Below are 57671 nucleotides of genomic sequence, written 5' to 3'. Positions count from 1 at the left end.
GAGAAATATAGACCGGAACATCGAACGCTGTGCCCGAGGCACAGACAGCTGCCGACTGATCCACCTGGGCATCGCTGAGCGGTGCGTCGCTGCCGGCCCAAGCGGTGGCACCGGTCATGAACGTAGTGACTCCGGCACCCGAACCGGTCGGATTGTAGGCGATGTTCGCCTGACTGTTGGTCTTGCGGTATGAAGCGATCCATGCCTCAGTGGCACCTTGCTGCGAGGACGCGCCAGCACCATAGAATTCACCAGAGATGCCGGAGGCCTGACCTGCTTGCCGATTCGCAGTATCGGAATCGTCTACGTTGTCGCCACATGCCACCAAAGACAGCGGCAGGGCGAGACACGACACAGCCGCCAAGGCGCGGCACCATATGGAGGTTCGCTTGATGCTCATTACTCCCTATTGTCTCAAAACACATAGCCCAGCGCGACCAAACAGGTGTCGGTCGGGCTGGGCACGCGCTCCGAAAGCCGCGACACGCCGAGAATAGTACGACTTCGGTCGGAACTTAGCTAGAGGCGAGTGACGATGTCGACCGCCAACTTGGCCGCCGTATCGGCGTACTCGGAGATGTCAAACTCCTTGAATTCCTCATAATCAGTGTCTGCATTGTCAGACAAGGCACGTACCACCAGCACCGGCACACCGTTACGCACCGCCACATGCGCCACGGCAGCGCCTTCCATCTCCACAGCATCCGCCTGGGTCTCCTCGATGACCGCAGCAATCTTCTGCGGAGTATCGACAAAGTAATTGCCCGAGGCAATAGTGCCGACCATGTGGTGAATGCCCATATCGTTCAGAGCGTCCTGAGCCACGTCCAGCAGGTGCTGGTCGCTGTGGAATTCCTCGGTCACCGGCTCCCACTGAGCGATCAGGCGCATATCAGAATCCAAGTACCGCAGCGTGCCACCGAGCACCACATCATTGATATGCATGCTCTTGTTGAGCGATCCGGCAATGCCGGTGAAGATGACCGCTTCGGGGCTAAACGTGTCGACAAGGCATTGAGTGGTAGCCGCGGCATTCACCAAGCCCATGCCACCGACCGTGGCCGCTACTTGCACCGGTTCGCCTTCACGGTTGGTGATGGTACCTGAGAGCATGTCGAGACTGGCGGCCTTGACGTGGCGGACATCGTCAAGTGACTTGGCAATGTGGTCCACTTCTTCTTCCATGGCTCCGATGATGGCGATGGTCTTCATGAGATTCCTCTCGAGTTGATGGTTGATGGATAAGTGAGAATGGTTCTACTCTTGGCGTGCACGGCGAGACGTTACCGCGCTGGCAAGGCCACGCAGTAGTTCTTCGGTGCGCTCCCACGAGATACAACGGTCCGTAATAGACTTGCCGTATTCCAATTCGCTCAACGGTGCAGGCTCTTGATTACCGCCTTCGATGAAGCTTTCCATCATCAAACCGGTAATGCCCGGCTCGCCGTGTGCGATACGCTCAGTCAGTTCTTCGACCACCTGCGCCTGACGTTCTTCGTCCTTGCCGGAGTTGCCATGCGAACAGTCAATGACCAGACCTCGTGAGGCCGCACAATCTTCAGGCATCTGCGAACGCACAATCTCCATGGCTTGACGTACCGAATCAGCATCATAGTTAGGGCCGGTACTCGAACCGCGCAACACCACATGGCAGTCCGGGTTGCCCAGCGTCTCCACGGCACTGGCACGCCCATTGTGGTCGATGCCGAAGAACGTCTGCCGACGAGCCGCAGTGAAGCAGCTGTCAACGGCCACTTTCACCGAACCGTCAGTGGCGTTTTTGAAACCGACCGGCATGGATAGGCCACTAGCCAATTGCCGGTGCACTTGGGAACCGGTGTTGCGCGCGCCGATGGCACCCCAGCTCACTGCATCAGAGATGTACTGAGGGCTGGTAGGCTCCAGGAACTCTGTGGCGGCTGGTAGCCCAGCACCCAACACACCCAGTATGGTCTGCCGCGCCAAGAGCAAACCTTTTACGATGTGGTAGCTGCCGTCGATATCGGGGTCGTTAATCAGCCCTTTCCAGCCCACGGTGGTGCGTGGCTTCTCAAAGTACGCCCGCATAACAATGAGCAAACGATCCTTCAGCTCGCCGTTCAGTGCTGAAAGACGACGCGCATAGTCGAGGGCGGCTTCGGGGTCATGCACCGAACATGGGCCCACCACCACAAGCAACCGGTCGTCTTCCCCACGCAGGCGCGCGCAAATCTCATCACGAGAACTCGCCACCAGCGCCTGGGACTGCTCACTGAGGGGGTAACTCGACAGCACCTCAGCCGGAGTGGGCAGCGGTTCAAGCTCAAAAACCCTCCGATTGATGATTCGGCTCATGCCCATCTGGTCTTCCCAGCGAGTTTCATTATTGTTCCTGCTGCCCGGTGCTGTGTCAGCCATGCGATTTGACTTTCTTTCTTATTCGGCTTACTGCTCGGAATCCTGTGCAGCTTCGGCATTCGCCTGGTTCGCTGCAGCACTCAACGCTGCAAGCCCTGCGGCTTCCTCACTCTGCTCCGGCTCGGCTTGCGCAGGCTGTGCTGGACTCGTTTCAGGCTTGCTTTCCAAATCAAAGTTGAACCCTGAGAAGGCGTTGGCGAACATGGACTTGAGTTCCGTGACCCGCTTGGTGATATCAGCCTCACGGTTCTGCATCTGTGCGATGCGAGCGTCAAGACTATCCAGCTCCTCCTTGGCGGCAGCACGACGCTCATCGATCTTCTTTTGTGCGTCGTCGCCGGCCTGCTCCACAATCTTCGACGCTTCCGCATCAGCACCCTTGCGCTTGGAAAGTGCATAGGCATCCGCTTCGTCACGCACATCCTTGGCCTTGGAAACCAGGCCGTCAGCCTCAGCCTTGGCGGCAGCACGGCGCTCTTCAAGCTGCTGGAGCAGTTCGGTCACCTTCTTGGTGGCATCGTCCTGCTGGGCGGAGATATCAGCACGAATCTGTTCCACCTCGGCATTGACCTGCGCTTTGGTCTTGGTGGCCTCGACCTGAGCTTTGTCGGTAATCTCCTGTGCTTTGGACTGCGCCTCGTCGGTAATCTCACCGGCTTTGCGCTGGGCAGTAGACGTCATACGAGAGACTTGATCGCGAGCGCTGGCCAACTTCTTGTTGGCTTCCTCAATGGCGGCCTCGATCTGGTCGCTGGCATCACTTTTGAGCTTGGCGATTTCGTCGTTGGCGTCCTTGCGCAGCGTGGCGACCTCTTCGGTGGTCTTGGCCTTCAAATCGGACATCTCTCGCTCGTGCTTTGCCTTCTCGGATGCAAGACGCTTATCGTGCTCTTCTCGGGAGTTGCGCACCTCGATAGCGGCGGTGTCTCGTTGCTCAGTGACGGCCTTTGCGGTTTCGTCACGCAGCCTGGCAGCATCCTCCTTGGCGCTGGTGGAGATGGAATCCGACTCGGTTTTGGCTTTGGCGAGAATCGTGGCGGCTTTGGCATTGGCCTCGTCAATGATGTGCTGCGAGTCAAGTTTGGCGTTGTTGATGAGCGTCTGCACTTGGGACTGAGCGGCCGCACGAGTGCTTGCGGCGTCCTGCTTGGCACGGTTCACCAACTCGGCACTGGTTTGTTCGGCCGAAGCGAGCACCTGCTGCGCATTGGCACCCAAGGAGGCGAAGGAACCGCCCTTCGACGCTTTCTTGACGTTGTTTTTCTCTTCCTGCAACTTGGCCTGCAAGCGCAGAATCGTCTCATCGCTTGAACTAACCTGTTCCCGCAATCGGTTTACGGTATCTTGAGCTGCGGCAAGCGCCTCGTCCACCTTAGCCTTATCGTAACCTCGCATGACAATTGGGAACTGATCCACCATATTGGTTCCTTTCATTGGAAAGCCGAGCTCACAACCGCCGAGCACGCACACCGATTATCGTTGTTTTCAATTCTAATGCACGGACGACCAAAAAACTCGCTCCGCACACAAAATTTTGACAATATATTTCGTACTCATCCTCGTTGCCCAATGGTTCCTTGCACCTCGAGAAAGGTCAAAACCACTCTGATGCTTGAAAATCAGGCAAGCAGAATATCAGCCGATGTGGGCTCGAGATAGTATCGTGCCGTATCCAGCACCACGTCCCGGCATGCGGCGACCTGCTGTTCGACAGTCAAACCCATGGTGTCCAACTCATGCTGGGAGATGACAGGCAGGCTGACGAACCCGGAAAGCACACGCGGACGCAAAGCCGTCCAGTTCATGAGATGGTAGAACAGCGTATTGCACACAAACGTACCAGCATCCGAGCTCAGCGCCGAAGCAATACCATGCTCGCCAAAATCGTGGAGTATGGAGCGCAACGGCAGGCGCGTCCACAAAGCGGCTGGACCACTGGCATCGATAGGTTGCCGGTCAGCGGAGCGGTCGCGCACCTCGGCGAGGTCAGACGAGAAGGAAGCAGCACCCGCCTGAACCACATCCACCATATTGGTGGCGCACCGCTCGAGCAGAATGCCACGGGCGCCGCGTTTGAGGCCAGTCGCCACCACAATGTCCGGGTGCACCTCGTCCAGCGTGCGCTTTAGCTCGGGCCATGCCCGCTCAAAACTCACCGGCAGCAACACCGAGGTAAGCGCGAAATCAACGCCATGCAGCACATCGTCACCCTCATCGGCGCTGACTCCTTGTTCAGCCAGCCGCTCAATGACAATGCGTGACGGATTGTCCTCAACGCCCTCGTAGGGGTCAAATCCCGAAATCACCACGTTGATTCGCGTCATGTTTTATCCTTCCCTCATGATGAGTGCCAGCATACGGCCCTCATGAGGTTTGTGAGCCAACGCCGCCCGACGGTGCGAGTACCACAACGGGTTTTCCACAGTGCACATACCCTCGCGGATAGACTGCACCCGTTTGTGCAAACTGGCATCACCCTCACCATCCGTGGCACACAGCCCTTCCAGTTCCGGATCTTCTGCCAAATATTGCGTGGCGGCAGCTACACGAGGCAGCGAGGAAACCACATTGTCGGCAGGCACGCCGGCTTGACGCAACTCCTGCAACGCCGCAGCCGAAATATTGATACCCGGCCCACCAAAACGAGTCAGGCTGAACGTACCAGGGAACTGCGCATCGAACTCGTCGGCAATCTCATCGCCCACCTCATAGCAATCGGCACAGATGCTCGGGCCGAGTGTGACCACGATGCGCTCCGGGCTGGCACCCTTGGTTTCCATGAGTTCTACCGTGTGCCGCAGCACACCAGCCTGTAAGCCACGACGCCCGCAATGCGCGGCGGCGATGACGCCCGTTTGCGGATCCGCCAACAGCACCGGCAAGCAGTCCGCAGCAAACATGCCCAATGCCACACCACTGCGAGAACTCACCTGTGCATCGGCATCAACTCTCAAACTCAGAACACCACCCTCAGCCATTGTGCCAATGGTATCGATGCCAAGCTCGTCTACGTCAACCGCCTCACCGGAATGCACTTGGTTCACCAAAGAGATCGGCATGCCAAGCGCCTGAGACAAAGCCTCACGATTCCGGGTCACCGCAACGGCATCATCACCGACTTTGCCACCGAGATTGCATGAGGCCCAATCACCCTCACTGACTCCCCCAAGCCTGGTCGTATACACCGCTGTGATGCCGGGCGCCAAGGCGATCGGAATGGTAACAGGGATGGGATTGCCGGCTTTATCCACCGGGCTGATGGCGTTGCTGTCCATGATCGCCTCGTCGAACTCGCGCCCGTCTGCCGCGTTGTCACCTGCATGTACTGTTTGCGTCATATCGCTCATGCACCCAACTTCGCCATTTCGTCCCGGCTCAACTCCAGGTCACCGGCATGGAGGCTGTCAAGAATCGTCTCGGGGCGGTGCGCGCCAGGAATGACGAACATGTGGTCACCGAGCGCAAGCTCCCATGCCAACACCACCTGCTGGTAGCTCACACCATGGGCTTCGCCAACCTCGCGGAACACATCATATTTGCTCTCATCCTTGGCCTTACGGTAGCCACCCAACGGACTCCACGCCACAAATGCAATACCCTTGCCGGCCGTGTAATCCAACGTATCGCGAGTGTCTTGGAAGGAAGGTGAGAACTGGTTCTGCACCGCCACCAAACGTTCACCCAAAATGCCCCGAGCAATATCAATCTGCTCGACGGAAGCATTGGATATGCCCGCCTGCTTGGCCGCGCCTTCATCGACCAGCTGATTGATGGCTTCGATGGACTCGTTGTACGGAACCGAGGGGTCGGGACGGTGGAAGTACAGCAGATCGATGGCGTCGACACCGAGCGCCAGAGCCGACTGCTTCGCATGTTCAATCAAACGCTCAGGGCGACCATCGACCTTCCAAATGGGGGTTCCGGCCTCATCAAACGTGCGATAATGCCCGACTTTGGTGGCTATGGTGACTTCACCGCGCGGACCGTCCCACGTCTCCATAGCACGACGCACCAGCTTCTCGCCGGTCTGCTCCTCACCACCAGAACAGTAGTACGCCCATGCAGTATCAATATGACGGCACCCGGCGTCAAGCGCTGCGTGAATCGTTTCAATGCCTTTAGCCTCACCAAGATTGTTCTCGATGGTCAGCGGCATCTCTCCCAAGCCAATGGCTGTGGTATCTACCGTTCCCAGATTTCTGTGCATCACCATGATGTCCCATCCGTTTCTTCATCCGCACGCGACAGGTGCCGCGATAATCCTGATTCCAGCGTAGAAAGCGCACTGGATTTTCGTTCCACATCAACACATTGCTTGCTGGGCATTCATTGTCATTGTCCCCAAGTAAGCGCGAGGTCAACAAACGTTGCTGTCCAAGCAACTCGTGGGAAAGAAGAGCGGCACGGTGGGAACGAGGCACAGCGCAACGGAAAAGCCGCGCAGTGCAGCGGAAACGAGGCGCAGCACAGCGGCGTGTCAAATCGGCGTCTATTCGTCCACATTGATTGATGTTTACTCACGATATGGCGGCAACCGCGTAACGCAAACGTCACTTGCCGAGCGTGACTCCAGGGACGATGCGACGCCACTGCCCAACGCAACAAAACCGTCGCCCGCAGCCCGTCAGAGACGGAAATAACGCAATATCATTACCCAACGCAACAAAAACGTCACTGGCAGCACGTCAGAGACGGAAATGATGCGACGCTACTGTCTCACGCAACAAAAACGTCACTCACAGACCATCAACGACGAAAGCAACGCAATATCATTACCCAACGCAACTAAACCGTCACTGACGGCTCATCAACGACGGGAACGACGCGATACCGCCATCCAACGCAACAGAAACGTCGCTGACAGCCCGTCAGAGACGGAAACGACGCGATGACGCCGTCTCACGCAAAAACGTCATTCAAAGATATCAACGACGGGGAACGACGCAATATCATTACCCAACGCAACTAAAACGTCACCTACAGCCCGTCAGAGACGGAAATAATGCGACGCCACCCTCTCACGCAACAAAAACGTCGCTCAGAAGATATCATCAACGGAAACGATGCACACGCAAAACCTGCCGCAACAAAACCGTCACCGACAAGCTCTCAACGACCGAAACTATGCAATAACCACTACCTAACGCAACAAAAACGTCGCTTGCAGCCCATCAGAGACGGAAATGATGCGACGTCGCCGTCTCGCGCAACAGAAACGTCACTCACAACTCAGCAACGACTGAAGCGACGTAAGTCGACCATCCAACGCTATGAGCACCAAAGCCAGCCGACACAAATCAGTGAGCACAAGACCAGTCAATACAAGACCGGTAAGCACGAAGTCAGTCAATGCAAGATCAGTGCGCACAAAGTCAGTAAACGCAGAACCAGACATACAAGACCAGCAACGTAGGGTTGTCTGCACAAGGTCAGTAACGCGAAACTAGCCAGCGCAAAATTAGTCAAGACAAAGTCAGTGCACACAAGATTAGTTAACGCATGGTCAGTCAACACAAGGTTGTCAACACAAGGCCAGTGCGCACAAGGTCAGTGACGCGAAACCAGACATACAAGACCAGCAACGTAGGGTTGTCTGCACAAGGCCGTCTGCACAAGATTGTCAACATGAGGCAAGTCAACACAAGGTCATCTGCATGAACACGAACAGGGGGCAGCGTGGGCTGCACCCCTGTTGTTATATATCTGCCGTCATCTCGGCGCCAGACGAATTACTCACTGGAGTAGTTGCTGCGACGCGTTCACTCTCCGTAACTCCTCCATCTGCAATCTGCTTGATGCCGCGTCAAGGTGACACAGTTGGAGGTGACAGGCCACTCAAGGTGGCATGGCAGGGAGGTGACACGGCTGGAGAAGATGACATGGCTGACACGCCTGTAGGCGTGTCAGCGCAACATGTCAGTCCTCGTACGGATCGAAGTCGCGCACCACACGGCGGCGAGGACGCTCGGAGCGTTCCGTGCGCTCGGCGCGGTACTCATCATAGTGATCATCAGATGCGTAGCGCGGATTGCGATCGTCACGACGACCACGGTAGCCGCCACGTCCACCATCACGACGGCCACCGCCACGACGATCGGAATAACGACCTTCACTGCGGCGAGGACGATCATCAAAATCACGATCATCACGGCTTGCGCGATCATCACGGTCACGGCGGCGGGAATCGCGGCGACGGTCATCACGCTCACCACGATCATCCTGGTCATCACGACGACGGCGAGGACGATCATCAAAATCACGATCATCGCGATCGTCACGGTCATCACGACGACGCTCTTCATAACCATGGCCACGCTCGCGGTCGTGATATCCACGCCCGCCTTCACGTCCACCTTCGCGGCGTCCACCACGACGATCGTCACGGTCATCACGACGACGCTCATTGCGCAAATCCTGCTGCTCTTCGAAGCCGGGAATCGCCAAAGAAATCTTGCCGCGCTCGTCGATGCTCTGCACCACGACCTCAACCTGATCGCCTTCGGACAGCACGTCCTCGACCGCATCGATACGCTCGCCATCGGTGAGGTTACGGATCTGAGTGATGTGCAACAGGCCATCGGTGCCCGGGGTCAGGTTGACGAACGCGCCGAAGCTCGTGGTCTTGACTACCTTGCCGCTGAACGTCTCACCGACTTCCGGCACATGCGGGTTGGCGATGGCGTCGATGGTGGCCTTGGCGTCTTCGGCACCAGTGCCGCCCTCGGAGGAGATGTAGACAGTGCCGTCGTCCTCGATGGTGACCGAGGCACCGGTGTCCTCCTGAATCTGGTTGATCATCTTGCCCTTGGGTCCGATGACTTCGCCAATCTTGTCCACCGGGACGGAGGTGGTGATGATGTGCGGAGCGTTCTCACTCAGCTCAGCCGGAGCGTCAATGCAATCCTCAAGCACGTCGAGGATGGTGGTACGAGCTTCCTTGGCCTGCTGCAGCGCAGATGCCAGCACGTCGGCAGGAATGCCATCGAGCTTGGTGTCGAGCTGAAGCGCGGTGATGAACTCGGAGGTGCCGGCGACCTTAAAGTCCATGTCGCCGAACGCGTCCTCGGCGCCCAAAATGTCGGTGAGTGTCTTGTAGACATGCTCTCCATCCACATCTCCGGACACCAAGCCCATAGCAATGCCCGCCACAGGAGCCTTGAGCGGCACGCCTGCGGACAGCAGAGACAGCGTGGAGGCGCAGACCGAACCCATGGAAGTGGAACCGTTTGAACCAATGGCCTCAGAGACCTGACGAATGGCGTACGGGAAGTCCTCACGGCTTGGCAGCACCGGAGTCAGAGCCTTCTCAGCCAACGCACCGTGGCCAATCTCGCGACGCTTGGGGGAACCGACACGTCCGGTCTCACCAGTCGAATACGGCGGCATCTCGTAGTTGTGCATGTAACGCTTGGTGGCCGGCCCGGAGATGGCGTCGATGGTCTGCTCCATCTTGAGCATGCCGAGCGTGGTAACGCCGAGAATCTGAGTCTCACCACGCTGGAAGAGCGCAGAACCGTGGACGCGAGGCACTACACCGACCTCTGCGGAAAGCGTACGAATGTCGCTCAGGCCGCGGCCATCGATACGGAAGTCCTCGGTGAGGATGCGACGGCGAACAATCTGGCGCTGCAGTTCCTTGAACGCATTGCCCAGTTCCTTGTCCTTCTCTGCCTCGTCCATCTCGGTGAACTCGTTGGCCAGTTTGGTACGGACGCCTTCTTTGATCTCGTGGATGCGATCCTGTCGGGGCAGCTTCTCGGCGATGGAGAGCGCCTCATTGAGATCGGCGTGCGCGATCTGGTCGATGCGGTTGTACAGATCCTCGGTGTACTCCGGGAAGAGCTGGAACTCGCGAGTCTTCTTCGCAGCCTGCTCCTTGAGCTCGTTCTGCGCCTCGCAAATAGCCTTGATGAAGGGCTTGGCAGCCTCGAGACCACCGGCCACAACTTCCTCGTCCGGCTTGGTCTGACCCTCATCATAGATGAGCGTCCAAGCGTTCTTGCCGGCACCGGCCTCAATCATGGCGATAGCCACGTCGCCGTTGTCAATGACACGACCAGCCACCACGATCTCGAAGACAGCGCGCTCACGCTCACTCCAGCGCGGGAAGGCGACCCACTGGTCGTCGATAAGCGCCAGGCGCACACCAGAGACCGGGCCGTCGAACGGCAGTCCGGAAATCATAGTGGAAGCGGAGGCCGCGTTCAGGGCAATCATGTCGTAGGTATCTTCCGGGTTGCAGGACAACACGGTCTCAACAACCTGCACCTCGTTGCGCAGCGTGTGCGGGAACAGCGGACGCAGCGGACGATCGATGATGCGGCATGCCAAGATGGCCTCGGACGAGGGGCGGCCTTCACGACGGAAGAACGACCCGGGAATCTTGCCCGCAGCGTACATCTTCTCTTCCACATCAACCGTGAGGGGGAAGAAATCGTAGTTTTCCTTCGGGCTGGAGCCGGCGGTGGTGGTGGACAGCACCATCGAATCATCGTCCAGGTAGGCAGCCACGGCGCCGTCAGCCTGCTGGGCCAAGCGACCCGTCTCAAAGCGCAGCGTGCGCTTGCCGAATGTTCCATTGTCAATAACGGCTTCTACAGCCTTAATCTCGGGACCCTCCACGGGCTCCTCCTTTGTTTGTTCCTTGTATCCTACAGACTTCAAAATGTCCATTGCAGCGAACCGACCGCGGCACCTGCCGCATATGCAAACGTCGCTCCGTATGCCGTTCTTCACTTCTCAGCTTCAGTTACCTGTACACATTCAGTTATAGCCCCGGCTCTCACCTTGGAGCCGAACGATTCCAGCGTGCGAACCGCTTCCCTACCGATGCAAAACGCCCGAGCACAAGGGCTCGGGCGCATATCAGCTATCGACGCAGACCAAGACGCTCGATAAGCGAGCGGTAGCGGTTGATGTCAACGCGCTTCAAGTAGTCCAGCAGACGACGACGATCGCCCACCATGAGCAGCAGACCACGACGAGAGTGGTGATCGTGCTGATGCGTCTTCAAGTGCTCGGTCAAATCCGCGATGCGCTTGGTGAGCAGCGCAACCTGAACCTCGGGGGAACCGGTGTCACCTTCGTGCGTCGCATATTCGGAAATAATGTTCTGCTTCTCTTCAGCCGTAAGTGCCACGGCATCCTCCTTTGTTGCTGCGCGGTGCCCCTGGCCTGATGCCAGAAGCGCTCTGATTCCGCGGGCGAAATCACGCCAGACCACTCATACTAGCGAAAGGCATAGAGAAACGTCAGCACAATTCGCAACAGTCTAAACACCGTCAGCACGAGCCGACTTCACGCCGAAATCCTTGAACATCCGCATCCAAGAACCAGAAATCCAGAAACCTAAGAATCAGCCCACTGAAGGAATACCGGTAAACAGCACAATAAGCAGTGCCACAGCCTCAAGCACAAAGAACAAGATAAACGAGGCCCAGCTGCGCGTCAACACGTTAAGCGGAGAATCTTTGCGGATTGCAACCAGCAGCCCCACAAACAGGACGGCATAAACCGCTATAGCCGCGAGCGCGGCGATGACCCCAAGGTTAACGGCATTGGGTAATAAAGCCGCGTCACCGTAGACCACGCGCGTGGAATACCAGAAGTTGAATTTCAACAGCGATACCCCGCTCACCAGCTGCACTGCGGCCAACGCCACGGCGAAGAGAATGCGCCACACCCACGTGTGCGACTCCACGATGGCCAATGCCAGGCAGGCGAACGCCACCACCGTAACCGTCCAGGACATCAGCGCCATACCCTGTGCCGAGAACGGACTCATCAAGCGCAGCACGCCTGCGGTATGGTTCACCGCAAGATTACGCCCCAACCAGTAGGGCACCACAATGGCAAGCAATACCATCACCACGTACACAGCCCACGCCCAAGGATTAGCGCGACGGCGTTGAATATCAGCCCACGAGAGATCGGTCTCAGGAATGGTGGCCACGGGATGTTTGGAGACCGGAACCGCTGCCACCTTGCCGTGCACAATCTCCACGACCTGATTGGCGTTGCGCGGGTCGTCCTTCTGGATTGCCTCACCTGCGGTCTCGTCCGTTGCCTTTGCCATCATTCACCTCACTTTGTCCCCCTACCCTAACGCGCGGCAGAGTCACCGGGCCAGGCAGGAGCAGAGACCGGCACAACTATGGAACGATCAGTGTTCCAAAACCGTGCAGGCACACCGGAATACACAAGGGCACCCACCGCAGTCGGCAGGCACCCTCAGCCACATTCCGGAACGTCAGCGCTCCAGCCGGGTCAACGTATCTGGCGTAGTGAACCAGATGAGTTCGTGCTGGCCATCGGCAAAACTCGAGGGGAACTCGGGGTTGTTGCGTTTGCCGAACACCCCGGCTGTGGCGGCCGCTTTGCCCTCACCTTTGGTCATCATCCATGTGGCATACGAACGAGCCATGAAGGGTGCGGTGAGCGAGACACGCAGCGGTGGCATTTTCGGGGAATGCGAGACACCGACCGCCAGACGATCGGTAACGTTGATTTCATCGTGCCCGGGAAACAGCGAACCAAAATGGCCGTCGGGACCCATGCCAAGAACTAGCACATCAAGCGGCTTGATCGTTGCCAATGCCTGGGCAGCATCCTGGGGGGAAAGCTCCACCTGGGCAGCCGGGGTGGGGTCGTCAAGACCATCGTCCACAGCATCGACAGCGCCATGAGAAGCCAGGAAATCCCCACCAAGTTGAGCAATCAATTCCCGCTCATATGCCGCAGCCGCAGCAGCCAGCAGACGATCGTTTTCTTCGTCACTGGCAGCAGCCACCTGCGCTGCGGTACGGGTGTCGGCAGCCATCTCGTGGATATTTTCTTCCGGCAGCAGACCGCGTTCCACCAATGAATCGAGGAACGCATGACGCGCCTGCAGGCAGTTACGGTCATCGCTATCGGGAGCAGAGAACCGGTCGTCGCCCCACCAGAAGTGCACGTGACTCCAGTCAATGGACTCCACCAAGGGATTCCTAGCCATGCATTGCAGCGAAAGGAGAGAATCGGAACCACCGGTCAGACCCACGTCAAAACGCTTGCGCGTCAAGACTTCGGCGGTGCCGGCACCACTCCCTGCCCGCTCGCTGGTACCTTCCAATATGGCCAGCAGCGTGCGCTGAGCCACCGCCTCGGCGACGGTGCTCGCATCCCGGTACACCATCAGGGTACGTTCGCTCATAATCGTTCCTCTCGTTTACACTCAAGCCGCAACGGCCCAACATCAGCAGCTCAGCGCTTCAGATCGCGCTTCACCACTTCGGCATAGATCTCGTCCGGGTCGATGCGGCGCAGTTCCTCGCTCATGCAGTCCTCCAACGTGCGCAACGGCATCGCGACCGGCTGCGGGTTCTGCCCCGGCTGGCTGATAACCGCCTCGCTTTGGCTATGGCGTTCCAGGGAAATCACACCGTCTTCGCGCGTCAGATATACGCCGGTGACAGCAGTGGCATCCGCACTGGTCTCAACCTCAACCGGAACATTCAAGCTCTGCTCGAGCCAAGTTGCCAGCATCGGTACCGGCAGGTAATCCGACTGCCCAGTCACTTTGACAGCCGTGACTGGCAGATGCGGGGGCTGGTCAATCATGGTGGCCAGCATGGCACGCCAAATGGTCAGACGCGTCCAAGACAAGTCAATGTCATTCGGCCCCCAGTTGCGTTGCAGCTGAGCAAACGTCACATCGGTATCGTCTGCACGTAGCGCATCGGTGATGCGCGTGGCTGACATGGCACCGAGCGGGTCCTCAGACGGATTGGCCGGCGGATTAGTCGGCCACCACGTAACAATGGGAATATCGGGCACGAGCAGCGGGATGACCAGCGTATCGGCATGATTAATCAGCCCACGGCGCGGGCGCAGGATAATAACCTCACCAGCACCGGCATCAGCGCCGAAACGCACTTCGGCATCTAAATCGGTAGCCTGGCTCTCTGTGCTATCTGCAACGCTGTCGGCTTCTGCAGAAGCGTCGGGAACGATGGCGATGACGCGGCAGGGGTGTTCTCGACTCACTGCATTGGCCACTTCGAGCGCCTGTTCGAGGTCAGACTGGGCCGTGGAAATAAGCAGGGTGAGCACGCGGTCGTTGGCGGCCTCACCGCGCTCGGCGTGCAGTTCGTCGATTTTGCGGGCGATGGCGCCGGTGTTGGTGTTCGGCATTGTGATAATCATGGCATCCTCCAATGGCGGCCGTCGCGCGCCAGCATATCATCGGCTTCCTTCGGCCCCCAAGTGCCGGCCCGGTAAGGCTGCGGCTGATCGAGCGTCGCCCAGTACTGCTCGATCGGGTCCAGAATCTTCCAGCTCAAGTTCACCTCGTCGGTGGTGGGGAACAGCGGCGGGTCGCCGAGCAGTACGTCAAGAATCAGGCGCTCGTAAGCTTCAGGAGAATTCTCGGTGAAAGAACGGCCGTAGCTGAAGTCCATGGAAACGTCACGCACTTCCATGCTGGCAGCGCCTGGTTCCTTGGCTCCGAAACGAATGGTGACACCCTCGTTGGGCTGCACACGGATAACGATGGCGTTGTTGCCGAGCTCGCGCACGGAAGTCTGCTCGAACGGCAGATGCGGAGCGCGCTTGAAGACCACGGCGATCTCGGTGACGCGCTTACCCAAACGCTTGCCGGTACGCAGGTAGAACGGTACGCCGGCCCAGCGGCGGGTGTCCACATCGAGCCTGATGGCAGCGTAAGTCTCGGTAATGCTCTTGGGATCGATGCCCTTTTCGTCCAGGTATCCAGGCACTTCCAGAGAGCCCTGCCAACCGGCAGAGTACTGGCCGCGAGCAGTGTGCGCACCCAGATCCTTGGGCAGACGAACAGCGGAAAGCACCTTCTTCTTCTCCGCGGTCAAGTCGCTGGCCGAGAAGCTCACCGGCTCCTCCATAGCAGTGAGAGCCATCAGCTGCAACAGGTGGTTCTGAATGACGTCACGAGCGGCGCCGATGCCGTCGTAATAGCCCGCACGACCGCCGATGCCGATGTCCTCGGCCATGGTGATCTGCACATGATCCACGTAGTTGGAGTTCCAGATGGGCTCATACATGGAGTTGGCGAAGCGAAGCGCCAACAGGTTCTGCACGGTTTCCTTGCCCAGGTAGTGGTCGATACGGAAGACGGAACTGGGGTCGAAGACCTCGGAGACCACACGGTCGAGTTCCTTGGCGCTTTCCAAATCGTGGCCGAACGGCTTCTCGATGATGACCCTGCGCCAGGCATCTTCGCTGGACTTGGCCAGACCGGAATCAGCCAGCTGCTTGGAGACCTTGGGGAAGGCGCTAGGCGGAACGGACATGTAGAAGGCGTGGTTGCCACGCGTGCCGCGGTCGCGATCGAGTTCCTTCACCGTCTGGCTCAACCGTTCGAAAGCCTCGGCATCGTCAAACGTGCCCTGCACGAAGCGGATGCCCTTGGCCAAGTTCACCCACGTTGACTCGCGGAAAGGTGTGCGGCAGCGCTCTTTGACGGCGTCCTTCACAAATTCAGCGAATTCCTCGTTGCTCCAGTCGCGACGCCCGAAACCGGTGAGGCCGAAACTCGAGGAGAGCAGGCCGCGATTGGCGAGATCGTAGATGGCGGGGAGCAGCTTCTTGCGCGCCAAGTCACCAGTGACGCCAAAAATCACCACACTGCAGGGGCCGGCGATGCGCGGTAGGCGCAGGTCGCGAGGGTCTCGCAAGGGGTTTACCCAAGATTGTTCAGTCATGGTCTCCAGTTTAGCGTCTTACGGGCCGCAAGGTATCGCTTTGGGCGATATACGATACGGTGTTATCACGCTCACATCACGTATGCGGCATACATTGCCGCGCGGTACGTACGATTTCATTGAACGGACAGAACCTATAACGGTATGAGATTCGACCTCCGCATCCAAACAAACGGCGGCGGCGACCCCAGCAATAGAGGTCACCGCCACCACAGTTGCCTGCACCGCTACGCGCCTACGCGCGCAACCGTACAGCCATATCTCCTACGCCGTCCGCATTGGACGAACCGACTCACGCCCGTGCTTCAACAGACGCGTCAGCCTCGGCCTTGCCGGCCTTTTCAGCCTTGTGAGCATTGAGCAGGCCGACGAGCACGAAGAGCACCAGACCGATAATCAGGAAGATGCACATCGGTCCGGTTCCGGTGTTCCAGAAACCGTCACCCTCGAAGTTAATGGCGCGGTAGCCATCACCGATGAAGTGGTGAGGCACCCACGGGTAGAGCCACTTGTGCCAGAATTCAGGCAACATCTCGGGCGGGAACATGGCCGAGCTGACACCGCAGAACATGATGAGCATGGCCGAGAACTGGCCGAGCATCGGCGTGATGTTGCCCAAGGAGAGCACGATCGACATGACGGCGAAGCTGGAGAGCCAGAAGAACGGGATGGCCGCGGCATTCATCCAATTGCCGGTCAGCACGCGCTGAATAAGCTCCATGACGAGCGCGACAATGAAGGACAGTACCACGATGTTGCGCAGCTGCACCAGCATCTTCTTCCAGCTCGCCCCCTTCGAGAAGACCTTCTTGCGCGAGAACACGGTGGCGGTGAGCATGCCGCCGAGCATGGAGAAGACATAGACGGGGATGATGATGGCGTTCTGGCCAATCATCGCGGCGTTGAAACCACTGCCTTTGATAGGGCTGCCGGTGTTGATGGTCTTGACGTTCGCGGTGATGCCGGACTGCTGCATGGCCTGCGGCAGCGCGGACTGGATGATCGTGGCAGCCATCGGACTCTTGCCGTTGTCCACAGTCACATCGACCGAAGGGCCAGCAGCCTGCTGCTTGGCGCCCTGCTGAGACTGCGCCGCAGCGCTCGATGCACCCTGGGTCTGGGCTTGTGCCTGTGCCTGCTTGGCTGCGATTGTCTTGGCCGAGAAATCCTTGGGGATGCTCAGCACAGCGTAATAGCTGTGATCGGCAATCGCCTTATCTGCCGCAGCCTTGCCGTCGAGCTTGCTCCACACCATCGCAGCATGTGCCTGCTTACCGCTCGCAATGAGCTTTTCAGACATCTGCTCACCGGCGTTCAGCTTGCCTTGCGGGGTCTGCGCACCGGCGTCATAGGAGACCACCGCCACGGGCAGCCCCTCGATTTTCATGTGCATCATCGGGTAGAACATCAACGTCATGCCGAAGGCCATGAACAGGATGAAAATCAGCGGCATCAGTCCGCCGATAAGGGAGCCCTTGCCCCCTGATTTACGTTTGGTATCCGTTATGTTCGCTGTTTGCGACACGTTGCCTCTCTTATAATTTACTGATCAATGTATTGCACTGCCGAGCAGAGATTTACAGGCTTTGCGCCAACTGCTCTTTTCGCAAGAGGACACGATATTTGACTCGCGCAGAGGCAACAATTGACGAAACGCCACAAAAAGTCATACACTGGATTTTGTTCATCACAGAATCATTGAAATATCAACGATTTTTAACGAAAGGTAATCTGTGTCGCATTCCGCCAAGCGAGTATCTACCGCTCAGCCCAGCGTGGAAATCGCGCTCGAGGATGCCTTCTGGACGCTGCTGGCGGACAAACCATATGCAGACATAAAACTGCAGGATGTGCTTGCGCAGGCAGGTGTGAGCAAAACCTCGTTCTATCATTATTTCGACAATCTGCAGAACTTGGCAGACGCATCGATCGCACACGTCATCGACCAGATTAAAACGTTGGCGCTGACACAAGAATTCATTGATGACAGCGATGGCACACCGCGCCTCAAATTCGAGAAAGCCATAGAACACCCAGGTATGCAACACCAACTCAACCGTATCAATCTGTTGGCGAGTTCACACAGCACCATGCGCCTAGCAACCGCATTACGCACATTTCTTCGCATTACTCTGATGACCATGCTCGGCATCAGTTTTGAAGATGACGACACTGAAACACACACCACCATCGAATTTGTGTTGGGCGGCCTGTTGTCGCTCATCCGCCGCAATGTGGACGAGCCGGCCACCATGTCGTTCGCCACCATGGCACCCACCATCAATGCCGTTTTCGACCGATTGCAGCAGAGCCGGCAACATGACGGGCATCTGCGCGGTTTTTGGAACGAACCCTACTGCGATTAACCGCGAGAAACCCACACGTATCCATAGAAACAATGTGGGGTCGGACACGCCACATTGTGCGTGTCCGACCCCATTTTTATTGCCACACTCCCTTACCGGGAGTTACTACAGCAGTCAGCTCATCTTGATTTCTTTACGTCCTTCTTCCGCCCACAGGGTGTGGAAGGCGCCAGGCTCGTCCACACGTCCGTAAGTGTGTGCGCCGAACAGGTCGCGCTGGCCCTGAATCAGGGCCGCAGGCAGACGGGAGGAACGCAGACCGTCGTAGTAGGACAGCGAGCTGGAGAAGGCAGGAACCGGGATGCCGTACTCGGCAGCGCGGGCCACCACACGGCGCCAGGAAGCTTGAGCCTCTTCCACGGCCTTCTTGAAGTAAGGAGCGAAGAGCAGGGACACCTTGGCGTCGCCGGACTCGAATGCGTCGGAGACCACGTTGAGGAACTGTGCACGAATAATGCAGCCACCGCGCCAGATGCGCGCCACAGCAGCCAGATCGATGTTCCAACCGTATTCCTTGGCACCGGCGTTGATCTCATCGAAGCCCTGGGCATAGGCCACGATCTTCGACGCGTACAGTGCGTGACGGATGTCCTCGATGAACGCATCGCGCTCGGAATCGGGGATACGCAGGTCACCGGTCGGACCGGTCAGTTCTTGCTTCTGAGCCTCTTCACGCTGCTCGGACTGGCCGGAAAGACCACGGGCGAACACGGCCTCAGCAATGCCGGTAACCGGAGTGGCCAGCGTCAGAGCGGTCTGCACGGTCCAAGTACCAGTGCCCTTCATGCCGGCCTGATCAACGATGACGTCAACGAGCGGCTTGCCAGTCTTGGCATCCTTCTGGTGCAGCACCTGCTCGGTGATCTCGATGAGGTAGGAGTTCAGTTCGGTCTCGTTCCACTTGGCGAACACGTCGCCGATCTCGTCGGGGTTGAGTCCAAGGCCGCGACGCATCAAGTCGTAGCTTTCGGCAATGAGCTGCATATCCGCGTATTCGATGCCGTTGTGCACCATCTTGACGAAGTGACCCGCACCGTTCTCGCCGATGTGAGTGACGCAGGGTTCACCCTCGGCCTGTGCGGCGATGGAACGCAGAATGGGTCCCAAGGTCTCCCAGGACTCATCGGTGCCGCCGGGCATCATCGAGGGGCCGTTGAGAGCGCCCTCTTCACCACCGGAAACACCGCAGCCCACAAAGTGCAGCCCGCGAGCGCGGATGTCCTTTTCACGGCGGATGGTGTCCTTGAAGTAGGCGTTGCCACCGTCGACGATGATATCGCCCGGTTCCATCGCATCCGCCAGCTCGTTGATGACCGCATCGGTGGGGCCGCCGGCCTTCACCATGATGATGGCGGTGCGGGGACGCTTGAGAGAACCGACGAACTCCGCCACCGTCTTGGCGGGCACGAAGTCGCCTTCGGTGCCATGCTCGTTGATGAGGGTCTCGGTGCGGTCGTAGTGACGGTTGTAGAGCGCCACAGTGTTGCCGTGATGCGCCAGGTTACGCGCCAGGTTCGAGCCCATAGCCGCCAATCCCACAACACCGATGTTTGCCTTTGCTTCTGCCATTGTTTGCCTTTCGTTAAGTCTTACTGTCTCCTAGCTTACTGCCACCAAACGAAGTAGGGTCTTACCTTCCAGCGAAACGTGGCCTAGGACACAGCGACAAGCAATCATTCAGACAGCCCTGCGCATGTCCCGGCTACAGCAACGTCACCCATCAGTCTGGTTACAGCCCGCAAGCCAACTGCATGTTATTGCAGGAACAAATCCTTAAGACCATCCACTTCGCTCTGCGCCATGCCATGCTGCAGGCAGTACTCTTCAACGGTGCCATACGCCTCATGAAGTTCGCCCAGCAGGCCGCGCATCAGCTCGGGCGGGGAAGCCAGCACCGCGGTCTGGGCGGCATCCACCTCTGCGGCACCGGACTCATCCTGCGCCAGGCCTCCCATCACCGTCTTCTTGAACGCCTCACCCAGATTGGCACCGGAACGTGCGTAGCAGGACACCACCATGTCGTCACTCACGCCGAGCAGGCTCATCAGCACACCGGAAGTGATACCGGTGCGGTCCTTGCCCGCCGTGCAATGGATGAGCATGGGGCGACCATTCTCTTCAAGCAGCCTCTTGAGAATGCTGACGATTTCCTCACCGGATTTGAATGCAATGTCGTGATACATCGCTTCCATACTGATGTCCCCCACCGCACGCTGTGCAGTGGCAGGGTCGCTGGACTGCAGGGCATCCGCATCAAGCGCTTCGGTATCGCGTTTAATCAGCGGAATATTCTCCACAGTGATGTCTTCGGGCAACTCGTAAGGCCACAGTTTCACCTCGGCCGGGTCACGCAGGTCAACCACTTCCTTGACCCCAAGCGCACGCAGATCCTCAAGTCCGTTATCGCCCAGGAAATTCAGCCCTGCGGAACGAAAGAACAGACCACTACGCACGGTGTGACCGTCGGTGGTGGGGTACCCTCCTATACCTCGGGCATTGGGGACATCGCCAAGCGCAACGCCTCGCCCGTCGCCTTCAGGCATGTAGTCCAAGTAATCATCTTTAGTATTCTCGCTCATGGACACCCCTTACATAAATTCATATATTCCATCATCCAGCGTCGGCAGCCATGGAGCGAATCCAGACGCGCACGATGCCGTGACAGCTGATATTTAGGTAGCCTACCCTGCACCCACAACCCTTTGGGCGGACACGCGCTTTTCCATGAAAATCATCAGAACATCTCAGCAAACCCTCATATTATGCGATTCTTCGCCTCCACATGCGCCGCTTATGGACATTCGCCGCCAATATGTCCATCATCGGCCGTGCGCACTGTCCACAAGTGACAGCATTCTAAGATGTATAAAATTTATCTGTGACGCACAACACTGTTACTGGGTCACATACGCATAGACGAACAGCAGGAGAACATGGGGACCAACGGTGCGCACGAAGATTCACACGCAACGCCCCATACCGCCAAAGCGGACAGCCACACAAACGATCCACGCCACGCCATCACCAACAGCGATACAACGCTGAACTGGCTCGACGAGAGCGAAAACAGGCAACCGCACAGCATTACCACGTCGGACTTCACCGGCATCGGTGACGATGACGACGGTAACTTCATCATCAAAGATACGCGCGCCAGAAGGCGTAGGCGCGAACATAAACGCGGCCACGCAAACCACAGCGCTCATCCCATACGTCGGCGCCTCTTCCACACCATCATCGCGATAATACTGATTCTGGCGATGCTCGCCATAGGGCTCTACGCTTTCGACGTATTCTCCGTTCGGCAAGCCGCCGACAAGCGCGCGCAGGAAGCCAATCCCAACAGTTCCAGCAACATCACCATGCGACCGGCACCGACCCCCTCCGGCAGCACCTTCTCCGACGTCGCCGTAGGGACTTACCACGCCGTCGCGCTCACCGGTGACGGCAAGGCCTGGAGTTGGGGACTCAATCTCAAGGGCGAGCTGGGCAACGGCACCACGCAAGATACCACCACACCAGTCAAAGCCGATGCCCCCAGCGGCATCACCTTCACCCAAATCAGCACCGGGAACTGGCACACCCTCGCGCTCGACTCCGACGGCCACATCTGGGCTTGGGGACTGAACAATGCCGGACAACTCGGCGACGGCACCACCACTGACCGGCACAAGCCGGTACGGGTTAAAACCCCCTCCTCATTGACCTTCACCCAAATCAGCGCCTCATACAAACAATCGTTGGCGCTTGACAGCAACGGCAACGCTTGGGGATGGGGATACAACGGAGAGGGCGAACTGGGCAACGGCACCATCACCAACTCCTTGCGCCCCCAACAAGTCACCATGCCCGCACACGGCAAATTCACACAAATCAGGGCGGGCCTTTACCACACGCTCGCCTTGAACGACACCGGAGACATCTACGCGTGGGGATACAACAGCGACGGCGAACTGGGCAACGATGGCACTGCAGACTCCACCGTGCCGTTCAAAGTACGCACACAGGAACAAACCATTTTCATGCAGGTCGACGCCGGAGGCATGCACTCGTTGGCACTTGACAGCAAGGGGCAAGTTTGGAGCTGGGGATATAACGACTTTGGCCAACTTGGCGACGGCACCACTTCCATCGAAATCAGCCCCACCAAAGTGCACATGCCCGCAAACACCGTGTTCAGTGAAGTACACGCCGGCACCAACAACTCATTCGCACTGAGCCGAGACGGGGCCGCGTGGTCGTGGGGCAAGAACAATGCGGGAGCACTCGGGGACGGCAGCGGCAAAAACCAAGACAGCCCAGTGCAAGTACGTATGCCCAGCCACTCCGCATTCAGCGACATGGCCGCTGGAGACACCTATGCTCTGGCCATAGACCAGAACGGCACCACATGGTCTTGGGGCACCTTGCAGCAGCAGGGTTCCAACGGTTGGAATCAGACGCGAAGCGGCGCGAGATAAACATCACACAACCTCTATACGTGCGTCTACACTAGGATCATGGCCCAGATATTTGATGCACCCTCGAAAGCGCAGCTGCGCAAGCAGATCGCCGAGCATATCGCCGAGACGGAAAAACCCGCCAAACGTGAGGGGGTGCCCGAAGAGCAACCCTTGCCCAAAGACCGCTTCTTCGACCGCGAACTCAGCTGGCTCAAATTTAACCAGCGCGTGCTGGAACTTGCCGAAGACCCGGATCAACCGCTGCTGGAACGCGCCAATTTCGCCGCCATCTTCGCCTCGAACCTCGACGAATACTTCATGGTGCGCGTAGCCGGTCTGAAACGCCGCATCGACTCGGGCATCGCCGTCACCTCAGCATCAGGCCTGAGCCCACGCCAGCAGCTACGCACCATCAGCGAGCGCGCGCACGAACTTCAGGACGAGCACGCCGATCAGGTCATCAATCATCTGCTGCCGGAACTCGCCGACGAACACATCGTGCTGTTGAGTTGGGACAAGCTCTCCAACGCCGAGCAGGAGCGCCTTTCCAAGTATTACCGCCAGCAGGTGTTCCCTGTGCTCACCCCTTTGGCCGTGGATCCGGCACACCCGTTCCCGTACATCTCCGGCGGTTCCATCAACTTGGCAGTGCTCGTCGAGAACCCGGCAAGCGGCAAGACACACTTTGCGCGAGTCAAGATTCCCGACAATCTGAACCGCCTGGTGCCCGTCGACGATCTGACCGACGAGGAGAGCCGCGAAGAGCGTTACGGCTTCATCACCATGGAGAACCTCATCATCTCCCATCTGGAGTCGCTCTTCCCCGGCATGACCATCAAGGAGGCACGTTCCTTCCGCGTGACACGTAACGAAGACATCGACGTGGAGGAAGACGATGCCGAAAACCTGCTGAATGCCATGGAGAAGGAGCTGTTGCGCCGCCGGTTCGGACCGCCGATTCGCCTCGAACTCTCCGATCAGACCAGCCCGATGCTCTCGCAACTGCTGGCCAGCAGGCTGCGCGTGAGCGAGGACGAGGTGTACCGTGTGCCGGCACCGCTCGACGCCACGGTCTTGTTCGAGCTGCAGAGTCTGGACCGGCCGGATTTGAAGAACAAACCGTTCATCCCCATCACCAACCGCCAGATAGCCACGGTGGAGTCGAGCCGACAGCAGGACATTTTCGCCGCCATCCGCGAGCGCGATATTCTGCTTCATCACCCATACGATTCATTCTCCACCTCAGTACAGGCCTTCCTTACCCAAGCTGCGGCCGATCCGCGCGTGCTGGCCATCAAACAGACGCTCTACCGCACATCGGCCGACTCGCCCATCATCGACGCTCTGATTGACGCAGCACAGGCAGGCAAGCAGGTGCTGGCATTGGTGGAAATCAAGGCTCGGTTCGACGAGGACGCCAACATCGCGTGGGCACGCAAGCTCGAACGTGCGGGCGTACACGTGGTGTACGGCATCGTAGGACTCAAGACGCACTGCAAACTCTCGCTTGTAGTGAGACAAGACGCCGATGGGCTGCGCCGCTACTGCCACGTGGGTACCGGTAACTACAACCCGAAGACTGCACGGCTCTACACCGATTTGGGGTTGCTGACCTGCGACCCGGTGGTCGGCCAAGATGTGGCCAAACTGTTCAACCAGCTTTCCGGTTACGCGCCCAAGTCCAGCTTCCACCGCCTGCTGGTAGCACCGCGTACCGCTCGCAGCGGCCTTATCAAGCGCATCCGGCGAGAGGAAGACGCAGCTCGCGCCGGCCATGAGGCCTGGATCAAAATCAAGGTGAATTCGGTAGTGGATGAACAGACCATCGATGCCTTGTACCGCGCCAGCCAAGCCGGGGTGAAAATCGACATTGTGGAACGCGGCATCTGCGCGCTCAAACCCGGGGTGCCAGGGCTGAGCGAAACCATTCGCGTACGTTCCATTCTGGGCCGGTTCCTTGAGCACAGCCGCATTTACGCGTTTGCCAACACGGTGGGCCCGCAGATCGGTGAGGGACCGACCCAAGGCCCCGAGGTGTGGATCGGTTCAGCAGACCTGATGCACCGCAACCTCGACCGCCGAGTGGAGACGCTGGTGCGTATCAACGATCCGGATGAGGTCGAAGCGCTCGTCAACTATGTTGACCTGCAGATGGCCGACACCACTGCCTCCTGGCACATGCAGCCCGACGGCACATACGTGCGCCACGCTCGCAGTGAGGACGGCAAGCCACTGATCGATTGTCAAGAGTTTCTCATCAAAGCACATCAGCACAGCTGACGTACCACTCCAGAAAGCCAGGACGATCATGAATACGCAACCTCCACGAGTCGTGGAAGCAGCAGGTGGCATCCCCTATCGATGGAACGCCAAGGCAGAACCAGATGAGCACAATCGTTACAAGGGCTTGGAAGTGTGCTTGGTGCACCGCCCAAAGTACGACGACTGGAGCTGGCCCAAAGGCAAACTGGAAGAGGGAGAGTCAAAAATACACGCTGCGGTACGCGAGATTGAGGAGGAAAGCGGCACCGCGGTGATGCTCGGCCCGACATTGGGACAGGTGGAATACGCGCTGGGAGCTGAGGGGCAGAACAGCAAGCACACCAAGGCCAAAAGCAAGTCCGCGGTCACTATTAAACGCGTGACCTACTGGATGGCGCAACCTATCAGCAGCGAGGAAGCCGAGCGCCGAAGGCCAGTGCTGGGGCCGATTCGCCGTGCCAAACAGTCTGAAGTAGATGATGTGATATGGCTTTCTGTACCCAAAGCGCGCAAAAAACTTTCGCACTCCATCGACCGTGACGTACTTGACCAGTTTGTGGCTCGGGTCGAAGACGGGGCGTTGAACGCTCACCCGCTCATCATCGTGCGCCACGGCAAGGCAGAACCTCGCAAACGTTGGAACGGCACTGATGCCGATCGCCCCATCACCCCGCGAGGGGCGGCGGCCAGTTATGCGCTGGGACGCGAACTCGCCTGCTTCAACCCTTCCAACTTGGTTTCCTCGCCTTGGCTGCGGTGCATGGAGACCATCGAATCCTACGCATGGCACACCGGTTTAAGCATCACCACCGCGCCAGAACTTACCGAAGACGCTTTCGCCGACTCCCCTCAGGCCGCTTGGCAGCGCATCGAGCAGGAAATCGAAACCACCCTAGGCACCGAATGCGGCGAAGACGGCATGTTTGAAACCGGTGCCGCGTATCGCAGCGGATCCACACTCATCTGCTTGCATCGTCCGGTCATCGGCGGCATTTTCGAACATCTACGAACCTTATGCCGTTCAAAGATGAACGCAAAGCAGCTCGTTGCGAAATCCCCGTACATGGCCACCGGCAATGCCGTAGCCTTGTTCCTGGTTCGAACCCCGGACGGACCGCGCATTATCGATATTCAAAGAATGGCCCCACTTGTCTATTAATTCGTTCGCTTTCCCCGCAGTGTTCAATGGTTTCGGCAGCCTCGGCATCGTTGGCGGTTCCAGCTTCCACGTGCGCACCGTTTCCTCCACGCACTACAGTTCCGGCTCGGTCAATTCTGCACGCCCCGGCTTTGCTCCTGCCCGCACCGGCTCATCCAGACCGTCCCGTCCCACTCAGCTGGATCCGGCGCTCACCGAGCACATGGCCGGCGGGCTCGATCCCGAGGAGATCAGCGAGATGAGCCATGCGTCGGCCGCGGCGCTGCTCGACCGAGTACATCACACGCAGGATCCGCACATCGTGGAACGCGTGGTCACGCTGGTCGATACCGAAGGCGTGGACATCATCGCCGAATTGTGGAGCCATTCCGAACCGGAATCGCTGCCCGGCATCCTCTGGCGCCTTTACTTGCTACGCACTTGGATGCGCCGGCACAGCGACCTCATCGCTCGTTTATGGCGTGCGGGAGAACCTTCCTTGAGTGCAGCCTCAGCCATTGCCGGGGTCGACCAGGCACCCGACGAGGCGGACATCGCCCGTACTGCCGATTCGATTCTCTCCGGAGCGTTCACCGGTGATTTCGCCGTGGCACTCGAACGCGCGTCCGCGTTCACGGAGGTCATCGTGCGCGGTTTGAGTCTGCGGGCAAAAGCCTTGGAACGCCGAGGCAAAAGCAGTGACGCCGTTGACGCCTCACGTTTACTCGCCACCGCATCCAACCTCAACACCACCGCCCGGGACTTTCATCACGGCGCCAACCTGTGGCGGCGTGGACGGCTGGAGTGATGGACGGCCGCTGTCTCACGGACTGCGCATAGTCACAGGTCGAGCTTCGCGTAGGCCTCTGGAGCGAAACCCGCATCACGATGGGCGATCAGCAGCTTGCGCGCAAACTCTGTATCACCACCGAGCAGCTTGCCGATAAGGCGCAACGCCTCATCAGTAGTAATCGGCTCCTTCTTGTATGCCTCGCGATAAATCTCAACCTTCGACGCATGCGGTCCTAAAGGAATGAGCGGGTCACCCTCAGCCGCGCGGTTCAAGATGATCAGCATCAAAACGCCCAGCGTGCCCCTTTGATCGTCCTCAATCATATGTTCAGCCATAAAAGCCTCATACGGTTGATCAGGGCGAAACTTGACAGAGACCGCAAACGAGCGTATGAGACCACGCAAACTGGCAACCTCCTCACGAAGGCCTTCGATTTCGTGACGCAAATACGCAACCTCCGCCTGCGTAACCTGAGAATTGGGATTCATATCAATATCCTTTACAGCAAAATCGCCATAACCACTATGAACGACGCATCATATGCATGTCAAGAGCAATCACGATAACCGTTATCCATTATCCTGATGACGCGCTGCACATCTGCTCCACGCTTAGCATCCGAGACTCCAGCACCATGCTGTGCAGTGCATCATTTACGCTAGGCATATGGGAAAACACGCCGCAGTGAGCAAACGTTCGCTCAACCATCGAGCGGCATCAGGCCCGCCACCGTGGGCGGCTTCCGCCCGGGCGCGCTCCACGCAGTTTCGGTACCAACACCGCAGTATTAAGCAGCTGCTCAGCGAAACCGTTATCCCTGGCATCGTCATCGAAGGAACCGCAATTTTGGCCGCGTGGGGCTTAAGCATCGGAGCCAACAGTGCCGGCAGCGGCATCAACCTCACCATGGTACAAGCCATACTGAGTCTGCTCTCGGCGATGACCGTTCTGTTCTATGTCATGTACACCGACGACCCTGAGCAAGACCGCTTCTTTGCCAACACTGTCGCCGGTTTTCGCGTTGGCGCGCATCGATGGCTTCGTTTCGTTGTCACCACTCTTTCCGGCATGCTGCTTCTGGCACCGCTGGCATTGATATTCCGCTCAGCATCCACGCTCTACTGGTTCCTCACCGCGTCAGCACTGCTCTTGCCGATATATCTTGTTGCCGTCAAAGCGTTGCCGGTTGTAGAACTCACCCTACCCGTGGCAGCGTGCGCCATTATGCTCGTCAATCGCACTCTGCCAGCAGTACTCATCACCGTCATCGCGCTGACAGCGGTCACCGGCGCACAGACGCTGCATGCCCGCGACCGCGCACGCTACCACTTGCGCACCACCCGCCGCATCACCTCACACTCCTCGTCAGGCTGGCGCCTCAACGCCCGCCTCGCACTGGCGATAATGGTGTGGCTCGAACCTCATATCCCTGGCTTGTGGTTCGTATGCGGGCTGCTCGTCTCGCTTGCAGCGCTTGACCAGTTCGCGCTAAACGCGATTGCAGGGCAGCATGCCGAGCTAGCCACGCTGCGGCGCGAAGGCATGAACATTGCCATATTGTTGCGCAAGCAACTAATGCCAATCGCTGCCGTATGCGTTGGTCTTCCAAGCCTCTTCGCAGCAGCGGCGAGCGCCCTCAGGCCGTCTGTCTCCGTCATGGAAGCACTGGCAGGTGCGGTCGGTGCCTGCTTCATGTATCTCATCGGTTTTGCTCTCGCCGTCCGGCTGTCGGTTCGCTACCGCGGTAGGCCTTCGGGTATGTATGCCATACCGCAACATGTTGCACTTATTTTTGCGGGAACCTACCTCGTCATTGTCATCGCCGCAGTGCTGGCGCTCCCCTCCGTGGTGGCGCTCGTACTCGTACTGCCGGCAGCGACGGTCAGCAGCTACCGCGCACGTGCAGCAGTGCGAGCATATTGTGCAGTCAAGGAGATTCGATAAATGCCATGGACCATCTCATTGCAGGATCTGACGTTCTCCTACCCCAGTTCGCAGGTGATCATCGACCATGCTTCCACCAATTTTCACAGCGGCGACGTCACTACCCTGCTGGGCAAGAACGGCGCAGGCAAGACCACGCTGCTTGACCTCATCACCAACAATCTGGAACCGCAGGGAGGCTCAGTCGGGTATGGTGTCGATGGCCTTGCGGTACAGTACCCGACCGATCGCATCGGCTATATGAGCAGCTCGTTCTTTACGTACGACCGCTTGACCGTCTCGGAGATGACCGGCATGGTGGCATCGTTGAGAGGTCTCACTCGCCGCGCGATGCAGGCCGCACTGCGCAGGTACGAGTCCTTGCTGGGCTTGGAACAGTATCGCGACAGTCCCGTCGGCACGCTGTCCACCGGCAGCAAGGCGAGGTTCCACTTGTTGGTCACACTGCTGCATGAGCCGGAAATCATCATTCTCGACGAGCCCACTAATGGTCTTGATCCTTCGCAATTCGCCGTGTTTCAGCACTTGCTTGCCACACTGCGCGAGGAGGGGAGGCTGATTATCGTCTCCACGCATTCCATCCGTTTGGCCGCGCAGACTTCCACCCGCGTGCTCATGCTGAGATCAGGACGGCTGGAGCAGATCGCGCACAGCGACCTGCATTCCCTAGAGCGCGAATTCGAATGACCGGTATATTGAGTGACCCATATCACCATATAGTGCACATATGTTCCTGCCTTTTGCTGGGCGTGTAACGCACCGTTGCCGCTATACTGGGAGAAAGCACTGGACCGTGCTTAAGCCCCGGGCTTCATTTTTTGCCGCTGCGAGCGGCGTCCGCGCCGACAGGCGCTTTCGCGGTTCGGTGCTTTTTCTTTTAGGTCTAGTATCAGGCCATGCAGCAAAATGGACTTTATGTGCTGCAGGTTCAGAGATTACCGGGCCGAGTGAATTACCGGCGGTACACAGCACACAGCCATGGCTCATAACTCGCTCTCGGTACCCTCAACGTCCAACAGCCAATCCAGCACGTTGAGGTGCGCAACACCCTCATAGTTACCAGTACCGATACGGTCAAGGGTGAGCAATGTTTTAGGATGATGATCGTCGATGTTGTTAAACGGTGCCAGTTCACGAGCTCGCGTGCGCTCGTCCAATACCGTCTGCGACACTTGAAAATAATGCTTCTCACCGTTGCGCTGCGCAACAAAGTCAACTTCTGCACTGCCCACTTTGCCGATATTCACGGTGCGGTACCGTCGCTTGAGCTCGAGGTACACCACGTTCTCGATGCGATGTCCCACGTCATCGCCATCCTTCCCCAACATCCAAAAGCGGAAACCGAGGTCACCAAGATAATACTTCTCGAGTGTACGAAGATATTCCTTGCCTTTGATGTCGTACCGATCGGCTCTCCACAGCAAGAAATTGCGCTGCAATTCAGCAATATATTCACGCACGGTGTTCTGCGAAATACGATGACTCTGACTCATGGCCTTGGCAATTCCGTTTGCGGACGTGATATTGCCGATATTGTCCGCCAGGAACGAGGTAACTTCCATGAATGCGGCAACATTCATTGTCGGCGTTCGCACGGCGATATCACGTACCAAAATGGTATTGAACACGCCGCTGAGATAGTCGGCAATACTTTGGTCATCGTCAAGAAAAACAGTATATGGCAGCCCGCCATAGGTTAGGTACCGGTTAAATGACTGGTCAACAGGCTCTTCTGCAGAACGTGTAGACCGGTATTCTGCGAATGAGAGCGGATGCATGGTCAGCTCCACGTATCTTCCAGTAAGCAGCGTGGACAGTTCGCTCGACAGCAGGTATGCGTTGGAACCAGTGATATACAGGTCAATATCCGGACGAACATAGAGTGCATCCACCGCCTTCTCGAAATGATCCACATGCTGAACCTCGTCCAAGAACACATAGTTGCGTCCCGGCTGCAGCTGACGCTCAACATATGAGTACAGCCCTTTGGCATCAGTCGGATAGTCCGCATCCATGCTTTCGAAGTTAATGGTGATGATGGTGGCGGACGGCTGTGATACTGCGATGCTTTCGCGGAACATCTGCAATATGGTGGATTTGCCGCTACGCCGCATGCCGGTAACCACCTTGATGACCTTTTTGTCTTGCCAACGGTTGAGCCAGTTGCTGTAATACGGGCGCTTGATATTGGTTTCAGGTGATGCCATGGGATATACGCCTCGCTTCCTCAGAAAGTTTCATCAGTCTACTGAAAAGTTTAGGCTATTTTACAAAGTTTTGTCAATCTACTGAAACAACTTTGCCAAAATATAAAGTTTCATCAATAGACTGACGAAACTTTTGTGATATTGCTGCAAAGATAGACGTTTCACCAACAAGGTGTCGATCGCACCAAACAACTGCTCTACATGACTTGAGGCAATATATTGTGCATCCCATAACCTTCTGTTACGCTCGTCAATAGGTGACATGCATCACGCATTGGGGCATGAAACCCAACAAACCAAACCTTCTCAGGGAGTAGTGCTTGAGATTCCAACCATAGTCAGGAATTCCCATGAACAAGAAATTATCAATCGCGGCAGGAGCGCTCATTGCGCTCGTACTTGCCATCACCCCATTAACCGCTTCTGCTGCTCAAACCGATACCATCATCATCGACGGCACTGAAGTTTCACGAGATCTTAACGTTCACAACTCGAAAGAACTTCAAGATCTACTCACGCACGGCCTCGGAGACGAAGAGATGCACATCGTTCTTTCCGTAGAAACAGGCAAAGTTCTCTCTGTTTCAAAAATGGACGAATCAGTTTCACCTCGAACAGTATACAGAAGTCCATGCACACAAGGCGACGTTTGCTTTATAGCCCATCGCCATGCTGATATCACGGATTCCATAAAGGAGGCGTAAGAAGAGGTGTTGGCATCCTGTTATTCAGTACCGAACCGGAGATTGAATCGCACAAATGACGCGGATGTCGGCAAGCGGGGAGCAAACGACTGGGCCGGTGACAGGAAGGCACGCTCTTGCCGGCCTTAACGGTAAACCAAAGGTGACAACAGTTCGTCTCTAGTAGCGAGGTCATCCAACAAAAGGCACAGCTGGTACTAGAGTTGAAACCATGCAACTTCATGTTTTAGAACACCCGCTGGTGGAGCATAAGCTCACCGTACTGCGCGACAAGAACACCCCGTCCAATATTTTCCGCGAGCTGGTCTCCGAGCTGGTCACGCTCGAAGCCTACGAAGCCACACGCAACCTCGACGTCGAGGATCGCGAAATCGAAACCCCCATTTGCACCATGACCGGCAAGCACCTGGCCAAGCCGCGCCCCATGGTGGTTCCGGTGCTGCGCGCAGGCTTGGGCATGCTCGACGGCATGACCAAGCTGCTGCCCACCGCCGAGGTCGGCTTCCTAGGCATGAAGCGTGACGAAGACACGCTGGACATCATCACCTATGCGAACCGCCTGCCCGAAGACCTGACCGGCCGTCAGTGCTTCCTGCTCGACCCGATGCTCGCCACTGGCGGCACTCTCGTGGCAGCCACCCACTATTTGGCGGAGCGTGGCGCAAAGGACATCACCGCCATCAACATCATCGCCGCTCCTGAAGGCCTGAAAAAGGTTGAAGAGACCATCGACCCGAGCATCGACTTCAAGGTCGTGGTGTGCGGTGTGGACGAGAGCCTCAACAAGCAGGGTTACATCGTGCCGGGCCTGGGCGATGCCGGCGACCGTCTCTACGGTCTCATCGACTAATATTTTGGCATGACACTCTAGAAGTCTCGCTGAAATTCGGTTAGAATTCAGCACCATGACACAGTCGACACCATCACAGCAAGCCCCGAGCGGAACCGGAAAACACGTCAAACGTTGGATACCGGATCAGCCCGGGGCTTGGTTTATGGCGCTGGCGCCTGCTCTGGCCGGCGTGTTCATCGGCGGACCGAGTTGGCGCAACCTGTGGCTTCTGGCCGTGTGGACGCTGTGCTACTGCTTCCAATTCAGTACCGCGCGTTTTCTCGCAGTGCTGTCCCACTTGCTGCGCAAACGAACCAAAACCACGAAGCCCATCAAGGCAAGCACGCTCAGCGAAGCTTCGCGCACACGACTGCACCTCTACCTGGTTCCTGCAGCAACCTATGCTCTCGGTGTTGCCATCACGGGTATCCCTCTACTGGCCACTATCCCATCGCTATTAGTGTGGCTGCCGATATTGATGCTTTTGGCGGTGCTCTCCTTCGTTACCGCTTACACGCGTACTGAACGCACACTGCTCGGCAATGCGGTATCAGTCCTATGCGCAGGACTGTTGGGCGGCATCTCGGTGACACTTGGCGCGCATTACTTCTCAAGCATTCCCGCACAGGCACAATCCATACCGCAAACTGCCGTGGTGACGGCCTTGCTGTTTATTACCACCGAATACGCTTCGGTGCTATTCGTGAAAACCATGATTCGCGAGCGCGGGCACGCTAAATATTACGCGCTTTCAGTGGTGTATCACATTGCATTGGTGCCTCTTGCATTCGCTGGGCATACGGCCTGGGGAATCGCGGCTCTGGTTCTGCTTGCCAGAGCCGCGGTGTTACCGAAAATAGGCGCACGGTTAAAGCCTGTTCATGTAGGTCTGGTGGAGATTGCCACCAGCCTGATGAACTTTCTGGTAGCCGTGCTGACCTTGTAGCTGCTGCGGTCAGCAGGCCGAACGACGTGCGTAAGCGCGCAGATCAATGCCGAGCAGCTCTGCCTCTTGTGCGCTGGTACCAGTGATAAGCAAGTCCGTGTGGCGCAAATCGGCTACGGTGGGCGCCCCCAGTAAGGCCATCAGCGATTGAATCTCTTCTTTCCAACGCTCTACTTCTTCAGTCAGGGCTCGTTCACCTTGTACTTTCAACACATGTAGAAAATGACCTGAAACCCCGACAGCATCAGCCCCCAATGCCAAGGCTTTTACCACGTCGAGCGGATTGCGTACACCACCGGAGGCTAGAATCGACATCTGCCGGCTACGCCCTTCCCCAGCGCAACCTGACATATCTCGCGCATTGCCTTCCGCCTGTTCACGAGTCACGTCAAGCAGACTCAGCAGCGTAGACTGCCCCCAGCCTGCCATAAAACCATATTCGTGCTGACGACGCCGACCGTTTTCAATCCGCGCGAAGTCAGTGCCTCCCCTGCCACTGACATCCACAGTATGCACTCCCAACTGAGCAAGTCGGTTTACAGTACGAGAACTCATACCAAACCCAACTTCCTTCACGACCACCGGCACAGACACGGCGTTCACAATGGCTTGGATACGTTCCAGCCAGTCACTAAAATCACGAGCACCTTCAGGCATGACGGTCTCTTGCACGGCGTTGATGTGCACTTGCAATGCGTCGGCATGAATCATCTCCACCGCAGCCTGAGCCTCTTGAGGCGAAACGGTGGGACCGATGTTGGCGAATACAAAGCCGTCGGTATGGTCACGAATGGTCGAAAACGTCGGAACCAAATCAGGGTGCCGCAATGCGGCATGTTGAGAGCCTGAAGCTATCGCCACTCCGGTGGCACCGGCCACACGGGCCAATACTTCGTTGATGTTGCCGGTGCTCGCCGACCCACCAGTCATGGCATTGATATAAAAAGGCTGATCCCAAGAGGCCGTGCACACGCAGGTCTGTGCGCTCACCGCACTCGCAGAGATACTGCCCAAACTGTGGTGCACAAAGCGCATGTCGTCAAACGCATTGTTCCCCTCGTGCTCGTGCTGTTCCAAAGCCAAGCGCACATGGTCATCCTTGCGATTTGCGCCCGAGCCGGTGGCATACGGCCCCTCTCCCCAAGCCGACAACGGCATAAGCGGTTCAGTCACGTGCACTTCGAGCGGTACGATGCCGGCCTGTTGCCATTGCCGAGCTATTGTCTCGCGCTGGGAGCCTTGCGACACAATGGCGATACCGCAATCACCACCACCCGCTCCGGAGCTTTTCGCCGCGGCACCATGCTCGAGCGCAATTGCAATCAATTTGGTCAGCTGAGGTGTCTCGATGAGTGTCCCCGAAAACTCTGACAAGTCGCCCAGCAGAGCTCGGGCGCGTGCGATCAAATGGCCTACGGCTTGCACATCGTCCGCCGACAATGCTTGCACCAAAGCGTCAACAACCTCATCACTGCTGTTTAAGAACGCGTTATAACGTTGCTCATGGTCAGCGACACTATGGCCTTGCACTCGAGAAACCAATGCCGACGTGGAAGCCGGGCTACCGGTCCAACCGGCCATAAAACTTAAGGTATGCGCCCCACTGAGTGCATCCACTCTGTCCACGCTCAAACCCGGCCACGGCATGTCAATCACATCTGCGAGTGGAGTATCCTGCAGTCTGGCTGTAATCCACTGTCTCTCCACTGCAGTGAACCTGATGCAGCCCCCGAACAGGCTGGCTGCCAAGTCTCCGCCAGAACCAACCTTCTGCGCTCTGCTTGATGCCGCAAACACTAATTTGTATTGCTGCATAGGGGTGAGCGACAAGCCGTAGAACTGAAGCAGAGCCCGCGTGACCGCGACGGTGACGGCAGCTGAAGAACCCAGGCCATACTTGCGCCCCGAGATATCATCCAACTCGCTTTCGATGGAAATATCGTACATGCGCATTGGGCGCCCTTGGGCTACAGCCAGCTCTTCAACTGCATGAATCGACCCTAGAACGAACGCTGCGCCCGGTTGTTCCAAGTCGGGAACAGCCTTGCCTCCACGCCTTCGCCATGTTACGGAAGCTTCGGGATGACCCTCAGAATGGATGCGGCCGACGGCCTCACCATTACCAAAACGCTGCCCGTCACGAACTAACGAAACTTGAACGGTAAGCATCTTGCTGACGGCGACCAACAGCGCCGGATGCCCAGACTCCACCACTGCATACTCGCCCGCAAGATACAGTTTGCCAGGAGCGGAAGCCAGAGTCTCAGCAGGCAGCCCCTGTGCCGCGCCAACGCGAGACACAAGCGTTTCCAACCCCTGCCCTACCCCATTCATAATCACTCCCATTCCCGTATACGTACCAAAAATGCATAGCTACGCTAATTATTCAGCACAGCCTTCTTTATAAGTTCATTATACCATTAAAATGCATAACATGCAAATTAACTATTCAAACTGCACTCCACCACCGGCATGATGCACACTCACGGCGCACTCCGGCAAGCATTCGCGCAATGCCCGCGCAACCGCTTGCGCATCACGCCCCTCCGTCAGCACCTTGACATTGGGACCGGCATCCATCGTGGCCCATGCACCAAGACCGGACTCGCGGACCTCGGCCACAGCTCGCAATGCCGCCACACTGGCAGGCAGCCAATACAATACCGCAGGGCGCGAAGTCATCATGGTAGCGTGCATTCCCATCGAATTCGCTTCCGCGAGCTCCCCAAGCCTTGCCACATCACCAGCACGCACCGCATCCAAGGCATCATGCAAATCGTCAGCACATTCCTCGATCCATGCCATATACAGCGGAGACGTGGCCACCGTACGCCGCATGGCCTCGCGACTGGAAATCGGCTTTTGCTTCCCCGAGATCTCAACCACAACGATAGCCAAATCCATATCGGAATCGATAGGTTCCGCATACGACGTCTCATCGTCCGTGCCAGCATGCCACTGCACCAGACCGCCATAAATCGATCGGCACGCAGACCCAGAACCACGCCGTGCAAGCCGAGACAGTTCACGTTTGTCCAGATTCAGACCCGCCGCTTTGCTCGCCGCCGCAGCTAAAGCCGCAAAAGCTGACGCCGAACTGGCAAGACCGGCACCATAAGGCACCGTATTGGTTGACACCACTCGAGCAGGAGCATCAATGCCGGCCATATTGCGCACAATATCGAGAAAGTCACTGACTCGCCGCAACGAAGTCCCGGTTTGCACTTTGCTGTCAATGCTCAACTCGTCCGCAATCGCGCCAGAGCGAACCGTGCCAGCGCTTTCATCAAACTCAACACTGGTACGAGTCTCCAAGCCCTCAAGCGTCAACGACAGACTTGAAGCCATCGGAATCATCAGCCGTTCATCAGCCTTGCCCCAATATTTGATAAGCGCGATATTCGCATTGGCACGCGCTGTAGATAAGCCGTCAGTCATATGTTTGAGCCTATCATCAGCATTAACGCACCGGAACAGCTACCAGCGAGTCAGTGGTTCCCGCACCAACAAGACCTGACTTCCCGAGTTTACGAGCACCCGTTACACGAGCCTCATGCGTATGCTGCATCTCACCGATGGCATGCCCCGTTCCCGCAAATTCACTGGGTTCCTGCCCATCAGGCAGCGCCGCATCACGCAACCTATGCACCCACACATCGACCGCGCCAGCACAGAGCAGCGCTTCACGCACATCACTCGCCTCACGGCGCGTCGCACACAATGCCACCATGCAACCGCCCAAGCCGCCACCGGTCAACTTAGACCCCAACGCACCAGCACCTTGAGCGGCCGCGACCAAAACATCAAGCACCGGGTGACTGACCCCCAAACGAGACAGCAGGCCATGCGCCGCAGTCATACGCTCACCCAGCCCAGGCATATCCCCGCATTCCAAGTCCCCCTGCGCACCTTTCGCCAACCAGCCCAGACGGTTCATGATGGACACCACGCGAGACTCATCATGTTCGCGCTGTTTCCTTACTAGATTCACAGCCTCACGGGTACTGCCAACAACACCGGAATCAGCAATGACCAAGTGTGCATCAGCCTTGAGGTTCAGCGGCCGAGCCTTGCCCATCGTAAACGACACCGGCACCGGCGAGCACGTGGTAACGGTGTCCAAACCCGACGGATTGCCATGCGTCACGACTTCCGCCTGTTGCGTCAGTTCCATGAGCTGCCTGCGCCCAGCATGCACCCCACACGAATCAAGCACGGCACGAATTACCGCACCAGCCGAAGCCGCCGAGGACCCCATGCCTCGCCCTGCCGGAAAACTGCATTCGGTCATAATGTCAAACTCAGCATCCGGCTTACCCGCAAATCGGCGAGCCACATCCACCGCTCTCACCACACCACCGAAACGATCACCTGCTTGACGCAGCGGCCCGGAATAGTCAAGCGCCCGCAGCACTCCTCCTTCACCACAATGCTCTCCGGCCACCGGCTTGGCCCAGGCACGCATGGTGAGCTGACGAATAGGCACCGCTACAGCCGGATAACCGTACACTACAGAATGCTCACCCATAAGGATGGCTTTGGCCCACGTCTCACCATATCCAACCGATGCCATAGGGCCCCTCTCATCCTGTGCACCGCAATCAGCACACGCTTCTTTTCCGTCCATAAGTCTATGCGACCAGTTGTGAACTTGGTGTGGACTCACGCGGAAAGCTGTGAAGATTATGGAAAGATTGTGGAGAATTTGTGAACTCAGTGACTTGCAACACATCTGTCACCATACAAAAGTCCCGCACCAACCATGACAGGTCAGCGCGGGACTCATACCAATTCAGCGCACAGCAACACGTTGCAGCACACTACGCCAGCAACGGCGCAATCTGCTTCTCATAGGCCACCAACGCGGAATTGATGACCTGATGCATGTCATAGTAGGCATACGTGCCCAAACGTCCGCCAAATACCACCTTCGGCTCGCTTGCCGCCTTGTCTTTGTAGGACTGATAGAGGCTACGATCCTCGTCCGTGTTCACCGGGTAGTACGGCTCATCGCCACGCTCGGCAGAACGGCTGTACTCCTCCCACACAACGGTCTTGTTAGGGTTCTGAGCATCCTTGCGTTCAGGGTTGAAATTCTTGAACTCGATGGCACGGGTATAAGGAACATCGGAATCTGCGTAATTCATCACCGCTGTGCCGAAGTGATCCTCTTCGTCATAGCGCTGCTCTTTGAAGTCCACGGTACGCCACTTCAAATCGCCCAGCTCATAGTCAAAGTAACGGTCAACCGGCCCGGTGTACACCACCGGCACACGCCCCACCAAAGCCTTCTTGTTCCACGGCTGGCTCTCATCGAAGAAGTCAACGCCCAACTTGACCGAAATCTTCGGATCGTCGATCATACGTTCCATCCACTTGGTGTAGCCGTCCTTCGGCAACCCCTCCCAAGTGTCCTTGAAATAATGGTTATCGTAGTTGAAACGCACCGGCAAACGCTTGATGATGTCCGCAGGCAGATCCTCAGGAGCCGTCTGCCACTGCTTAGCGGTGTAATTCTTGATAAACGCCTCATAGAGCGGCCTGCCGATGAGCTGCACACCCTTGTCATTGAGATTCTGCGGATCGGTGCCCGCCAGCTCACCCGCCTGCTCCTCGACAAGACGCTTGGCTTCGGCAGGAGTGTAGTGTGCATGGAAGAACTGGTTAATGGTGCCCAGGTTGATGGGCAGCGGGTAAACCTCACCGTCATGCGTGGTATAGACACGGTGCTGATAGTCGGTGAACTCAGTGAAACGGTTAACGTAATCCCACACCCGCTGATTGGAAGTGTGGAACAGATGCGCACCATACTGGTGAATTTCTGCGCCGGTCTCTTCGTCCATGTAGGAGTATGCATTGCCGCCGATATGGTCACGCACATCGATAATCTGTACGCGCGCACCGGCAAGTTCCGCAGCTTGCTGCGCCACCGTCAGACCAAACAGGCCTGCGCCTACAATCACCAAATCAGGCAGCTCAGCATCGCTCAACGCCGCCTTGGTTCCCTCGTTCGTCTCAGCCATATTGCCTCCACTTATCAGCAAATCTTCCTCAATGATGCCTCAGCTTAACTGCCAGAGTCGCCGCGTCATGCACCATATACGTCCACTCTCATTATCCACATCAAACCGACGAACGCACATTTCATCTGTTCCTTTGCCTACCGCGACATCGCTTTATCAGACTCCTTCATCACCCACACCATGCCCGAGCACACCACACCTGCGCCACACCGCAGCAACGAAGTCCGGGGGCACGTGGTACAGTACTCAAGCTGATTGGGCAGGTGTTCTTGGCAACACAGACCAGTCTGTGGAGGATTCGCCTAGTGGTCTATGGCGCACGCTTGGAAAGCGTGTTGGTGTTACAGCCTCACGAGTTCGAATCTCGTATCCTCCGCTCAATAGCCCAGAACGCTGAACGCTAGCATTCTGGGTTCGCCATCTTGGGTTTTCATATTTGACACCGTCGACTGCACCAAGTTCACATAGGCAGCAATATTTCAATAACATATGTAGCTGCTGCAACGATATACTCTACGTAAATGCATCTCTGTGTGATTTACGTCACTAAACCAAGTCGTTAACTAAACAATTCCCTTATATTTGCCGATTATCATTCTTCACGTTTACGCGCGCTACTCCAACCTCACTGGAATGCCGGTCAGTTCATTGCATCAAGCCCAATTTAGACTCCCCGCATGTGTCCTAAATCACTATAATAATAATGAATACAGATTGTTTGTCTCTGCGACCAAGCCGAGGCCACACAGACAGAAGGGGACGTGCCGATGACTTCACCAATACGACACGCTGCAACGGCAGATAAGCGGGGCACCAACCGTCTCCTGCTCGCAGCAGTGGCCATCGCAGCTTTCTCCATGGCTTTGGTGACACACCCTGCGGTAGCAGAGTTCACCACACCCGAAGATCCACAGGGGTTCATCACCTCCACACGCACCGGCTCAAGTTCCGGCGGCGACACCGTCCGCATCACTCCCCCAAGCAGCACTGAATCACAGCCCGGCAGCAACGGACAGACCAAAAACGACGATTCAACTCAGAAACCAGCGGACGCTTCCGCCCCAACTTCAGCAGACACGAGCACCGCCAACCCCACCAAGACCTCTCAAAGCGACATCCGCCTCATCTCCGTCACCTTCGACGGCACTCCAGGCACCACTCCCGCTTACGACGACACCACCGGTACGTGGACCACTGTCACTCCTGCCCATGCCTCCGGTCCGGTGACCATGATCATCGACTGGACCCAAGGCGGCACCGGAAAGCCACAAGCCAAGCTCATCTACAACTATCTGGACGTACCCGCCTACGAAGTCACCTTCGACCCCGCCGGAGGCAAGCTACCGGAAGGCTCCGCTCCATGCTCTGGCGTTGCCCCGGGAAAAACATGCCAGACCATCGCTCAGGGCGACACGGTATCCATGCCTGTTAGCTCTCCAACTCGCAAGGATTGGGTATTCGACGGCTGGTTCATCAACAGCACACCCTACGATTTCACACAAAACGTAACCCGCGCTCTCAAACTCACCGCACACTGGAGCAAGTTCTCCGTCACACCAGACAAGGGATCAAGCCAAGGCGGTACACCAGTAGGCGTCACGCCCTCATCCCCAGTCAGGTTCTTCCACGTGAGCAACGGCGCCGACCACTCACTCGCGCTCGGCACAGACGGTTCGACTTGGGCGTGGGGCAACAATGAATCCGGGCAACTCGGCAACGGCGTAGATAGCAGCACCATGGATGGCGGCACCGCAGATTCAGGAACCACCATCACAGATTCGGGCATGAACAAACCAGTGAAAGTACGTGTCCCAGCAGGGGTGCGGTTCACTCAGGTGAGCGCAGGTCCCTCCTACTCTCTGGCGCTCGGCGACGACGGCAACATCTACGCTTGGGGCAGCAACCAAAGCGGGCAGCTCGGCATCGTACCAGACACCGATGCGCAACCCAACAGCGCAAATACGCCTACCAATCGCAACACCCCAGTCAAAGTGACGCTTCCTTCCGACATTAAAGCAAAGAACATCAGCGCAGGCTCCTCCCACGCGTTGGCACTCGGCGTGGACGGTAACATCTACGCTTGGGGCACCAACGATTCCGGTCAACTCGGTGACGGCAGCAACACATCCCAACCGGTGGCCGTGAAAACAGCAGCTCCTGATGGTACACAATTTGTCAGCATAAGTGCAGGCAATGGTTTCTCTCTGGCAATCAGCAACACTGGAACGACCTACGCTTGGGGCACCAATGCGTACGGACAACTCGGAGACGACACCACCGTAAACCGCAACATACCCGCATCAGTCTCCATGCCGACCGGCATTTTCCTCACGCAAGTAAGCGCAGGAAATGACTTCAGCACAGCCATCGGCAACGACGGCAATATCTGGGCATGGGGCAAGAATCAATTCGGCCAACTTGGCGACGGAACCACTGCAAGCCGCATGATTCCAGGCAAAGTCGAGCTTCCCAGCAGCGACAAGCCCACACAGGTCAGCGCAGGTGCAAGCCACGTCGTAACAGTCACGTCTGACGGTACCGCTTGGTCTTGGGGCTTGGGCGGATACAACCAGCTCGGTAACGACAGCACCGCCAACCACGGCAAGCCTGTCAAAGTAAGCGCGCCAGAAGGCGTGGCATTCGAGCAAGTCAGTGCCAGCGGCAACTGCAATACAGCAGTAGGCAAGAACGGCAATACCTATTCATGGGGTACCGTGCTGTCACACAACACCACACAATCCCAACCCACGCAGCTATCCCTGCCTGCCCCGCAAGTCACACGTGTCACCTTCGGCACACTGCCCGGCGCTGAGCCAGCGTTCGAACAGCCCATCAACCAGTGGATGACCAAGACTCCGGCTCACAAGCTCGGCAAAGTCAACGTCTCGGTGACATGGAATCTTGGTGGCGGTGAATCACAGACTGCCAGCGGGTTTACATACACGTATGTCAAAACAGCAAGCAGCCTGCCGTTGACCGGAAGCAGCGCTACTTGGACATACCTCATTCCTATGCTGCTTGCAGCAGCACTCATAACACTGGCAGCAGTACTGTCAAAATACTGGCTGCGCACTCAGTAGTGTTGTTGCACAATGCTGAACATCATGCTCGGCATTCCCGTATCATCAACCTTATGCAATAAATATGCGATAGTTGTCGATATTTATATGTAATATATTTTACAGTTCGGAACCTGTCGCATGTTGTTTGATACAGGAACCCGCAAGACGCATAAATGAAGATATTGCCACACGGCTCCACGAGTGCACGTTATTCAGCGCTAAGCCCGGCAATCAATGTAGAACACAGTAAAGGATGCATCATGAGTATGCCTCACACCAGCGCAACACGTGCCAACAGCGCCACAAAATCCACTCGCACGCGCCTGGTCGCCGGCATCGCTGCCGCAGCCACACTGCTCACCGCTTTCGCCGCTGGCTCCTCCACCTATGCAGACGGCGCTGCCAGCGAAGCTCAAGTAGCAGCCGGGTCGGCTCAAAATAGCAACGGCATTACCCCCCCCCCCAGCAAACTTGGCACATTAGGAACTGAACCAGCCTCACCCATCTCTGCACGCGGCGCTAGCATCAACGCCACCACATCAGACATCATCTTGCTCAAAGGCGAAACAACCACAGCCCAGCCAGCTGAACAAACAGTGCTCGCACAACAATTCCAACGCCTTGGCGCTACCGGCTCGTTCAGCGTCAACGCCAGTTCTTTAGTAGCCGGCAATTCAATCACCCTTGCCACTGTCTCGCACACCACTACAGCCCCATCGGGCGCGAAAGCAAAATTCGTCAGCGGCGGCACCCCTGCAGTGCTGAAAACCAGCAGCGGCGATGAAGTCGGTACAGTCCAATACGACGAATCACTGCAAGCACTCGTCTTAAACGTCACCCAAACCAGCCACGACGTCGGTACTGAAACCTTCTCGTTTAGCGCCCAAGTGCTCATGGTGTTCAACTGGCCCACCGACCCGACAGCAATGCGCGCACTGCCCTACGACAACACCATATCCGTCCGCAGCTGCACCAACAGTACATTGACAGGCACGGTTCGCTCCTACACGTTCCACATCAACGCACTCAGCAACCTCATAGATGCTATACATCTGCGCGTCGATCAGCTCAACTACAACATCTCCTCACAAACATTCAACGTGTACAACGTTAAATACCACGAACACATCCGCTCTGACAGCGACCTGACGTACATGAACAGCAACGGCGGCCAAGTCGGCGCCCTGCCAGAAAACGACGTTAAACAGAACTTCCAAATCAACGCCAACAACCAGAGCATCACACCGGCCTACTTCAAATATGAGCTCGGCGTCTACTACGTGTCCGCACGCAACAACAAAATCCAGGGCGACCCTGGATACAACACTCCCATCGTCGACGAGCCTTCCACACAGGTGAGAAGCATAGACTGGACGAACGCGGGCGATAACATCAGCCAGGTGGCGTTGCGAACACAAGCCGATGCCACAGGCAAGACGGTGGCCATGTATTCCCGTCAATCCGACGGCAGTTACCGGTGCGCCACCACCGTCAAATTCGCCGACACCGTGCTCACCAATGCCGAAATCGAAGACAGCATCCGCAAAAGCATCGCTTCAGCAGCACCCAATGCGAACGTCGATGCCGACGTGCAGGCCACCATCACGTATTTCAACGGCATCCTGCACCGCGGTGCTACTTACGTGGGCATGATTCCCCAGTTCAACCTCTCTGACCAGTACACACTCTCTTCGCTGACATTCAAATCCTTCGACGACGCTGGTACCCCTATCAACACGCCAAGTGGCACCACCGCCCTGACTGGCAACACCCAGCCTGTAAACATTGCGGCATCTGGTCAGACGATGGTGAAATCCCACTATGTCGAGCTCGACGGCACTGATATGAGTCCCGTTGCCGCCACCGCGGGTGACCCGACCGGCAAAGCGAACTCGATTACCGGCAGCAAAGGCACCACTTCCGCTACCACCACACCTGCGAATATAGCTGGCTATCGACCATTGACCGCTGCTGACCTCAGTTCACTGACCGCGGCACAACGAGCCACCATCGCCACCACCCTCGGGACTTCAGACAGCAGTGTCGCCGGTTTGACCGCTCTCGCCAACAAGAACAGCGGTAAAACCATATGGGCCACCAGCAACCTCTCCGTCCCCTACCCCGGTGAAAACGGCAAATCCTACAACAGTGCCGGCAACATCGTAGCCTCCGGCACCGCAGGCAGCAGCACAGGCTGGGGCACCACCGACGTCTACTACTTCTACACACTCGCCACCCAAACACTCAACGTACACGTAGTGCAAGTACCCTGCTACGTCAATTCTGCCGACGCCACCAGCGGCAAAGACTGTGACGCGCAACCCGCCAACGGGACCAGCTGGCAGCCAAGCGACGGCACCGAAGACACCAGCCGCAGCGAAACCTTCACCGGACTCTCCGGCACCACCGCCACCAACACGCTCACCAAATACAGCGTGCAACTCGGCGGCAAAGACCACCCGGTTAGCCTCAGCGCAGGCCTGCAGCAGCTTGCCCCCGGCACCGACAGCAAACGCACCATCAACTTCCAGTTGAACACCACGTTCGACATGGACAACAACCTTGACCAAGACGAATACGTATACATCCAAGCCAACCCCGAAAAAGACATTACTAAAACCACAACCAGAACCATCCACTACAAACTCAACCACAACACCGTAGACACCCCACCAGCCGACAACGTACAGACCATCACCTGGACGCAACACCAAATCCACAACGTCGCCTACGACCAGATCGACGGCTCACCCAACTGGGACAAAAACGCATGGCGCACCGCCGACACCGGTAAAGGCCTGGTCAACATGAGCGAGGTCAACAGCCCCACCATCCCCGGCTATATCGCCAAAACACCGGTCGTCAGCAAAATCGTCGGCCTCGACAATATGGGAAACGGCACCGGCTACGACGCATCAGGCCGCTACGAAGTCGTGTACTTCGACCCCACCGACCCAGCCAACCGGAACACCTCCGACCGCACCCTGACCGTGAACGTGGTCTACAACAAGACCGTCCAACGCATGCCCTTCACCGGAGGTTCCGGAATCCTACTCGGCACCCTCATCGCCCTAGGACTCCTCACTATGGCAGCCATACTCACCCACCTACGCAACAAACGAACCACCAAATAACCCTTGATTACATTGGTTATGCGGTGAACGAATAACAAGCAACCCAGCCGGCAACCATAATCAGAAGGCCCACACTATAACAGTGCGGGCCTTCCTCATAACTAGCACTGCTCCCTATCAATAAGAAAACCTGTATCTCTGCCCAACTAAAACATATCCACATTCTCAGCTTCATCAGCAACACGTAGAATCCCGACACAATACCGTCGATACATGTCCGAAAACATACCTATGGGTCCGCCATCCGTCAAAAGGAGAAACCGCACCTCTCTGTAATACACAAGAGACAGCTTGCGTGTCCGCCATCGCCCCACTCAGCACGCGGCATACCCTATAATGTTCGGAGGCTACTAGAAAGCGGATATTGAACGAATATCGATAGGAATATGGCATGAGCAGCATACCCGTATTAACCAGCGACGAGCAAATCTACGTCACGTATGCCATACAACTCGGTCTGCTGGTTATCATTGCCGCAGCAGTTATATGGTTATTCCTATTCGTCGTACAACTGATGCGTAAACATCATATTCGTAAGCAATACGGGGTCGCTGTATCAGGATCCATCAAAGTCAAGCATGCCAAGAATACCCATAGCATAGGCATATTCCAACTGCAATACCCCTACTGGCAATCAGCCAAACGCAACGGAACCCGCGACAGACGAACGAATGATATGACGGTGATTCAGCCCAAAAGCACACTGAAACTGGACACCTGGCAGTTAGAAAGCAAAAGCCCCTTCGAACTCTACGATTGCGTCAACGACTTCCGCGCTCATGGCGCGACCATCCCGTATAACTCGGCAGAGCAGAGCAAGCGGCAGTTCAGATCAAATCATATTCAATCACGACGCAACATTAATTCCATAGACAGTATCATTGCACAATTCCAAGAGCGGCCAACAGATTTCGAACAGTTCTGTGCCGACCTGTTCCGCAGTCTAGGGTATCAGAGTGCTCGAGTCACCTCTCCCGTGCGCGACGGAGGCTTCGATATCATGCTCACAGAAACCAATGGTCTCAAAACCATTGTGGAATGTAAATGCTACGCTCGTCGTCACCATATCGGCCGCCCCATCATACAAAAATTGCAGGGTGCCAATGCAGTTGTTCATGCTGAGAAAATGATGGTCGTCACCACGAGCTCGTTCACTGCCGATGCCATCGAGTTCGCCAGCCAAACGGGAGTGCAACTCATCGATGGCACAGAACTTGTCCGTTTATGCCACAAGGCCTGGGGTACATCCTTACCTGATTCCGTAATTCCTGCATCACACATCTACCTCACCCGTGGCGACATCATGCGCCATATACCAGCAGATATGCGTGACCGATACTGAACCCACACGCTCACGCGACCATCCGAACCTCACCACCCAGCAACAACCAACACCATAACGCACACAAAACAAGCACAACCCAGCCAAAACCATCCATTAACAAACGAAGCGTATCCGTCACTCGTTACGCAAACGGGTACATAACAGTCAAAAACACCCCGCAAAACGACCAAAACGTACCCATTTCTGGCTTCACCATCACCAATGCGTACATTTTCAAACACATTCACAAACCACATCACACACAATCGCACAATCGCACAATCGCACAATCGCACAATCGCACAATCGCACAATCGCACAATCGAAGTTACCGGCATGGCAAACACCACACACCAAACGCCATCTTCAAAAAGTGAGGCGAGTCACATTATACCACTGTCACGTACACTTGCCCTCTGGTAAAAACCCGCACCAGCAAGCCACTGAGAGCTACACTGAAGGTGTCAGTAACCAAGGGAGAAAGGACACATCATGGACATCAAGAATGAAGCGACTAAGCTGGCCCACAAAGTCGAGGACGGCGCCCGCGACGCAGCCGAGAAAGCCAAGGATGTGGCCGGTAAGGTTGCAGACAAGGCCAAAGATGCGGCTGAGGACGTAGCCGATAAATCGAAAGAGGCAGCTGCAGCCGTCAAGGACAAGGCCGGCGATTTTGCCGACAAGGCCAAAGACAAGGGTGAAGATGTGGCAGACAAAGCCAAAGATGCCGCCGAGACCGCTAAAGACAAGGGCGGTGAAGCAGTAGATGACGCAAAGGAAGCCGTCCACGAGGCCACAGCGGACTGATAGATACCAAGACGATGTCGTCTCAGCATAACTGAAAACAGACCGTACGGTAGGCAAAGACGCACACCGAAGGTAATGACAGTGGGGATTGCGGACACTATGTTCCGCAATCCCCACTGCCGTATGCCGTTAAAGCACCACGAGCGACTTGATGGCGCGACGCTCATCCATCGCAGCGTAGGCATCGGCGATATGGTCCAAATCGAAGCGCTGCGTAAACACTTTCCCCGGGTTGATTTCCCCATTCAGTACAGCATTCAGCAGCAATTCCCGATCATAAGAAGTAACGTTGGCAATGCCGCCGCGCAGCCCGACATTACGCCAGAACAGGCTCGTGGTATCAGTGCTGCCCATCTGCGGCAGCCCCACCCGACCCACCACAGCACCAGGTCTCACCACTTTGGAGGCAGTATCAAGCGACTGCTCGGTACCCACGCACTCCAACGCCGCACCCACACCATCACTGTTCTGTCCCAGCAGGCAACGCACCGCTTCCACCGCATCGTCGCCGCGTTCGGCGACCACATCAGTAGCTCCGAATTCACGCGCGAGCGCCTGCCGGTCCTCATGACGACTCATGGCGATGATGCGCCCGGCACCGCGCAGCTTTGCTGAAATCACGCCGCATAGGCCTACCGCACCATCTCCCATCACCACCACGGTGTCGCCTTCCCGCACTTCGGCACTGGCAGCGGCATGATAGCCGGTGGCCATCACGTCGGAGAGCGCAAGCAGGGAGTTGAGGGTCTCTTCCGAGTAGTCCTGCGGCCGCCCGGGGATTTTCACCAAGCTCCAGTCGGCGTGTGGGTAGCGCAGGTATTGAGCCTGGTAACCCTTCTTGCCCACTTTGTCTGGGTTGAGGCAACTTCCATCGAAGCCGGCTCGGCAGGCTGCACAATGCCCGCAGCCGGTCGTGAAGGGAACAATGACGAAATCCCCGGGGCGAATAGGTTCCGCGCCGTTTACTCCTTGCTGGAACGTGGGACTGGCCCCTACCTCCTCGACGACGCCAATGGCCTCATGCCCTGTGGTGGTGCCGGTTTGACGGGGGTTGAGCCCGCGGTACCACCATAAGTCCGACCCGCACACGCATGCACGAATCACCTTGATGATGGCGTCGGTGGGCTGCTCGATGACTGGCATGGGCACGTCACGCACGGCCATCTGCCCTGGACCTTCAAATACGGCGGCGCGCATCGTACTGCCGCTCGCTGTTGTCGTTGTCGTAGCTGTTGTTGTAGCCGTAGCACCCATATCACTCATAAAAGCCTCCCTCAGTTTGTAGTTTCCCAGTAAACCTGCTTCATGCGCTCGAAGTCAATATCAGCCCTGCATCTCTTCGTAGATGCGCTGGCAGTCCGGACATACCGGATAGTTCGAAGGATCGTGCTTCGGTACCCAGATCTTGCCGCATAAGGCCACCACCGGCCGCCCGGTCAGGCGTGATTCAGCCATTTTCTCTTTGGAAACATAGTGCGAGAAACGATCGGCATCCCCGGTCCCGTCTTGCTGGCGCTGATCCTCGGTCTGGGGACGTTCCAATACTGCGGTGCCGCCGCCTTCGCCAGGCGCATTGGGATCATTGGGAATTCCCGCTCCCCCTTCGTTCTCGTCATCAAACATCTTCGCCGCACTCCGCTCGGTTCTAAGCATCATGTACTCCTTCACGCGCCGATTCTTACCATACATTTCCATCTTACTTGACGCATTTACCCACCTGTCGTTATCAGCCTCAAGCGCTAATCTGGTGCGTATGACTATCGCAGTGTGCCCCGGCTCCTACGACCCGGTCACAGCCGGGCATTTGGATGTAATCGAGCGTAGCGCGCGCATTTTCGGAGAAGTGCACGTGCTCGTAGCGGTCAATGCTGCAAAAACGCCCCTGTTCGCACCGCAAACGCGCGTGTCCATCATCAAAGAAGCTCTGGCACGAGACGGATACAACAACATCACCGTTACTTCCAGTACCGGTTTGATTACCGACTACTGCTCACAAGTGGGCGCCACCACCATCGTCAAGGGACTGCGCCAAAACGGCGACTACGAGGCCGAATTAGGCATGGCCCTCGTCAACCGTAAACTTTCCGGCGTGGAAACCTTGTTCTTGCCCGCCGACCCTGTTCTTGAACACATCGCCAGCTCCATTGTGAAGGATGTGGCTCGCCACGGCGGCGATATCACCGGCATGGTGCCCGACAACGTGGCACCGCTGCTTATCGAAGCTTTGCACAACGAGGTACACACAGAAACGAGGCATCATGGCTAATCCGAATCAAGGAACGGAACTGGACGACGACATGACAGACGACACCTTCACGCTCTCCAACATGGCCTCAGGGCAACGCACAGACCGAGCGACGGAAAACCACACCGCGGCAGGCAATACCGAAGCCGTAGGGTACGGGGACACGAGCTTCGTCACTGAAACAGACCTCGACGAGACCAACGACGGCAATATTTCCCAGGCAGCGCAGGCAGCTTTGGCCGCGCAAGCAACGTTGACCGCACAGGCCGAAGAGACCGAGGCTGCCGCACAAGCGGACCCGCAGCAGTCTGCGAGTGCACCAAAGCTTCAGGAGGAACGCCCAGAAGAGACACAGTACGCACCACCGGCAGAACCCGTGCAAGCTACAGCTACGCCGAACGTGGCTTCATTCTCCGCGCAGGACCTGCCCGATTTGCGCGAAGGCGAGGACGAAGACCCGGAGATACGCAAAAGCCGTGACGAATTCACCACGGTGTATGACGTCATCGACCAGCTCGAAGCCATGCTTGACGGTGCCAAAACCAGCATCTTCTCCCCGGGAACGGTGCGTGTGGATCGTGACGAACTCGCCGATCAGTTGCACGACCTGAAAACCATGCTTCCCGTTCAGCTTGAGCGCGCCTCCTCACTGATGCGCGAAGCCGAACGCCGTTTGGAAAACGCGCAGGCACAGGCACAATCCATCATTGCGAGCGCGCAAAGCGCCGCCGCACAGACCAAGCAGGACGCCGAAGAACAGGCTCAGTTCTTGGCCGGCCATGAGCGCGTCACCGAACTGGCTCAGCAGCGCGCCCGCAAAATCCTGACCGAAGCGCAGAATAAGGCCAACAAGCTCACCCAAGGTGCCAACAACTACTGCTCACAAGTGATGAATGGCCTGCAGGAACAGATCAACAAACTCGGGCAGGATGTGCAGAACGGGCTTGACGTACTCGCCGAACGCGAGGATGTCGCCGCGCGTCAGTTGGCCAAGAGCAATCATGATCAGCAGGTATTGCCGGAGGAACAATGACACACAACCAACCGAACGACGCTTCTGCAAAGCCTGGCCGCCCACAGGATTCCCCTTGGGCCTTCGACGTGGCTCAAGTAGCGTCTCGTACCGGCCAGAGCCAGGACGTCGATACCAGTTTCCCTGCCCCCAGCGGCATCGGCGACAACATTGTAGGCGTTGATGAGGGAAGTCCGGTCGCAATAAACGGTTCGTTCGATTCCATCGTGGATGGCCTGATTTTCAATGGCACGTTCAGCGCGCCGGTGCACGCCGAATGCACCCGCTGCCTCAATCCCATACAGCGCGATTGGAGCGTGAACGTCACCACGTTCTTCCCCTACGAAAGCGCAGAAGAACAAGGCAAGCACAGCAAAAACTCCAAACAGTCAGAGGTCGATATCATCGCGGAAGAAGATGAATCGGCTGACGTGTATCCGCTGGCCGCAGGAGGCACCATCGCCGATTTCGAAGCCCTGCTGCGTGACACACTCGTCGAAAACCTGCCGCTGCAAGTACTGTGCCGGCCAGATTGCAAAGGGCTGTGCCCGAAATGCGGCGTGAATCTCAACGACAATCCCGACCACGGTCATGATGAAATCGACGACCGGTTCTCCGCATTGGCCGGACTGAAAAGTTCATTGGAAGCGAAACAGGAAACCGCCGGCAAGTAGGTATCAGCCAAAACGCACACCCGGCAAACCGTGCAAAACTACAGGTATGGCACTATCATGCCGTTTCTTGTACCGGGCTTACCGTAGAATAAACCACGCTTAAGCACCTAGTTCGAACGAAATAGAGGAAATCATGGCACTGCCAAAGTACAAGACTTCGCGAGCCAACACGCACACCCGTCGCTCCGCATGGAAGGCACAGGCGGCGAACACCTTCGCTTGCCCCAACTGCGGCGCCCCGACGCTGTCGCACATGGCTTGCCCGAGCTGCGGTTCTTTCCGCGGTCGCGTATACCGCGAAGCCATCAGCTCCACGCTCAGCAAGTAGCGTGCAGCCAAGCGGCACAGATCGCTTTGCAAAGGCCCTGCCATCGACGGGTGGCAGGGCCTTTGCCATGGGTGAGGAGCAGTGAATCGCAAGGCAGACAACATCAACACAACCGCAGTGAGCGCTCCCGACCAGACCTCGCAGTCACACCAAAGCACTGATACCAACACTGGCGCCAGAGCACGCATTGACACCCACTACGTTCAGACCCGCACCATATAAACGCCACAGCGTCGCACAGGAGTCCCTATGACCGATGAATCCCAGCTCAAGCAGCAACATCAGCAAGCCCAAGCAGAGCCTGATAATCAGGCCAGCCAGAGCCAAAGCCAAGTGACCGAAAACCTCGATCCTGACCGTCCCCAAGCCGACACGGCAGCACCGAACGCCCTACTGGAACGACTCGGCACCACGCTGCAACCCGACTTGATGGTGCAGGCCCTCACCCACCGGTCCTTCTCCCACGAGCACGAGGGCGCCCCCAACTACGAACGACTCGAATTCCTCGGCGATGCGGTCCTCGAGTTCGTCTCCACCGAAACCCTGTACCGCGTTCACCCCGACATGAACGAGGGACAGCTGGCCAAAATGCGCGCCAAAGCCGTATCGGAGGAATCACTGTCGAACATCGCACTCACCAAACTCCAGGTGAGCCCATACATTCTGCTGGGCCGCGGCGAGGCAGATGACGACGGCGCACACAAAAGCTCGATTCTGTGTGACATCGTCGAAGCGCTCATTGGCGCCACATTCGTGGAGCACGGTATCGACGAAGCCAGGCGCGTGGTGCACAATCTCATCGACGACACCCTCGCTGAGGTAGCCACCGAAGGTCCCGCACTGGATTGGAAGACCTCATTCACCGTCAAAGCGCACCAGCTGGGGCTCGGAGAACCGCACTACCGCATGGCAGTCGGCGGGCCGGAATATGCGCCTGAGTTCACCGCTCAGGCCATGCTCGAAGGCAGCGACGAGGTGCTAGGCACCGCCACTGGACCCAGCAAACGTAAGGCACAGCTCAAAGCCGCCCAACTGGCTTGGACCGAACTCGACCAGCACCCAGAACAACATACGGGAAACAAAAGCGGCAGGCACGGCGACAAGCACGACTCGGCACAACGCAACTGACAGCAGGTACTGAGGATGTTTGGCTTTCACCGAGCCGAACAGCCATTGCCTTCCACCATCCGAAACACCAACGCACCTTATACGGGTGTTGCTTTTACAATGATTCCAACACGTCGGCGCAGCGAACGGGGGAATTGTGACAACAACACCATTGCAAGCACTGAACAGCATGGCAAAAGGGCCATCGCCGGAGAGTGACGAGGATCGGTCGAACGGCGAAACCATGACCGGGGCGCAGGCGCTGGTACGCACGCTCGAAGATCTCGGTGTGCGCAGTGTGTTCGGCATTCCCGGCGGCGCGATTCTGCCGGTGTATCATGCCATTGACGACAACACCAAGTTCCGATTTGTGCTCATGCGACACGAGCAAGCGGCAGGGCATGCGGCAGAAGGCTACGCAGTGTCCACAGGGCAGGTGGGCGTCTGCATCGTCACCTCAGGGCCGGGCGCCACCAACATGGTCACCCCCATCGCAGACGCCAACATGGATTCCATACCTCTCGTGGTCATCACCGGCCAAGTAGGCACTGACGCCATAGGCACCGACGCCTTCCAAGAAGCCGACACCGTGGGCATTACCTATCCTGTGGCCAAGCACTCGTACCTGGTCACTGACGCGAAAGACATTCCACGAGTGCTCTCGGAAGCCTATTACATCGCCCAATCCGGACGCCCCGGACCAGTGGTGGTCGACCTTACCAAAACCGCACAGAACGGCACACTGCACTACTCATGGCCACAGCGCATGATTCTGCCCGGCTACCGCCCCACCACCAAGCCCCATGGCAATACCATCACCGCCGCCGCCGAACTGTTCGAGCGCTCATTCCGCCCCGTACTCTACGTGGGAGGCGGTGCCGCACGCAGTGACGCCGGTTCTCTGGTCAAGAAACTCTCCGATCTGACCGGCGCACCCGTCACCTGCACATTGCCGGCACGCGGCGTGCTGCCGGACAGCGACCCGCATAACCTTGGCATGCTGGGCATGCACGGCACCGTACCAGCTACGGGAGCGGTGCAGCAGTGCGACCTGCTGGTCGCCATCGGCGCCAGGTTCGACGATCGGGTCACCGGCAAGCTCAGCGCGTTCGCCCCCAGCGCCAAAGTCATCCACATCGACATCGACCCGGCCGAAATCGGCAAGCGCCGCCAAGCAGATGTGCCTATCGTGGGTGACGTGGCGGAAGTGCTCACTGCACTCATCGCCGCCATCGAAACCCAACAGCACGAGCACGGCAAGCCAGATCTGAGCGCGTGGTGGCAGCTCATCAACTCGTGGAAGCGCGACTACCCCACCACATACGCCGACCCGAGTGACGGAACACTGGCCCCGCAATGGGTTGTGGAACAACTCTCTCAATTCGCCGACCCGTCCACCATCTGGGCTTCAGGGGTTGGCCAGCACCAGATGTGGGCCGCTCAACTCATCGACTTCGAACAACCTCATTCTTGGCTTTCCTCCGGAGGTTTGGGCACTATGGGCTTCGGTCTGCCCGCTGCGATTGGCGCCAGTGTGGGCACGCAGGAAAGCCATACGCCACGGCCCGTATGGCTTATCGACGGCGACGGTAGCTTCCAGATGACCTCCGAGGAGCTTGCCGCAGCCACCGTAGACGGTACACCTGTCAAAATCGCCATCCTCGACAACGAGGTGTACGGCATGGTGCGCCAATGGCAGACGTTGTTCTACCAGCAGCACTACTCGCAGACCAATCTGCAGGAGGGCGACGGCATAGCACAGGCGAAGCGCGGCACGACCGACAGCAACAGTACGGCCGATAGCGGCAGCAATGCCGGTAATGCTGAAAACGGCGATAACATTAACAACAGTGCCGAGCTGGTCGGTATCCCTGATTTTGTCAAACTCGCCGAAGCTTATGGATGCGTTGGGTTGCGAGCCCGTACCAAGGAAGAGGCAGTCGCCGCCATTAAGCAGGCCAACGCCATCAACGACCGGCCGGTGCTCATCGACTTCGTGGTGTGGAAAGACGCGATGGTCTGGCCTATGGTTCCGGCAGCCACATCTAACGATGAGATGACCTATATGCCCGGCATCCAGCCGCTGCTGCACGCTTCGGAAGGCAGCCAAAACACCGATTCCACCGCCAAGGAGGCCTGACATGACCGATTACCCCGCGTCCCAGCCCAACTCGCGCCGTCACACCCTTTCGGTGCTTGTGGAGAATCGTCCCGGCGTACTCGCCCGGGTCTCCGGCCTCTTCGCACGCCGCGCGTTCAACATCAACTCGCTGTCCGTCTCCCCCACCGAACGGCCCGATATTTCACGTATCACCGTCACTGCGGACGTGGAACAAGGCCCACTTGAGCAGATCATCAAACAGCTCAACAAGCTGCTGCACGTGCTGAAAATCGTGGATTTGGACGCTGAGACGGCGGTCGAACGCGAACTCGTGCTCATCAAGGTGGCCGCCACCGCGGCAAACCGATCGGATATCCTCGAAATCGTCAACCTGTTCCGTGTGCGCGTGGTGGATGTGCACTCCGAATCACTCACGGTGGAGGCCACAGGCGCTGAAGGCAAAATCGAAGCGTTGCTGGGTCTGCTGCAGCCGTATGGCGTTATTGAACTGGTACGTTCCGGTGCCGTCGCAGTGACGCGCGGGCCTCACGCGTTGAGCGAGCGGGTCGCCGGATCGGCGATAAAGGGCCGCTAGACGCTGATTTGCTGCACGGTCAGGCTGGCATCGTAGTTCAGCATGTTTGGTTTAGGCAACGGTAGCGCCGCAGCTGCCTAAACCAAGAACCAGATGCCTGTTGGCGCGGTCGCTGCGACCTGCCCATCGCAATCTACCTACTCAGCGCAGTCTACCTACTCAATCTGCTCGCTTAACTCCATCCATTCCATCTCCAATTCTTCCGCCTCGTCCGCAGCTTCGGCAAGACGACTGTTCAGCTGCCCCAATCCCTCAAAGTCGCTGGGATCATGCGTGGCCATCTGCGATTCAATGTCGGCTTTGGTCTGTTCAATCTTGGCGAGTTTGCGTTCGATGGCCGAGATACGCCGAGTGGCATCATGGAAGGCCTTACCGGTGAGTTTCGGCGAACCTGCACTAGGGGAAGCACTGCCGTCAGAACCATGAGTATCCGTCGAACTGTTGTTGCTTCCCGAAACCGCATTGGCCGCCTCTTGGCGAGCATCAGTACTGTCGTTTCCGGCACGACTGTTTCCGGCATTGCCGTCTTTCGCTTTGCCAGTACCGGCACTTCCCCCAGCCGCACCTCGCTGGATGCGCTCCACCATGTCCAGATAATCATCCACGCCACCGGGCAAATGGCGTACTTTGCCGCCGATAAGCGCGAACTGCTGATCGGTGACTCGCTCCAACAGGTACCGGTCGTGCGAGACCACGATGAGTGTGCCGGGCCAGGTATCGAGCAGATCCTCCATTACCGCGAGCATGTCGGTATCCAAATCGTTGCCCGGCTCGTCGAGAATGAGTACGTTCGGTTCGTCCAGCAGAATGAGCAGCAGCTGCATGCGGCGCTTCTGACCGCCGGAAAGGTCACGAATCGGGGTCATCAGCTGCGCGGCCTCAAAGCCGAGCCTCTCCATAAGCTGACCGGTCGTCACTTCTTTGCCGCCTACCTCGTATGTGGGTTTGTAACGGCTGAGTACCTCTTTGATCTTGTATTTGCCGAGCTTTTCCAGCTCATCAAGACGCTGGGACAGCACTGCAAACTTGACGGTCTTGCCTATTTTCACACGGCCGACCGTGGGCTGCAGCGTACCATCGATAATGCTGAGCAATGTTGACTTACCGGCACCGTTCGCACCGACCACGCCGAACCTGTCACCCGGGCCAATGAGCCACGTCACGTCGTCGAGCACCTTGCGGCCCGAAACCGTCACTCGCTGAGCGGCTGAAGTAGGGTGGTTCACACCGTCCGCACTGTCCGGACCATCAACACCGTCAGTAGCATCGCAACCGACACCTTCCGCAGCGTTCTGCCCGTCGGCATCACCGTGAGCACCGTCGGCACCATGACCGTCAATCCCCGCACCTGACCGAGCTTCGACAATCCGCTCGTCGGTCAGGTCGTCCACTGCCAGCTCCACCGAACCATACACTTTCGGCTCTTCGTACAGCGCATGCACCGTGTCAACCTGAGACGGCGAAACCCTCTCGGACTCGGGTTCAGAGTACTGAACACCATTCTCTGACACCT

General features: G+C 57.3%; 46 protein-coding genes, 1 tRNA gene and 2 pseudogenes (1 of these 49 only partly in view). 23 read left to right on the top strand and 26 right to left on the bottom strand.

Annotated elements, in window-relative coordinates; all coding sequences use genetic code 11:
* From AC3B5A_RS05460 to AC3B5A_RS05395, 14 genes are all read right to left on the bottom strand, one after another.
* On the bottom strand, positions 1 to 400 hold the start of the coding sequence (locus tag AC3B5A_RS05460; protein WP_489799459.1) for a phosphate ABC transporter substrate-binding protein PstS. Its footprint begins 749 nt before the window's first position; only the first 400 of its 1149 coding nucleotides appear in the window; the start codon lies at positions 398 to 400; its stop codon lies off the left edge, out of view.
* Between the two features lie 119 nt (positions 401 to 519).
* Positions 520 to 1212 carry a 5'-methylthioadenosine/adenosylhomocysteine nucleosidase gene (locus AC3B5A_RS05455; protein WP_489799457.1) on the bottom strand — a complete coding sequence of 231 codons (693 nt, stop codon included), beginning with the start codon at positions 1210 to 1212 and terminating at the stop codon, positions 520 to 522.
* A 45-nt stretch (positions 1213 to 1257) separates the two neighbouring features.
* On the bottom strand, positions 1258 to 2397 hold the full coding sequence (locus tag AC3B5A_RS05450) for a 3-deoxy-7-phosphoheptulonate synthase (RefSeq protein WP_489799455.1): 1140 nt from the start codon (positions 2395 to 2397) through the stop codon (positions 1258 to 1260).
* Positions 2398 to 2424: 27 nt separating this feature from the next.
* A complete protein-coding gene (locus AC3B5A_RS05445; protein WP_489760937.1) occupies positions 2425 to 3816 on the bottom strand; it encodes a cell division protein in 1392 nt (463 codons plus the stop codon).
* Positions 3817 to 4016: 200 nt separating this feature from the next.
* Entirely contained in the window at positions 4017 to 4721 is a 705-nt protein-coding gene (locus AC3B5A_RS05440; protein ID WP_489799453.1) for a pyroglutamyl-peptidase I, read from the bottom strand.
* A gap of 3 nt (positions 4722 to 4724) precedes the next feature.
* Positions 4725 to 5744, bottom strand: a complete 1020-nt coding sequence (locus AC3B5A_RS05435) for a purine nucleoside phosphorylase YfiH/LACC1 family protein (RefSeq protein ID WP_489799451.1) — start codon at positions 5742 to 5744, stop codon at positions 4725 to 4727.
* Positions 5741 to 6610 carry an aldo/keto reductase gene (locus tag AC3B5A_RS05430; protein ID WP_489799449.1) on the bottom strand — a complete coding sequence of 290 codons (870 nt, stop codon included), beginning with the start codon at positions 6608 to 6610 and terminating at the stop codon, positions 5741 to 5743. The genes AC3B5A_RS05435 and AC3B5A_RS05430 overlap by 4 nt, the downstream gene beginning before the upstream one ends.
* A gap of 1703 nt (positions 6611 to 8313) precedes the next feature.
* On the bottom strand, positions 8314 to 11019 hold the full coding sequence (locus tag AC3B5A_RS05425) for a polyribonucleotide nucleotidyltransferase (protein ID WP_489799447.1): 2706 nt from the start codon (positions 11017 to 11019) through the stop codon (positions 8314 to 8316).
* 247 nt (positions 11020 to 11266) lie between these two features.
* On the bottom strand, positions 11267 to 11536 hold the full coding sequence (rpsO, locus tag AC3B5A_RS05420; RefSeq protein ID WP_489799445.1) for a 30S ribosomal protein S15: 270 nt from the start codon (positions 11534 to 11536) through the stop codon (positions 11267 to 11269).
* Positions 11537 to 11752: 216 nt separating this feature from the next.
* Positions 11753 to 12472: a hypothetical protein gene (locus tag AC3B5A_RS05415; RefSeq protein WP_489799443.1), complete on the bottom strand. Its 720-nt coding sequence runs from the start codon at positions 12470 to 12472 to the stop codon at positions 11753 to 11755.
* A gap of 174 nt (positions 12473 to 12646) precedes the next feature.
* Positions 12647 to 13588: a 6-phosphogluconolactonase gene (locus AC3B5A_RS05410; protein ID WP_489760929.1), complete on the bottom strand. Its 942-nt coding sequence runs from the start codon at positions 13586 to 13588 to the stop codon at positions 12647 to 12649.
* A 50-nt stretch (positions 13589 to 13638) separates the two neighbouring features.
* A complete protein-coding gene (locus tag AC3B5A_RS05405) occupies positions 13639 to 14580 on the bottom strand; it encodes a glucose-6-phosphate dehydrogenase assembly protein OpcA (RefSeq protein WP_489760928.1) in 942 nt (313 codons plus the stop codon).
* Entirely contained in the window at positions 14577 to 16112 is a 1536-nt protein-coding gene (zwf, locus tag AC3B5A_RS05400; protein WP_489760927.1) for a glucose-6-phosphate dehydrogenase, read from the bottom strand. The genes AC3B5A_RS05405 and zwf overlap by 4 nt, the downstream gene beginning before the upstream one ends.
* 292 nt (positions 16113 to 16404) lie before the next feature.
* Positions 16405 to 17637: an ABC transporter permease gene (locus AC3B5A_RS05395; protein WP_489799441.1), complete on the bottom strand. Its 1233-nt coding sequence runs from the start codon at positions 17635 to 17637 to the stop codon at positions 16405 to 16407.
* A 208-nt stretch (positions 17638 to 17845) separates the two neighbouring features.
* On the opposite strand from AC3B5A_RS05395, the gene AC3B5A_RS05390 reads away from it, so the two are divergent.
* A complete protein-coding gene (locus tag AC3B5A_RS05390; RefSeq protein WP_489760925.1) occupies positions 17846 to 18478 on the top strand; it encodes a TetR/AcrR family transcriptional regulator in 633 nt (210 codons plus the stop codon).
* Between the two features lie 114 nt (positions 18479 to 18592).
* On the opposite strand, the gene gndA is transcribed toward AC3B5A_RS05390, so the two are convergent.
* Complete coding sequence (gndA, locus tag AC3B5A_RS05385; protein WP_489760924.1) at positions 18593 to 20047, bottom strand: NADP-dependent phosphogluconate dehydrogenase; 1455 nt, start codon at positions 20045 to 20047, stop codon at positions 18593 to 18595.
* A 185-nt stretch (positions 20048 to 20232) separates the two neighbouring features.
* On the bottom strand, positions 20233 to 21057 hold the full coding sequence (locus AC3B5A_RS05380; RefSeq protein ID WP_489760923.1) for a tyrosine-protein phosphatase: 825 nt from the start codon (positions 21055 to 21057) through the stop codon (positions 20233 to 20235).
* 354 nt (positions 21058 to 21411) lie between these two features.
* On the opposite strand from AC3B5A_RS05380, the gene AC3B5A_RS05375 reads away from it, so the two are divergent.
* The 4 genes from AC3B5A_RS05375 to AC3B5A_RS05360 all read left to right on the top strand — a co-directional run bounded on the left by AC3B5A_RS05375 (position 21412) and on the right by AC3B5A_RS05360 (position 27128).
* Positions 21412 to 22938 (top strand): RCC1 domain-containing protein, encoded by a 1527-nt coding sequence (locus AC3B5A_RS05375; protein ID WP_489799439.1) that lies wholly within the window; start codon positions 21412 to 21414, stop codon positions 22936 to 22938.
* A gap of 39 nt (positions 22939 to 22977) precedes the next feature.
* On the top strand, positions 22978 to 25200 hold the full coding sequence (locus tag AC3B5A_RS05370; RefSeq protein ID WP_489760921.1) for an RNA degradosome polyphosphate kinase: 2223 nt from the start codon (positions 22978 to 22980) through the stop codon (positions 25198 to 25200).
* 28 nt (positions 25201 to 25228) lie between these two features.
* Positions 25229 to 26341 (top strand): NUDIX hydrolase, encoded by a 1113-nt coding sequence (locus tag AC3B5A_RS05365; RefSeq protein WP_489760920.1) that lies wholly within the window; start codon positions 25229 to 25231, stop codon positions 26339 to 26341.
* A 202-nt stretch (positions 26342 to 26543) separates the two neighbouring features.
* Positions 26544 to 27128, top strand: a complete 585-nt coding sequence (locus AC3B5A_RS05360; RefSeq protein WP_489760948.1) for a hypothetical protein — start codon at positions 26544 to 26546, stop codon at positions 27126 to 27128.
* Positions 27129 to 27160: 32 nt separating this feature from the next.
* Here AC3B5A_RS05360 and AC3B5A_RS05355 read toward each other — a convergent pair whose 3' ends face one another.
* Positions 27161 to 27448, bottom strand: a complete 288-nt coding sequence (locus AC3B5A_RS05355) for a hypothetical protein (RefSeq protein ID WP_489760919.1) — start codon at positions 27446 to 27448, stop codon at positions 27161 to 27163.
* A 331-nt stretch (positions 27449 to 27779) separates the two neighbouring features.
* Between AC3B5A_RS05355 and AC3B5A_RS05350 the strand changes: the two genes are divergently transcribed.
* Positions 27780 to 29057 (top strand): hypothetical protein, encoded by a 1278-nt coding sequence (locus tag AC3B5A_RS05350; protein ID WP_489799437.1) that lies wholly within the window; start codon positions 27780 to 27782, stop codon positions 29055 to 29057.
* Positions 29058 to 29744 (top strand): ABC transporter ATP-binding protein, encoded by a 687-nt coding sequence (locus tag AC3B5A_RS05345; RefSeq protein ID WP_489799435.1) that lies wholly within the window; start codon positions 29058 to 29060, stop codon positions 29742 to 29744.
* A 296-nt stretch (positions 29745 to 30040) separates the two neighbouring features.
* Here AC3B5A_RS05345 and AC3B5A_RS05340 read toward each other — a convergent pair whose 3' ends face one another.
* On the bottom strand, positions 30041 to 31264 hold the full coding sequence (locus AC3B5A_RS05340; protein ID WP_489799433.1) for an ATP-binding protein: 1224 nt from the start codon (positions 31262 to 31264) through the stop codon (positions 30041 to 30043).
* A gap of 350 nt (positions 31265 to 31614) precedes the next feature.
* Between AC3B5A_RS05340 and AC3B5A_RS05335 the strand changes: the two genes are divergently transcribed.
* The 3 genes from AC3B5A_RS05335 to AC3B5A_RS05325 all read left to right on the top strand — a co-directional run bounded on the left by AC3B5A_RS05335 (position 31615) and on the right by AC3B5A_RS05325 (position 33746).
* Positions 31615 to 31968 carry a hypothetical protein gene (locus AC3B5A_RS05335; RefSeq protein ID WP_489799431.1) on the top strand — a complete coding sequence of 118 codons (354 nt, stop codon included), beginning with the start codon at positions 31615 to 31617 and terminating at the stop codon, positions 31966 to 31968.
* A 211-nt stretch (positions 31969 to 32179) separates the two neighbouring features.
* Entirely contained in the window at positions 32180 to 32818 is a 639-nt protein-coding gene (upp, locus tag AC3B5A_RS05330) for a uracil phosphoribosyltransferase (RefSeq protein ID WP_489799429.1), read from the top strand.
* 55 nt (positions 32819 to 32873) lie between these two features.
* Positions 32874 to 33746, top strand: coding sequence for a YwiC-like family protein (locus AC3B5A_RS05325; RefSeq protein ID WP_489799427.1), 873 nt, complete (start codon positions 32874 to 32876; stop codon positions 33744 to 33746).
* A gap of 9 nt (positions 33747 to 33755) precedes the next feature.
* Here the strand turns inward: AC3B5A_RS05325 and fni are convergent, their stop codons facing one another.
* The 4 genes from fni to glf form a co-directional block, all read right to left on the bottom strand.
* Complete coding sequence (fni, locus tag AC3B5A_RS05320) at positions 33756 to 36080, bottom strand: type 2 isopentenyl-diphosphate Delta-isomerase (protein ID WP_489799426.1); 2325 nt, start codon at positions 36078 to 36080, stop codon at positions 33756 to 33758.
* Positions 36081 to 36191: 111 nt separating this feature from the next.
* Positions 36192 to 37184: a diphosphomevalonate decarboxylase gene (gene mvaD, locus AC3B5A_RS05315; RefSeq protein ID WP_489799424.1), complete on the bottom strand. Its 993-nt coding sequence runs from the start codon at positions 37182 to 37184 to the stop codon at positions 36192 to 36194.
* Between the two features lie 22 nt (positions 37185 to 37206).
* Complete coding sequence (gene mvk / locus AC3B5A_RS05310; RefSeq protein ID WP_489799422.1) at positions 37207 to 38319, bottom strand: mevalonate kinase; 1113 nt, start codon at positions 38317 to 38319, stop codon at positions 37207 to 37209.
* Between the two features lie 247 nt (positions 38320 to 38566).
* Positions 38567 to 39769, bottom strand: coding sequence for a UDP-galactopyranose mutase (gene glf, locus AC3B5A_RS05305; protein WP_489799420.1), 1203 nt, complete (start codon positions 39767 to 39769; stop codon positions 38567 to 38569).
* Positions 39770 to 40060: 291 nt separating this feature from the next.
* On the opposite strand from glf, the gene AC3B5A_RS05300 reads away from it, so the two are divergent.
* From AC3B5A_RS05300 to AC3B5A_RS05280, 5 genes are all read left to right on the top strand, one after another.
* A tRNA-Ser gene (locus AC3B5A_RS05300) sits at positions 40061 to 40145 on the top strand.
* Between the two features lie 391 nt (positions 40146 to 40536).
* Positions 40537 to 42849, top strand: a complete 2313-nt coding sequence (locus AC3B5A_RS05295) for an RCC1 domain-containing protein (RefSeq protein ID WP_489799418.1) — start codon at positions 40537 to 40539, stop codon at positions 42847 to 42849.
* A 242-nt stretch (positions 42850 to 43091) separates the two neighbouring features.
* A complete protein-coding gene (locus AC3B5A_RS05290; protein WP_489799416.1) occupies positions 43092 to 45965 on the top strand; it encodes a mucin-binding protein in 2874 nt (957 codons plus the stop codon).
* Positions 45966 to 46356: 391 nt separating this feature from the next.
* Positions 46357 to 47307 (top strand): restriction endonuclease, encoded by a 951-nt coding sequence (locus AC3B5A_RS05285; protein ID WP_489799415.1) that lies wholly within the window; start codon positions 46357 to 46359, stop codon positions 47305 to 47307.
* A 474-nt stretch (positions 47308 to 47781) separates the two neighbouring features.
* Entirely contained in the window at positions 47782 to 48096 is a 315-nt protein-coding gene (locus AC3B5A_RS05280; protein ID WP_489799413.1) for a hypothetical protein, read from the top strand.
* Between the two features lie 129 nt (positions 48097 to 48225).
* On the opposite strand, the gene AC3B5A_RS05275 is transcribed toward AC3B5A_RS05280, so the two are convergent.
* Both AC3B5A_RS05275 and AC3B5A_RS05270 read right to left on the bottom strand, forming a co-directional pair.
* Positions 48226 to 49293 (bottom strand): zinc-dependent alcohol dehydrogenase family protein, encoded by a 1068-nt coding sequence (locus tag AC3B5A_RS05275; RefSeq protein ID WP_489799587.1) that lies wholly within the window; start codon positions 49291 to 49293, stop codon positions 48226 to 48228.
* Positions 49294 to 49419: 126 nt separating this feature from the next.
* Complete coding sequence (locus AC3B5A_RS05270) at positions 49420 to 49719, bottom strand: DUF3039 domain-containing protein (RefSeq protein ID WP_489799585.1); 300 nt, start codon at positions 49717 to 49719, stop codon at positions 49420 to 49422.
* Between the two features lie 130 nt (positions 49720 to 49849).
* Between AC3B5A_RS05270 and coaD the strand changes: the two genes are divergently transcribed.
* From coaD to ilvN, 8 genes are all read left to right on the top strand, one after another.
* Positions 49850 to 50362 (top strand): pantetheine-phosphate adenylyltransferase, encoded by a 513-nt coding sequence (gene coaD, locus AC3B5A_RS05265; protein WP_489799411.1) that lies wholly within the window; start codon positions 49850 to 49852, stop codon positions 50360 to 50362.
* 214 nt (positions 50363 to 50576) lie between these two features.
* The gene (locus AC3B5A_RS05260; RefSeq protein WP_489799583.1) at positions 50577 to 51374 is read left to right on the top strand and encodes a cell division protein; all 798 of its coding nucleotides are present in this window, start codon (positions 50577 to 50579) and stop codon (positions 51372 to 51374) included.
* Positions 51371 to 52027 (top strand): YceD family protein, encoded by a 657-nt coding sequence (locus tag AC3B5A_RS05255; RefSeq protein WP_489799409.1) that lies wholly within the window; start codon positions 51371 to 51373, stop codon positions 52025 to 52027. Before AC3B5A_RS05260 ends, AC3B5A_RS05255 begins: the two co-directional genes overlap by 4 nt.
* 133 nt (positions 52028 to 52160) lie before the next feature.
* Complete coding sequence (rpmF, locus tag AC3B5A_RS05250; protein ID WP_489799408.1) at positions 52161 to 52355, top strand: 50S ribosomal protein L32; 195 nt, start codon at positions 52161 to 52163, stop codon at positions 52353 to 52355.
* 81 nt (positions 52356 to 52436) lie between these two features.
* Complete coding sequence (locus AC3B5A_RS05245; protein WP_489799406.1) at positions 52437 to 52577, top strand: hypothetical protein; 141 nt, start codon at positions 52437 to 52439, stop codon at positions 52575 to 52577.
* A 207-nt stretch (positions 52578 to 52784) separates the two neighbouring features.
* Positions 52785 to 53483, top strand: a complete 699-nt coding sequence (gene rnc / locus AC3B5A_RS05240; protein ID WP_489799581.1) for a ribonuclease III — start codon at positions 52785 to 52787, stop codon at positions 53481 to 53483.
* Between the two features lie 169 nt (positions 53484 to 53652).
* Positions 53653 to 55602 carry an acetolactate synthase large subunit gene (locus AC3B5A_RS05235; RefSeq protein WP_489799404.1) on the top strand — a complete coding sequence of 650 codons (1950 nt, stop codon included), beginning with the start codon at positions 53653 to 53655 and terminating at the stop codon, positions 55600 to 55602.
* A gap of 1 nt (position 55603) precedes the next feature.
* Positions 55604 to 56158: an acetolactate synthase small subunit gene (gene ilvN / locus AC3B5A_RS05230; protein ID WP_489799402.1), complete on the top strand. Its 555-nt coding sequence runs from the start codon at positions 55604 to 55606 to the stop codon at positions 56156 to 56158.
* A 155-nt stretch (positions 56159 to 56313) separates the two neighbouring features.
* Here ilvN and AC3B5A_RS05225 read toward each other — a convergent pair.
* Both AC3B5A_RS05225 and AC3B5A_RS05220 read right to left on the bottom strand, forming a co-directional pair.
* Positions 56314 to 56544 (bottom strand): annotated as a pseudogene (locus AC3B5A_RS05225) (ABC-F family ATP-binding cassette domain-containing protein); the annotation flags it as partial.
* A 182-nt stretch (positions 56545 to 56726) separates the two neighbouring features.
* A pseudogene (locus AC3B5A_RS05220) lies at positions 56727 to 57621 on the bottom strand (ATP-binding cassette domain-containing protein); the annotation flags it as partial.
* Positions 57622 to 57671: the final 50 nt, after the last annotated feature.

This window comes from Bifidobacterium sp. ESL1133, assembly GCF_058107325.1.
Note: the sequence above shows the minus strand (reverse complement) of the source record. Positions and strands in the feature narration are given on the sequence as shown.

Bases quoted from the DNA above. Each gene is read 5' to 3' on its own strand.
- AC3B5A_RS05455 (WP_489799457.1), bottom strand. From the start codon at position 1,212: ATGAAGACCATCGCCATCATCGGAGCCATGGAAGAAGAAGTGGACCAC.
- AC3B5A_RS05450 (WP_489799455.1), bottom strand. From the start codon at position 2,397: ATGGCTGACACAGCACCGGGCAGCAGGAACAATAATGAAACTCGCTGG.
- AC3B5A_RS05445 (WP_489760937.1), bottom strand. From the start codon at position 3,816: ATGGTGGATCAGTTCCCAATTGTCATGCGAGGTTACGATAAGGCTAAG.
- AC3B5A_RS05440 (WP_489799453.1), bottom strand. From the start codon at position 4,721: ATGACGCGAATCAACGTGGTGATTTCGGGATTTGACCCCTACGAGGGC.
- AC3B5A_RS05435 (WP_489799451.1), bottom strand. From the start codon at position 5,744: ATGAGCGATATGACGCAAACAGTACATGCAGGTGACAACGCGGCAGAC.
- AC3B5A_RS05430 (WP_489799449.1), bottom strand. From the start codon at position 6,610: ATGGTGATGCACAGAAATCTGGGAACGGTAGATACCACAGCCATTGGC.
- AC3B5A_RS05415 (WP_489799443.1), bottom strand. From the start codon at position 12,472: ATGGCAAAGGCAACGGACGAGACCGCAGGTGAGGCAATCCAGAAGGAC.
- AC3B5A_RS05410 (WP_489760929.1), bottom strand. From the start codon at position 13,588: ATGAGCGAACGTACCCTGATGGTGTACCGGGATGCGAGCACCGTCGCC.
- AC3B5A_RS05405 (WP_489760928.1), bottom strand. From the start codon at position 14,580: ATGATTATCACAATGCCGAACACCAACACCGGCGCCATCGCCCGCAAA.
- zwf (WP_489760927.1), bottom strand. From the start codon at position 16,112: ATGACTGAACAATCTTGGGTAAACCCCTTGCGAGACCCTCGCGACCTG.
- gndA (WP_489760924.1), bottom strand. From the start codon at position 20,047: ATGGCAGAAGCAAAGGCAAACATCGGTGTTGTGGGATTGGCGGCTATG.
- AC3B5A_RS05380 (WP_489760923.1), bottom strand. From the start codon at position 21,057: ATGAGCGAGAATACTAAAGATGATTACTTGGACTACATGCCTGAAGGC.
- AC3B5A_RS05375 (WP_489799439.1), top strand. From the start codon at position 21,412: ATGGGGACCAACGGTGCGCACGAAGATTCACACGCAACGCCCCATACC.
- AC3B5A_RS05370 (WP_489760921.1), top strand. From the start codon at position 22,978: ATGGCCCAGATATTTGATGCACCCTCGAAAGCGCAGCTGCGCAAGCAG.
- AC3B5A_RS05365 (WP_489760920.1), top strand. From the start codon at position 25,229: ATGAATACGCAACCTCCACGAGTCGTGGAAGCAGCAGGTGGCATCCCC.
- AC3B5A_RS05360 (WP_489760948.1), top strand. From the start codon at position 26,544: ATGGCCGGCGGGCTCGATCCCGAGGAGATCAGCGAGATGAGCCATGCG.
- AC3B5A_RS05355 (WP_489760919.1), bottom strand. From the start codon at position 27,448: ATGGCTGAACATATGATTGAGGACGATCAAAGGGGCACGCTGGGCGTT.
- AC3B5A_RS05350 (WP_489799437.1), top strand. From the start codon at position 27,780: ATGGGAAAACACGCCGCAGTGAGCAAACGTTCGCTCAACCATCGAGCG.
- AC3B5A_RS05345 (WP_489799435.1), top strand. From the start codon at position 29,058: ATGCCATGGACCATCTCATTGCAGGATCTGACGTTCTCCTACCCCAGT.
- AC3B5A_RS05340 (WP_489799433.1), bottom strand. From the start codon at position 31,264: ATGGCATCACCTGAAACCAATATCAAGCGCCCGTATTACAGCAACTGG.
- AC3B5A_RS05335 (WP_489799431.1), top strand. From the start codon at position 31,615: ATGAACAAGAAATTATCAATCGCGGCAGGAGCGCTCATTGCGCTCGTA.
- upp (WP_489799429.1), top strand. From the start codon at position 32,180: ATGCAACTTCATGTTTTAGAACACCCGCTGGTGGAGCATAAGCTCACC.
- AC3B5A_RS05325 (WP_489799427.1), top strand. From the start codon at position 32,874: ATGACACAGTCGACACCATCACAGCAAGCCCCGAGCGGAACCGGAAAA.
- fni (WP_489799426.1), bottom strand. From the start codon at position 36,080: ATGAATGGGGTAGGGCAGGGGTTGGAAACGCTTGTGTCTCGCGTTGGC.
- mvaD (WP_489799424.1), bottom strand. From the start codon at position 37,184: ATGACTGACGGCTTATCTACAGCGCGTGCCAATGCGAATATCGCGCTT.
- mvk (WP_489799422.1), bottom strand. From the start codon at position 38,319: ATGGCATCGGTTGGATATGGTGAGACGTGGGCCAAAGCCATCCTTATG.
- glf (WP_489799420.1), bottom strand. From the start codon at position 39,769: ATGGCTGAGACGAACGAGGGAACCAAGGCGGCGTTGAGCGATGCTGAG.
- AC3B5A_RS05295 (WP_489799418.1), top strand. From the start codon at position 40,537: ATGACTTCACCAATACGACACGCTGCAACGGCAGATAAGCGGGGCACC.
- AC3B5A_RS05290 (WP_489799416.1), top strand. From the start codon at position 43,092: ATGAGTATGCCTCACACCAGCGCAACACGTGCCAACAGCGCCACAAAA.
- AC3B5A_RS05285 (WP_489799415.1), top strand. From the start codon at position 46,357: ATGAGCAGCATACCCGTATTAACCAGCGACGAGCAAATCTACGTCACG.
- AC3B5A_RS05280 (WP_489799413.1), top strand. From the start codon at position 47,782: ATGGACATCAAGAATGAAGCGACTAAGCTGGCCCACAAAGTCGAGGAC.
- AC3B5A_RS05275 (WP_489799587.1), bottom strand. From the start codon at position 49,293: ATGCGCGCCGCCGTATTTGAAGGTCCAGGGCAGATGGCCGTGCGTGAC.
- AC3B5A_RS05270 (WP_489799585.1), bottom strand. From the start codon at position 49,719: ATGTTTGATGACGAGAACGAAGGGGGAGCGGGAATTCCCAATGATCCC.
- coaD (WP_489799411.1), top strand. From the start codon at position 49,850: ATGACTATCGCAGTGTGCCCCGGCTCCTACGACCCGGTCACAGCCGGG.
- AC3B5A_RS05255 (WP_489799409.1), top strand. From the start codon at position 51,371: ATGACACACAACCAACCGAACGACGCTTCTGCAAAGCCTGGCCGCCCA.
- rpmF (WP_489799408.1), top strand. From the start codon at position 52,161: ATGGCACTGCCAAAGTACAAGACTTCGCGAGCCAACACGCACACCCGT.
- rnc (WP_489799581.1), top strand. From the start codon at position 52,785: ATGGTGCAGGCCCTCACCCACCGGTCCTTCTCCCACGAGCACGAGGGC.
- AC3B5A_RS05235 (WP_489799404.1), top strand. From the start codon at position 53,653: ATGGCAAAAGGGCCATCGCCGGAGAGTGACGAGGATCGGTCGAACGGC.
- ilvN (WP_489799402.1), top strand. From the start codon at position 55,604: ATGACCGATTACCCCGCGTCCCAGCCCAACTCGCGCCGTCACACCCTT.